This window comes from Corynebacterium sp. KPL4072, from assembly GCF_037908395.1.
In the GTDB taxonomy this organism is placed as follows: Bacteria; Actinomycetota; Actinomycetes; order Mycobacteriales; family Mycobacteriaceae; genus Corynebacterium; species Corynebacterium kefirresidentii.
Genome location: NZ_JBBMGE010000003.1, coordinates 1 through 56,194 on the forward strand (window position 1 = coordinate 1; position 56,194 = coordinate 56,194).

Below are 56,194 nucleotides of genomic sequence, written 5' to 3' on the forward strand. Positions count from 1 at the left end.
CCCCAACTAAGCAGCAGTGCTATCTACACACCCGCCGCCACGCTATTCGCGCTGCGGAGTGCGGGGTAGCTAGAACTTCACGCAGATAGTTACGCGGCATTAACCGCCACGGGGTGCGCGCGGGATGCACGCGCACAGCAATACCTAGGTGCCGGGCCCACAGCGTTGTGCGCAGGACATGAAAATCATTGGTCACCACCTGCAAAACGGCGTGCGGGGCCAAGCGGTGTGCATTTTCCAGGTTCTCATTGGTACTCGTGGCGTCTGGCTCCACCACTACTCGCTCAGCAGGTACGCCGCGCTCAATAAGATAAGTGGCCATCGGACCTGCCTCGCCGCGACCAGAGACAATAATCTGCTGGCCATGATAAAGGGCCAGCGCTTTATCCAGACGCGAACGCAACATAGCGCCGGGATAGCCGTGGGTTACGCAGGAACCCAACACGAGGAGCGGGTCAGACATGGATACCAGCATAGACTCGCCACACCTTGACAGAAAGATAGAAAAGGCCTTAGGTTTAACTCGAGCATGCAATCGATTGCACCCCGTAGGGCCAGACGATGGCTCATACGCCTTAAAACCCAAGGAGGTCAGCATGGCCGGAACCACCCTTAAAGACGTGGCCGCTGCTGCTGGAGTATCCATTTCTACCGCGTCCCGCTCACTCTCGGGCAACCCTGCTATCTCTGAATCCACGCGCCAACGTGTCAAGGACACGGCCGTCAAGCTGAACTATAGGCCCAACGCCCAGGCCCGCGCCTTGCGTAGCTCTCGGTCGAATGCCATCGGCCTAGTCATCCCCAGCCTGGATAATGCCTATTTCGCCGCGATGGCGGCAGCCGTTGAAGAGGCCGCCGATAAACAGGGTCTAGCCACAATGATTACCAGTTGCGGCGAGGAACCACAGGGGCTAGTCAAGGCCCTCGATGCCCTCATGGAACGCCAGGTGGACGGAATTATCGCCGTACCGCTCGAAGGTGCCGAAGAAGCGCTCGAGCAGGCGCGCACCTACCGGCCGCTCGTGCTCATTGACCGGACCCTGAGCCAGATTCCCGCAGTGCTATCAGATCCACACAAGGGAATCGAACAGGCCGTGGAACAGCTCAAGGAGAAGGGGCACACGCATATCGGCTACCTGTCCGGCCCGCAGGAAACCTCCACCGGCCGGCAGCGACTCGAAGCATTCAAGGCCGCCACGCGTGGGATGCCTACCCACATCCACCACGGCAGCTACCGCCACCGCGAAGGTTATAAGGGAGCCATCGCGCTCCTGCAGGAGGGCGTCACCGCGCTTATTGCCGGCGATTCCATGATGACTGCCGGTGCACTAGAGGCCTGCCATAATGCGGGTAAGCGCATCGGAGAAGAGATCGCGCTCGTGGGCTTCGATGATTTTATCTACCTGCGCTTTCAGCCCTCCCCCATCTCGGTAGTGGACCAGGATGTTGCACGGATGGGCGAGACCGCCACGGCTAAGCTCATCGCGGCCATTAACGAAAAGCGCCAGCCAGAAGGCGAAGTGCTAGACACCCGCTACATCCCACGCATGTCCACCGCCCACCACCTCAATGAGGCCACGCCATGAGTGACCACGTATTGCGCTTAGAAAGCGTAACCAAATCCTTTGGCCAGGTAGAAGTCATTAAAGGCGTGGATCTCACCGTCCGCCGGGGTCAGGTCCAAGCCTTGCTGGGTGAAAACGGCGCCGGAAAATCCACGCTCATCAAGATGATTGCCGGTGTCCACCAACCAGATTCCGGCCGCATTGTGGTGGATGGCGCAGAGGTTAAAATCCCCGACACCAAGGCCTCCGAGGCGCTGGGCATCGCCACCATCCACCAAGAGCTCAACCTCGTTCCCACCATGTCGGTGGCCGAGAACATCATGCTCGGGCGCACCCCGCGCCGCTTCGGGTTGGTCAACCACAAACACCTCAAGGCACAGGCCCAAGCCGCGCTGCATCTCATCGGCTTGGACGTGGACCTGGATATGCCGGTGGGTGAGCTCGGCGTCGCCAAGCAGCAGCTCGTAGAAATCGCAAAGGCGCTGTCCATGAATGCGCGAATTCTTATCCTGGATGAGCCCACGGCTGCGCTCACCGGTAAGGAGGTCGATGCCCTCTTTGCCGTGCTTGAGGAGCTCAAGGCCAAGGGCGTGGCCATGATTTTTATCAGCCATCACTTGGAGGAACTAGCGCGAATTGCAGAGACCATTAGCGTGCTGCGCGATGGTTCTTTCATTGCCGAAGTCCCTGCCGATACGGACGAGGACGAGCTGGTCCGGCTCATGGTCGGCCGCGAGATTGAAAATCAATACCCGCGCAAGGTTCCCCCTGAACACGGCGAGGCCCTACTAGAAGTCTCCGAGCTGACTTCCGACGGCGCCTTTCACGACGTCACCTTCTCCGTCCATGCCGGCGAAGTCGTCGGCCTAGCCGGACTCGTGGGTGCTGGCCGTACCGAGGTCATTCGCGCCATCGCAGGCGCCGATCCTTACGATTCCGGCTCCATCCGCGTTGGCGGCACGCAGCTGCGCAGCGGCGATATACGCGCCGCCATCCGCGCCGGCGTGGGCCATATCCCGGAAGACCGCAAGTCCCAGGCGCTCGTCCTTGACGCCTCCGTGGGCGATAACCTGGGGTTTGCTACCCTCTACCCCACTGCCAAGGCAGGGCTTGCAGACCGCAGCGGCCAACGCCGCCGCGCCGGTGCGGTAGCGGAAAAGCTGCGCATCCGTATGGCCGATCTCTCGCAGCCCATCCGGAACTTATCCGGTGGCAACCAACAAAAGGCCGTCTTCGGCCGCTGGGTACTGGCCGGTTCCAAGGTCCTCCTGCTCGATGAACCCACCCGCGGCGTCGACGTCGGCGCCAAGGTGGAGATTTACAACATCATCAATGAGGTCACCGCTGCCGGCGGCGCCGTGCTCATGGCCTCCTCCGATCTACCCGAGGTGCTCGGCATGTCCGATCGCATCCTCGTCATGTCTGGTGGTCAACTCGCCGGCCAACTCCCCAAGGACTCCACCCAAGACGAGGTCATGGCCTTCGCCGTATCCAATGTGACCTCCGCTACTTCCGCCGCTGCTGCCGCACCTGCCGGAACTGACCCCAAGGATGAAGCTTGACCAAGAATCGAGTAGTTAACTGGGCGATGAATAATGGCGCACTAGTTGGCCTTATTGCCCTGTGCATCGCGCTGTTTATCGCCACCCCGTACTTTCTTACCGTGGCGAACCTGCTCAATATCGGCATCCAGGCCGCCACGGTGGCAATCTTGGCCTTCGGCATGACCTTTGTCATCGTCACCGCTGGCATCGACCTTTCGGTAGGTTCGGTCGCCGCGCTCGGTGCCATGGTCTCGGCCTATATGTTCTCCGCCGCTGGTCTACCTGGCTGGCTCACGTTGCTCATCGGCCTTATCGTAGGAGCGCTGGCCGGCGCCATCTGCGGCATGGCCACCGCGTGGGGCAAGATTCCGTCCTTCATCGCAACGCTGGCCATGATGTCCATCGCCCGCGGACTTACCCTGGTCATCTCCCAAGGCTCGCCCATTGAAACCGCCCCAGCCGTCAACGCCTTTGGCGGCGATATCGCGGGCTTCCCAGTGCCAATCATCATGATGGTCATCGCCGGGCTCATGTGCTGGTTCATCCTAGAGCGCACGGTACTCGGCCGTTCCATGTACGCCATCGGCGGCAACCTCGAGGCCGCCCGTCTCTCGGGCCTGCCGGTCAAGCGCATCCAGATCGCCGTCTTCGCACTCTCCGGTTTCTTTGCCGCCTGGGCCGGCATGGTCATGGCAGGCCGCCTCGAATCTGCGCAACCTCAGGCCGGCACCGGCTATGAATTGGATGCCATCGCGGCCGTCGTCATCGGCGGCGCCTCGCTCTCCGGCGGCCAGGGCAAGGCCACCGGCACGCTGGTCGGCGCAATTCTTTTGGCCGTTATCCGCAACGGTCTGAATCTGCTCAATGTCTCCTCGTTCTGGCAGCAGATCGTCATTGGTTTGGTCATTGCGCTGGCCGTCGGCTTCGACGTTATCCGTAATAAGACGGCCAGCTAAGGAGCACCCACCATGAAGAAGCTCATCGCCACCCTTCTCGTGCCCGCCCTCGCGCTTGGCCTTGCCTCCTGCAATCGTTCGGAAGAAGACCGCAACCGCATCACGCTAGCGCTGTCGACACAGACCAACCCCTTCTTCATTGAGCTGCGCCACGGCGCACAAGATAAGGCCAAGGAGCTCGGCGTTCCGCTGGATATCCAAGACGCCTCCGATGACCCCGCCCAACAGGTCAATCAACTGGGCAATGCCACGTCGATGGGAGCCAAGGTCGTCGTGGTTAACCCCACCGATTCCGATGCCGTCGCCCCGGCCGTGCGCGGCATCAGGGATGACGGCGTGCCGGTTATCGGCGTGGACCGCGACGTCAACGGCGTAGAACTGGATTCCATGGTGGCCTCCGATAACGTCGCCGGCGGCGCACAGGCGGCGGATACCCTCGCCCACTCCATCGGGGAAAAGGGAGAGATACTTATCCTGCAGGGAACCGCCGGTACCTCCGCCTCGCGCGAGCGCGGCAAAGGCTTTGCAGAGCAGATTGCGAAGTACGGGGATATTCGGGTCGTCGGCAAGCAATCGGCGAATTTTGACCGTACGGAGGGCCTCAACGTTGCCACCAACCTGCTGCAAGCCAACCCCGATATCAAGGCGATCTTTGCAGAAAACGATGAAATGGCGCTCGGCGCGGTCGAAGCCTTGGGCTCGCGCGCCGGTACTGAGGTCAAGGTGGTGGCTTTTGACGGCACCTTCGATGGCCTCAAGGCGGTCAAAGATGGCAAGCTGGAAGCTACCATCGCCCAGCAGCCCGCAGAGCTCGGTGCCCGCGCCATCGAACAAGCCGCAGCGCTCCTGCACGGTGGCACGGCGGAGAAGAACGTCCCCGTCGAGGTCATCACCGTCACCCGCGACAATGTAGAGGATTTCCAATGAGCAAGCTAACCGTCGTCGGATCCATCAATGCCGATCTCATCGTCCACGCCGAGCGCCACCCGCAGCCCGGCGAGACCCTGCTGGGCTCCGGCGGCGAGATTTTAGCTGGAGGCAAGGGCGCCAATCAGGCAGTTGCGGCGGCGCAGCTGGGCGCCAACGTGGCTTTTGTGGGCGCGGTGGGCTCCGATCCTTATGCTGAGCCCGCCATGTACTATATGCGCACCTCCGGAATCGATCTGGGTGCTGTAGAGCAGGCCGATACCAATACCGGCCTCGCCGTCATTACCGTCTCGGCCGATGGCGAGAACACCATCGTCATCTCCCCCGGCGCCAATGCGCTTGTCGACGCCCCCTTTGTCACCGCCCGCGCCTCCACCATCGCCGATGCCGACGTGGTGCTCCTCCAAGGCGAGATCCCTGCCTCTGGTTTTCAGGCGGCAGTCGACGCTGCGCAAGGTCGCGTGGTGGTTAACCTCGCTCCGGTAGTCGAGGTCGACCGTGACTCGCTTCTGCAGGCCGATCCCCTGCTGGCCAACGAACACGAAGCGGGGCTCATCTTGGACCAGCTCGGCCTACCTGCAGACGGCGCCCCGCGCGAGCTCGCCCACCGCCTGGTAGAGGCCGGTTTCCGTTCCGTCGTGCTGACCCTTGGCGCCCACGGCGCCTACGTTGCTAACCCGGAAGGCGGCGCGGATATCCCCACCCCGCGCGTGACCGCCGTGGATACCACCGGCGCCGGCGATGCCTTCGCAGGTGCCTTTTGCGCCCAGCTCCTCGCTGGAGCCTCGCTTGTCGATGCCGCCACCTTCGCCGCCCGCGTCGGCGCCTTCGCCGCCACCGGTAACGGCGCGCAGCCCTCCTACCCCACGACCGCATCCACTTTGCCGGAGGTCACCAATGCGTAAGTCCGGTCTCCTTAATCCCGCGCTCGCCGGTGCCGTTGCGCGCCTTGGCCACACTGATACCTTTGTCATCGCCGATTGCGGCCTGCCCATTCCTCACGATGTTCCAGTCATCGACCTCACGCTTACCTTCGGCATCCCCACCTTTGCCGATACGCTGGCCGCCCTCCTCGACGAAGTCGTAGTCGAGGCCGCCACCATCGCCGATTCCACCCCGCCCGAGGTGCGCTCCCTGCTTCCCGCAGTACCGCTTACCGAGGTCTCCCACGATGACCTCAAACGCGAAGTTGCCCGCGCCTCCTTTGTCGTGCGCACCGGTTCCACCACGCCGTTTGCCAATGTCATCTTGCGCTCCGGCGTGCCCTTCTAGCGTTCGTCGACGTCACCGCGCAGAAGACAAGCACGCTTTGCCGAAACCTCCGCGGTTGTGGCTAAACGTGCTTGTTTTATTTACTTCTTTTCCTAAGAGCTACTCTCCCAGCAGCTTGTCGCGCAGGTTCTTATCCTTCTGCTCGACTTCCTCGGCCATCTGCTTTTGGTAATCCACCATCTTGTCCTGTATAGCGGGGTCACCTGCCCCGAGAATGCGCGCAGCAAGCAGGCCGGCGTTTTTTGCACCGCCGATAGAAACGGTGGCGACCGGCACACCGCTAGGCATCTGCACGATGGAAAGAAGAGAGTCGAGGCCATCGAGCTCCTTCAAAGCGCGCGGGATGCCGATGACTGGCAGCGGCGTGGCCGCTGCAACCATGCCGGGCAAATGCGCGGCGCCACCGGCACAGGCGATAATCGCTTTCAGGCCGCGGGTATGGGCTTCTTTTGCGTATGCGAGCATCTTTTCTGGGGTGCGGTGAGCGCTGACCACGCCAACTTCGAAGGGGATGCCAAAGTCTGCGAGGACCTGGGCGGCGGGTTCAACGGTGGGCCAATCAGAATCAGAACCCATGATGATGCCTACGTGTGGTTGCATGCTGTCCTTTCTACAAGCAGAGTTTTATGCCCATTCGGCGTGCACGAGGTAGTGCGCTGCCTGGCGGGCGATGGTCAGGGTCTCGTCGGTGTCCTCACCGGTAACGTTGACGTGGCCAATCTTGCGGCCAGGGCGGTGGTCCTTGCCGTAGAGGTGAATCTTGGCCTGCGGGTAACGCTTCATTACTTCACGAACGCGCTCCGGCATGGGCATGGCAGGATCTTCGTCGGTTCCCAAGACATTGGCCATGACGGTGACGGGGGCAAGCGCATCGACCGCACCTAGCGGGAGGTCGAGCACGGCGCGCAGGTGCTGCTCAAACTGGGAAGTAACACAGCCGTCCTGAGTCCAGTGACCGGTGTTATGCGGACGCATGGCCAGTTCATTGACGGAGATGTCCTCGCCCTCGGGGCCGTCAAAGGCAAAGAGTTCTACGGCGAGCACGCCGGTCACGCCCAAGGACTCGGCAATAGATAGTCCCAGCTCGGAAGCGCGCTGGGAAAGTTCCGGGGTAAGGCCGGGGGCGGGCGCGATGGCCTCGGCACAGATGCCGTTTTCCTGGCGGGATTGGGTAATCGGCCACACCTTGGCCTCACCGGAGGGGCGGCGGGCAACGAGGATGGAAAGCTCGCGGGTCAGGTCCACCTTTTCCTCAGCCATGAGAGGGGTACCGGCCTCGAGCAGCTCGGAAACCAGCTCAAAGCAATTATCGGCGGTGGGGAACCACACGCCCTTGCCGTCGTAGCCACCGCGGCGAGCCTTGAGGCAGACGCGACCATCGACGGCGTCGAAGAAGGCGCGGGCATCGGCCACCGAATCGATTGCAGCAAAGCGCGGCACGGGTGCTCCGAATGCGGCGAGCTTTTCGCGCATCTTTAGCTTGTCCTGCGCGTAAATGAGGGCGGTGGGCTGAGGTTGGACGTTAAATCCGGCGTCGATAAGCGCGGTGGAGTGTTCATTGGGCACGTGCTCGTGCTCGAAAGTGATGGCATCCGCGCCCTCGGCCACGCCGCGCAGCTCCTCCAGGGAGGTATAGTCCCCCAGCACCACGTCCGGGGTGACCTGCGCCGCGGAAGAATCCGGCTTGCTGGCTAGAATCCGCAGGTGAATATCGAGCTCCGCGGCGGCCGGCTGCATCATGCGGGCCAGCTGGCCGTCGCCACAAACAGTTACAATAGGCTTTAAGTCACTCACGTCCCCCAATACTAGCCTGGATACTATGTTCACTCGTCATACCATCTTCCAAAATTCACTCATGACCGCTTTGCTTGATGGCATTTATGACGGCGAAATGACCATTTCAGAGCTGCTAGGTAAGGGAAACTTCGGCTTGGGCACCTTCGATGGCCTCGACGGTGAGATGATCATTTTGGACGGCACCTGCTACCAACTGCGGGGCGATGGTTCCGCACAAATTGCAGATTTGGATCAGCGCACCCCCTATGCGGTAGCCACCAATTTTGTTCCTCGCATTACTGCCGACGCCCCCGCGGGCCTGCGCCGCGATCAGCTCTCCGCCTTTATCGATAGGCTCAAGCCTTCCGCCAACTACATGTATGCGGTGCGCATCGTGGGCACTTTTAAGGAGGTCACCACCCGCACGGTGGTCAAGCAGGAAAAGCCCTACCCACCGATGTCAGAGGCCGTCGGCGGAGATAAAGAGCTGCACTTTCAGAACGTCGAAGGAGTCATCGGCGGCTTCCGCACCCCCGTTTATGAAAAAGGAATTTCGGTGCCAGGCTGTCACGTGCACTTTATCGACGCCGCCCGCACCTCCGGTGGGCACGTTTTGGACTACGTAGTAGATAAGGCAACGGTTGAGCTTTGCCCCGCCTCTGATTTAGAGCTGCGCCTGCCGCTGACGCAGGAATTTAGCCGCGCCAACCTCTCGCCGGAGGACCTGGATAGCCAGCTGCACACCACTGAGGTTAAAACCAAGGGCGATCATTAATAATCTCAGCCACGCGCTTGGGCTTAGCCACATTAGGGAAATACATGGCGCGGTCCCAACCATGGATGGCTAGAGACACTCCGCCGCGTCGTTTTCGAGCACCGCGAATATCCTGCAGCGGAATCGAATCGATAGTGCGCCCCTCGCGCGCGATGACGCGCCTATTGGTCACTATGAAGCGCTTGCGACGGGCCTTATAAAGCGGGATGACAAAGCGCCAGATTCCCAACAGCGCCCACACCGCGACCAGTCCATTGCGCAGCATCGGGTCTACTGCTTGGACATCGCACCAACCGATGGCAATCCACAGTAGACCGGTAATGAGGATGAGCTCGAGAAAAGGGAAAATCAATGCGCGAAAAGGCGCGGAGACATCTGCGCGCTTGATCTCGCCTTGGCCCATCTTCATTAATCCCATAGCTATGGATGCTACCTCCCGTGTCTCTTGTGCGGTCTACTGCTGTGGGCGCAGATGCGTGACATCGCCCGCGGAATAGTACTCACCAGCGACCATGATGCGGCCGTCCTCGCCGATTTCATCCACGTGCCCAATAACATCGCCGGATGGAGTTTCTAGGCGCACCTGTTGTCCCAGTGAGGAACACACCGCACGGTAATCGCGCAGGAGCTGCGGATCGTGGTTCTCCCACTGCACAATACGACGGCGCAGGTTCTTCAGCACGTTAATGGCGAGCTCGGTGCGGTCGGTATCGCGGCCTTCGAGCGCGAGCGAGGTGGCCTTTTCAATCGGCAGGTCCTCGCGGGTCAAGGTGACATTGATGCCCATTCCTACGACAACGCGCGCGGAAGGTGCGGCACCGCCCACGGCTTTATTGAGCTCCGCCTTATTGACTTCGGTTTTATTTACTTCCGCCTTGTTGACCTCAGCCTTATTAAGTTCAGCCTTGCCCACTTCCACCTTGGTGAGCTCGGTCTTTGGCGCGGCTTTGAAAGCCTGGCCCACGGGTCCAGCCTCAGCGAGGATGCCGCACAGCTTATTGCCATCGATATGCACATCATTCGGCCACTTGAGCACGGTGCCCTCGATGGAATCGGTGACCGCCAAGCCCGCGGCCAGAGGTAGGGTGCCCAAGTGATCGAGAGATTCCGGCAGCAAAAGCACAGAGAAAATGACTTGCGAACCGGCCGGCGCGGTCCAAGAGCGGCCAAGACGTCCCTTGCCGGAAAGTTGTTCGTCGGCAAGCAGCACAGTGCCATCCGCAACGTTGGTGGCCTGCATCAAATCGGTATTGGTGGAGCCGGTCTTTTCCACGAAATCGATGGTGGTGAAATCATCGGCCAATGCGGTGCGAATGCGTTCCAAATCAAGTGCAGTCATAAGCCTTAAGGATACCGGCCACCAATGGTGCTAGTGTGTTGCGCATGGCAAAGGTCACTTTTGAAAAGGTCAACATCACCTACCCCGGCGCGAGCGCGCCCACGGTAAAAGACTTGAACCTCGAAATCGCGGACGGCGAGTTTCTGGTGCTCGTTGGTCCTTCGGGCTGCGGTAAATCCACGACGCTGCGCGCACTGGCGGGATTAGAGCCGACATCGAGCGGCCGCATCACCATTGATGGCAAGGACGTGACCGACTTAGAGCCAGGCGATCGCGATATCGCCATGGTCTTCCAGAATTATGCGCTTTACCCACACCTGACAGTAGAACAAAACATGGGCTTTGCTTTGAAGCTGGCGAAGTTGCCCAAGGCCGACATCAAGGCCAAGGTGCACGCAGCTGCGGAGACGCTCGGTCTGACCGAGTACCTCAAGCGCAAGCCCAAGGACCTTTCCGGTGGCCAGCGCCAGCGCGTGGCCATGGGCCGCGCCATTGTGCGCGAGCCGAAGGCCTTCCTCATGGATGAGCCACTATCCAACCTGGATGCCAAGCTGCGCGTTCAGACCCGCGCCGAGTTGGCCAGCCTGCAGCAGCGACTGGGTACGACGACGGTATACGTCACCCACGACCAGGTAGAGGCGATGACCATGGGTGACCGCGTAGCGGTGCTCAAAGACGGCGAACTGCAGCAAGTGGCTCCGCCGCGCGAGCTTTATGACGCCCCCGCAAACGAATTCGTCGCCGGCTTCATCGGCTCACCAGCCATGAATATCTTTGACTACAACGGTGGCCGCGTAGGAGTGCGCCCAGAAAAGATGTTTATCAACAAGGGCCCAGTGGGTTTCCAGGGCGTGGTGGACATTGTGGAAGAGCTGGGCGCCGAGTCCTATGTCTACGTCACCGTGGGCGAAAACCGCTTTGTTGCTCGCGCCGAAGGTACCCCACCACAGCGCGGCGAAGATGTCGTACTGACATTCAACCCGCGCGAAGCACTCCGCTTTGACCCGGAAACGGGGCGCCGTATCTCACAGGACTAGCCCCGCGGAGGACACTGGGTCACAGTGCCGCGGGTACGTAGTCCAACCGCCCGCTGCCCCTTTACTACCCCCATTTAGAGTTAAATAGGTCAAAATTATCCACCTTCCGGTTTCCGTATTTTAGGTTTAAAGAACCGAAAGTTTTCCGAAAGGTGAATTCCATGAAGAGATTCCTGCTTCGCACCACCGTTGCGACTACTGCAGTTTTGGCTCTGGCCGGCTGCTCTTCGTCCTCCTCCGATTCCGCTGCGGGCGGTTCCTCCGAAGGCGGGGCGGATGCGCACGGCCCCATCACTTTTGCCATGGGCAAAAATGACACGGACAAGGTGACCCCCATCATCGAAAAGTGGAACGAGCAGCACCCAGACGAGAAGGTCACACTCAAGGAGCTGGCCGGCGAGGCTGACGCCCAGCGCGAGACCCTCGTGCAGTCCTTGCAGGCGGGCAGCGATGACTACGATGTCATGGCGCTGGACGTCGTGTGGACCGCGGAGTTCGCTGCCAACCAGTGGCTCCAGCCGCTCAATGGTGATTTTGAAACCAATACGAATGAGCTACTGCCAGCCACCGTAGAGTCCGCCACCTATAACGACGTCCTCTACGCGCTGCCGCAAAACACCAATGGTCAGCTGCTTTTCCGCAATACCAAGCTCGCGGATAAGGCTCCCGAGAAGTTCGCAGATCTCAAATCTGCATGTAAGGCGCTGGAAGAGGGCAAGAACTGCCTGACCACCCAGCTCAAGCAGTATGAAGGCCTTGCGCTCAATACCGCTGACTTCATGGAAGGCTGGGGCGGCTCTGTCTTGGATAAGGACGGCAATATCACCGTGGATTCCGAGGAAGCCAAAGACGGCCTTCAGGCCATGGTGGATGCGTACAAGGAGGAAACCATCTCCAAGGACTCCACCGCCGCCACCGAGGAAGAAACCAATATGGCCTTCACCGAAGGCAAGACCGCCTTCGCCGTGAACTGGCCATATATGTACTCCAATGCGGTTGATGCCGGCGTCGACGTCGAGGTCCAGGCCCCACTGGGCAAGGACGGCGTAGGCGTTTCCACGCTGGGTGGCTACAACAACGGTATCAATATCAACTCCAAGAATAAGGGCACTGCGCTCGACTTTATGAAGTTCATCATCAACGAGGACAACCAGAAGTCCTTCGCGGAGCAGTCCTTCCCACCGGTCTTGGCCTCCATCTACGATGACCCGCAGCTACAGCAGGAGTTCCCATACCTGCCGGCGCTCAAGGAGTCCTTGGAGAACGCGGCACCGCGCCCGGTTTCCCCGTTCTACTCGGCGATTTCTAAGGCCATCCAGGACAATGCCTACGCTGCATTGACGGATGACAAGTCGGTCGATGATGCCACCGCCGATATGAAGGCGGCCATCGAATCGGCTTCCCAGGGTTAAATTCCCAATCCGGGTGAGGTAGGCGGGCATACCGCCGCCTCACCCTTTGTGGTTTTCACTCCCCTATTGGGGATAGAATCTAGCCAATAGACAGCATTTCTTTAACAGAAAGGCGGACCAGCGTGGCTATAGCTTCGCCGACTGCGTCCAAGGGGACGCCGAAAGGGGCGTCGGCAAGAGCGTCGAAACCCCAGCGCAAAAATTACGGGCGCGTGGCCGGGCTGATTGCTCCGGCGCTCATCGTGCTCGCCGTCATCATCGGCTACCCCATCATCCGCGCCATCTTCCTGTCCTTCCAAGGCAATAGGCACCTCAACCCGCAGACGGGACTTTTTGAGGAAGGCGGTTTTGCCGGGCTGGAAAATTACCTGTACTGGATCAATAACCGATGCGTTTCCGGTACCGGCCAGATTTCCACCTGCCCACCGGGGGTTATCGCCACAGATTTCTGGCCCGCAGTCAAGATTACGCTCTTTTTCACCGTCGTTACCGTGCTGCTGGAGACCATCCTGGGTATGCTGATGGCTCTCATCATGAACGGTGAGTACCGCGGCCGCGGCCTAGTTCGTGCGGCGGTACTTATCCCCTGGGCCATTCCAACGGCCGTCACAGCCAAGCTATGGCAGTTCATGTTTGCCCCGGATGGCATCGTCAACTCGCTGCTTGGTGCACAGATCGCCTGGACCACGGACCCGTTCTATGCCCGCCTGGCCGTCATCATCGCGGATGTGTGGAAGACCGCCCCGTTTATGGCACTGCTTATCCTGGCGGGCCTGCAGATGATTCCCAAGGACGTCTACGATGCCGCACGCGTGGACGGCGCTAATCGTATCCAAACGTTTTTCCGCATCACCCTCCCGCTGGTGCGCCCGGCGCTCATGGTGGCCGTACTCTTCCGCACCCTGGACGCACTGCGCATGTATGACCTGCCGGTCATCATGATTTCTAGCTCCTCCAACTCCCCTACCGCGACCATCTCGCAGCTGGTGGTGGAGGATATGCGCCAAGGCAACTTCAATTCCGCCTCCGCGCTCTCCACCCTCATTTTCCTTCTTATCTTCGTCGTCGCCTTTATCCTCATTCGCTTCCTTGGTGCGGATGTCTCCGGCAGGAAGGCAGCTAAATAATGCGTAAATTCGGACACTTCGCCGGCATCATTTTCATCATGTTCTGGGGCCTCGCTCCCTTCTACTGGATGCTGGTAACCGCGCTGCGGGATCAGCGATTCACCTTTGATACCACGCCATGGCCTACCCATGTCACGCTGGATAATTTCCGCGATGCCTTGGCTACCGATAAGGGAAATGACTTCCTTGCCGCGCTCGGTAACTCGCTTCTCATCTCACTGATTACCACCGCGGTGGCCGTGCTCATCGGTGTCTTTACCGCCTATGCGCTCTCCCGTTATGACTTTCCTGGCAAGGGAATCGTGACCGGCATTATTCTGGCCGCCTCCATGTTCCCGGCGATTGCCTTGGTCACCCCGCTCTTCCAGCTCTTTGGCAACCTGGAGTGGATTGGTACCTACCGCGCAATGATCATCCCCAATATTTCCTTTGCGCTTCCTCTCACGGTCTATACGCTGCTGAGCTTCTTCCGCCAACTTCCCTGGGAACTGGAAGAAGCAGCCCGGGTAGATGGAGCCTCGCGTTCTCAAGCTTTCCGTTTGGTGCTATTGCCACTGGCGGCGCCAGCGCTGTTTACCACCGCGATCATCGCCTTTATCACCACGTGGAATGAGTTCATGCTGGCCAAGCAGCTCTCCACCACCGATACTGAGCCGGTAACCGTGGCCATTGCACGCTTCTCCGGCCCCTCCGCCTTTGAGTACCCCTATGCCGCGACCATGGCCGCTGGCGCGCTGGTTACCATCCCACTGGTCATCATGGTGCTTATCTTCCAGCACCGCATCGTCGCTGGCCTGACCGCAGGTGGTGTCAAGGCCTAATGCGCATGGCCATGCTGTGGGATACCGCGCTGGGCTTCCTTGGTTTCTTCAGCATCCTCGCGGTTATTCAGGCCATCATCAACCTCTTTCACGACTCCCCCGCCATCTGGCCCGGTCTCGTGGCCGGAGTACTGTGCCTTCTTACCTACCTAACCTGGCGGGCCAAAAGAAAGGACCTTTCATGAGCTGGTACCACAATGCAGTCTTCTACCAGGCCCTCGTCGGCTCGTTTAAGGCCGATGGTGATAAGGAGGTAGGAACGCTGCGCGGGGTCATCGATAAGCTGGACTACCTTCAATGGCTCGGCGTGGACTGCCTGTGGCTTTCGCCGTTTTATGCCAGCCCCTTGCGCGATGATGGCTACGATATTGCGGACTACTACTCCATCCACCCAGATTATGGCACGATGGAGGATTTTGAAGAGCTCATTGCGGAGCTGCACCGCCGCGGCATGCGCATTATGACGGACTTGGCGCTCAACCACACCAGCTCCGATCACCCATGGTTCCAGGCCTCCCGCACGGATCCCACAGGCCCCTATGGCGATTTCTACGTCTGGGGCGATGACCCGGAGCGCTACCCCGAAATCCGCGTCATTTTCACTGACGTGGAGACTTCCAACTGGACTTGGGATGACAAGCGCGGCCAGTACTACTTCCACCGCTTTTATTCCCACCAGCCGGATTTGAACTACGATAACCCGGCCGTGCAGGAGGAAGTATTCAAAATTTTGTCTTTCTGGATGGACAAGGGCTTGGACGGTCTGCGCCTCGATGCTATTGCTTATCTCTTTGAACGCGATGGTATAGGCGGCGAATCCTTGCCGGAGACCATCGAGTTTGTGGAAAAGATTCGCTCCTTCATGGACGCGCACTACCCGGATGCCGTGCTCATCGCGGAGGCCAACCAGCCGCCGGCCGAAACCATGCAATTCTACGGCCAGGGCGAGCGCTTCCACATGGTCTTCAACTTTCCGGTCATGCCGCGGTTGTATCAGGCTTTGGCGCTTGGCGACGCCACCCCGGTCTACTCCATCCTCGACGAACTGCCTTCCCTACCGGAAGGCTGCCAGTGGGGTACCTTCCTGCGCAACCACGATGAGCTCACCTTGGAAATGGTGGACGATACCGTGCGAGATCTGATGTACCAGGAGTACCTGCCAGAAGACAGTATGCGCGCGCACGTGGGTATTGCCCGCAGGCTTATGCCACTGATGAACGGCGACCGCCGCAAGGTGGAGCTGATGTTCTCCCTATTGATGACCCTGCCGGGCGCACCGTTTATCTACTACGGCGATGAGATTGGCATGCTCGATGACACGACACTTCCGGACCGCTATGCGGTCCGCACCCCCATGCAGTGGGACGATTCCGAACACGCCGGTTTCAGCATCAATGCGCCGTCCCGGCTGCCGGTTGTAGGCGGAACGTCTGTGGCCGCCCAGATTGAAGACGCCGCCTCGTTGCTCAATACTGTGCGCTCCATGATCGCCGAGCGCCATGCCCACTCTGATCTCGGTACCGCGCCGTGTGAGCCGGTTGAGACCGGCGAAGAGGCCGTCCTTGGTTACCAACGCGGCGATCTGCTGTGCCTGCACAATTTCAGCGATCGCTCCATCGATCTCGGACCGGTGGAGCTTGGCCCTTATGGCTACGCTTGGCTACCTGCCTAACCCCTGTCCTCTCGACTCAAGCTTCCGAAAGCGCCTAGCCGAAAGAAAAGCGCCTCGCCAGTCCTTTCAGATTGGCGAGGCGCTTCCTTAATGGGGTGGATTAGTTCCACTCAGGGGCGTCTTCCAAGCGCAGCTCAGAGTAGCGCGCTTCTGGCACGGAGGCCGAGTACGGCTTGCCCTGGGCTTCCCACTGCTGGTCAGAGTTGCAACGAACGTCCTGACCGTCAGTATCGAGCATGGTAAAGCCCCACACCAGCTTGCCCTGCGAATTCGCTGGCAGGGTGTACGGACCAACCACCTGGTTTAGCTTCCAGTGCTGCTCACTGACGTAGTTGAAGCCATAGGTCTTGGTCAACACCTTGGCCAGATCACCGGTACCCTCAACGGAGCCGGAGACCTCGATGGTCTGGGTGCGGGCCTTGGTGACGGTGTGCTTGACCGGCACTTCTTCGTCGTTGCGGTTGGCCACGCTGGTAGCATCAGTCTGTTTAAACCAGCGGCGCTTTGCGGTGACGTAGGTGCCGTTTTCACCCGGTGTCGAGCAATGCGTGCCCGGCTTATAATCGTCGTTCCAGCGCTGGGGCAGCTCGAAGTCCCCACCGAAATCAGCGGCGTGGGCAACAGGAGCGGCCACCAGGCTCAGCGCCGCAAGGGCGCTGGCGATGGACGTCTTGCTCATGTTTAGCCCCAATCGTTGTTATCGCGAGTGGAAACCTCGACGTGGCGTTCCTTCGGCAGAGAAGCCGTGAAGGTGCCGCCATTAGCCTGCCACTTGTGGTCGGAGCCACACACGGTCTTCTGACCTTCGAAATCAGAAACAACCCAACCGGCGCGCAGCACGGCAGTCTTGCCCGGAGCAATGTTGTACGGACCAACCTGCTCGCCTACCTCGTAGGACTGGCTATCGGTGTAGCTGGAAGAGAAGGTGAAATTAATGAGATCCAACAGCTTGAAATCGACGCCAGCAGACACGTTCCAAGTCTTTGTCTTGGTCTCCTTGATAGAACGGGTGACAGGCAATGGCTCATCGTTGTAGTTGGACACAGTCCAGGAACCGGCGGAGCCATCAAAATAGGTGCGCTTGATCTTTACGGTCTGGCCGGTGTCACCTGGGTTGGAGCAGCGCTCGCCGATGGTGGTCGGGTTAGCTGGGCCTAGGTCGCGCTGTGGTAGGGCGTTAGCGGCCGGAGCGAAGATCAGGCCGGAGGCAACGGCGAGAGCCGCGGTGGTAGAAGCAATCTTGGATTTGAACATGGAACTTTCTCCTTGTGTAGGTGTGGTGGGGTTTAGTAGATGGTCTGGGTCGGAACCGGCAGGTCGCGGAATTCGTCCGGAGTGACGTCCTCAGTACGGGTATTGCCGGCCTTATCGGTGATCTTGGCCTCTGCCCAGAACCCACTCGGGGCGGAGGTCTGCTTGTAGTTAGAGGTGAGGTCGTAGTTTCCGCTCTTGCCGCAGTGAATCTCGCGGTAGTTGATGCGGGTCATGGTGGTGCCATACTCCACGCGCACGCGCTCGCCTGGCTTGAGGTCAACGTGCTTGAGCTCGGTGCCGACCGGCATGTAGGCGCGCTTTACGGCACCGACGGACTCAAGCCAGCCCTTCGGAATATCGCCGCGGTTGCCCTGCCAGTTGGTGTACGGGGCGTGCTCGGCGCCAACAACGAAGTCAGTCACCGGGGCGAATTCATAATCGCCCTTAGACCAGTTGAGGAAGTCGGTGGAGTAGCCGGCCTTGCGGTAGGTCGGCTTTACAGCGGTGATGTCCAGCGGGTACCAGGAGGTATCGCCAGCTTCACACTTATCGCCTTCCTTTGGCCAGGATGGATCGCGCTGCAGTTCCGCGGCCGGCTGCATGATCTCATCCTTTTTAGGATCGGCAATCTTTTCTAGGCTCGGGCCGGATACGGAGGTGTAGTTACCCTCGATCGGCTTGGAGTTTGCCCCCGGAGAGCGGGAAGGAATTTCCATGGCCAGATCGGACACGGAGCCATCTGCCTTAATGATGTAGGCAAAGGCGTAACGCTCGGCCGGGCCCTTACCGCGGATGACGTTGGCACCCGGGATGTTTTCCAGGCGGTCATCATTGCAGCCCACGAACATGGAGATGAAGTCCTTTTCGATGACCCCGTACTCGACGCGGAAGGACTCACCCGGCTTCAGCTTCACTGGGCCGAAAGTTTCTTTATCGCGCCAACCATTGGTCATCTTCAGACCAATATCGGACTTGGCGGTGGTGTCCCAACCAGAAGGCAGCTTGGCCTTAGAATTGGCATCAATCTCGTGATTGGTACCGGTTTCTACCTCGGCGGTGTAGGGCACTTCTTGATTGGTGGTGTTTTTGAACTGCAGGGTGCCATCGCTCATGTAGCGGCGGCCGGTTTCTGCAAAGCGCCATTCGCGCTCGACATTGTCGCCAGCGGCACTGCAGCTCTTATAGAGGTTGGAAATGGGATATGCCTGCGGCATCGGGGGAATATCTCCCGCGTGCGCCACTGGCGTGAAGAGAGTCGCTACGGCGAGCGGTGCGAGCAAGCGCAGTCCCTTTTTAATCACCAGAAGACCGTCCTTAATAGATCGTTAAAAAACAGGGGAAACATTCATGAAGACTCAGATAATAATAAGGGATTACAAGACTCACATCAATAGTTGAATGAAAACTTTTCTAATCTTTTTACCTCCCTTGAGGTGCAACAATTAGCGCTCACCTGCCCAGCGCCCTAAAATGTTTACACTGGTCACCACCCCCACAATAGGGTAAGCGAGCGGGGTGCCATTCAAGGAATTCCCAGGTTTAATGCTTAGTCCACGGTGCGGTGGCAAGTACCACATAAACGATTTTCACTCCTCGCTCTTGCTGCCTTTCATTCCGCATTGACCGGGGTGCGCTAGTAGTGTGGGGGCCTATGACTGACCTGAAAACCACCGCCGGCAAGATCGAGGACCTGGACGCCAAGCTTGCCGAGTCCCGCGCACCGCTGGGAGAAGGCGAGCCGGCCGCCCGCACCCGCGTGACGCAGCTGCTCGATGAGGGCTCCTTTGTGGAAACGGACGCACTGGCCCGCCACCGTTCCACCGACTTCGGCCGCGAGCATGACCGCCCCTATACAGATGGCGTGGTTACCGGCTACGGCACCATCGATGGCCGCCGCGTATGCGTCTTTAGCCAGGACGGAGAAATCTTCGATGGAACGATGGGTGAGGTTTATGCCGAAAAGCTCACCAAGATTTATGACCTCGCCATCAAGACCGGTGTTCCCGTTATCGGCATTTATGAATCCACCGGCCCGCGTGTACAAGAAGGCATCGTCACCATGGCTGGATACGCCCGCCTCATGGCGCGTGTCTCCCAAGCCTCGGGCCTCATTCCGCAGATCTCCGTTATCGCGGGCAATACCAGCGGCATTGCGGCGTTCGCGCCGACGTTTGCTGATGTGCTCATAGTCACCCAAGGCACCGCCCTCCACCAGGCTGCCAGCCACGTGGCCGGCGCGGAGCCAGAGACCTTTGGCGGCGCCGCAGCCCACGCAGAGTCCGGCACCGCTCACCTGGTGGCCAGCGACGACAAGCAGGCTTTGTCCCTCGTGCGCGACGTTTTGGCTTACTTCCCCGCCAATAACCGCGCAGAGGCGCCGCGTGTGGATGCCGGTAGCGTCGCGGACTTTGATCTCAATAGCGTCATCCCGGATACCGCCGCGCAGGCCTATGACATAAACGATGTCATTAAGGCTGTAGTCGATGAGGGGTCATTCTTCGAACTCTCTGCAGAAGCGGCCCAAAATATCGTCACTGGCTTTGCCTACATCGATGGCCGCACCGTCGGCATCGTTGCCAACCAGCCGCTAGCATTGGCCGGTGCACTGGATTCCGCCGCCGCAGAAAAAGCCGCGCGCTTCGTGCGCACGTGCGATGCCTTCAATACTCCCATCGTGGAATTCGTGGACTCCCCAGGCTTTGTGCCTACCCCGGAAGAGGAAAAGGCAGGCCTGCTTCGTAGGGCGTCGAAGTTTGCCTATGCGCAGGCCGAAGCGAGCGTCGGCAAGCTCACTGTAATTACCCGCAAGGCTATTGGCCCGGCCTACGTATTTATGGGTGCAAAAGACCTGGGGGCGGACCTGGTCTACGCGTGGCCCACCGCAGAAATTGCCGTCACCCAAGCCTCCCAGGCTTCCCTGGCCATCTATGGCTCTGAGGAAAAGGAAAAAGAGATGGACGAGCTCTTCTTGCACCCGTATGCCGCTGCGGAGCGCGGGCTGGCCGATAATGTCATCGAGCCTTCCGCCACCCGCCACTACCTGGTGGAAGGCCTGCGTCTGCTAGAGCGCAAGGCCGTGGCGCAGGTACCCAAGAAGCACGGAACTGTTTAGGAGGCGAGATGTCTACGCCTGAAATCAAGGTAGTAAAGGGCAATCCCACTGAAGACGAGCTCGCGGCCCTGCGCACGGTGTTGGCGCAGATGAGTGCAAAGCACTCGGGTGCTACCGGCGAGCGCAATGAATGGGGCAACCCGGCTGAGCGCTTCGAGCGCTTTGGGTCGCAGCGCATTTATAATCCCTCCGCTTTCCATACAGTGCGGTACTTCTAATGCGGCTCATCCTCGCCTCCCAATCGCCCTCGCGTGCGTCCATCTTGCGCGGCGCGGGCGTAGAACCTGTCTTGGAACCGGCCGACATTGATGAACGCTCCCTTGAAGCCTCGCTCGCCGGCCGCCCACCGGCCGATATCGTGGCGGCCCTAGCGACAGCCAAGGCCGAAAAGGTGGCCGAGCGCTACCCCACCGAGCCCGTCATCGGCGGCGATTCTATGCTGTTGCTCGGCGGCGAGTTACAAGGCAAACCGCACACCGAGGAAGCCACCATCGAACGCTGGCACCAGCAAGCCGGCCGCACGGCCGAGCTGCTTACCGGCCACTGCCTCCTCTTTGGCGATAGGCGCCATGTGGAAACATCTACCACCACGGTTCACTTTGCCCACGCCAGCGAAGCCGATATCGCAGCGTATGCCCGATCCGGTGAGCCACTCCAGTGCGCCGGTGCTTTTACTTTGGAGGCAATGGGCGGCTGGTTCATTGACCGCATCGAAGGCGATCCTTCCTCCGTTATTGGGCTTTCCCTGCCGGTGGTGCGCCGCGCGCTGTATTCATTTGACCTTAACGTCTCCGATTTCTGGTAGCTGCGCGCCGGCGTCGCTACAGTGGGGTGGCATGGAAATGAAAGACATGCTTGCCCCGAAACCCATTGAGCTGCCAGCCGATCCCGGTGCGGACTCCACCTCGGATCTCGCCGCCGACATCGTTGCCCATCCGGATTCTCCGCTGCTGTGGGCCTTGCTTGCTGAGCAAGAGCTTAAGCAGCAGGAGGGCGCTGAGCCAGCCGCTTTCATCACCGCCTACGCCTACGCGCGCACGGGCTACCACCGTAGCCTGGACCGCCTGCGCGGGAATGGGTGGAAGGGCTGGGGCCCGGTCCCCTTCTCCCACGAACCGAACCAGGGCGTGCTGCGCGCCATCGCCGCCCTCGGCCATGCCGCTAAGGCCATCGGCGAGGACGATGAGTACGACCGCATTCGCCAAATGCTTTCCGACGCCGACCCAGACAGCGTCGCCACTCTCCTCGACTAGACCTGGAGAGCCGCCATGCCTGTCGTGCCACCTCACTGCCTGCGGCGATTCTCCGCCGCTCTGCTACTTGCTACTTCCCTGCCACTAGCGCTAAGCGCCTGCGGTACGCAAAAGGATTCTTCTTCCTCCGAACGGCCAGTCTTTTCCAGTCAAGCACCTGCCGAAAATGATTCCGCCGGCGGGGATGATGCAGCTTCCGCAGCAGCGCCCTCCCCGTCAGAGTCCACCGATAAGGGCGAGAAGTCAGCCACGCAGGAGCAGGATAAGAGCAAGGACAGCGAGTGCACGAAGCTGCCTAACGACCCGCGCAAGGTCTACGCCTCTGGCACGGCACCTGGGCGCATGCCCGCTGACGATGGCAGCGATTTCAACTTTTGGATCGGCGATATCGAGAACTCCTACGACCCCTGCGCGACGATTAGCTGGATTATTTTCCGCGGTTCAATGGGCGACGTGGAAGGCCCGGCAGGCACCGGCGCCTCGATTGCTGATGGGCTAGCTCTCTATGTCAATGGCGCCCCGGCCAAGGACATGTCCGCCTTCGACAGGGTAGAGAGCGTCACCCCAGTCTCCGACAACCAAGTCGATTTCACCTGGGGAGAGCGCAGCCGCTCTACCGCGGAGGGCATTACCGCGCACCACACCGTGCGCTTGCAGGCACAAGGCGACACCATTGCACCAATTTCTGGTGAAGTCGAGGAATTCAACAAGATGTGGGTTGATCTTCCCAGTTACCAGCTCGGAACCTACGATTAGCCTTTAGCCAGCCCACATAAGGCCTAGGGCTGTACGACACACGCCCCAGCTCAATCTGCTGGGGCGTGTGTCATTTCTTGCTGTGCTACTCGCCTTGTTCAGCGAGTCACTCATCGCAAAAGATTAGTCCATTTTGTCGAGAATATCACCAGTGTTTTGGGCAATCCGCACGTTTGCCACCATGGCCTCCAGGAACAGCCTGATAGCCACCATAAAGGCGTAGTAGATAATGGTGCACAGGACTGCTAGGAAGATGAACGCGAAGATGCTTCCGAAGATGGCGGAGGCGGAGTCCTCCTCGATGCCATAAATGCCCATGCCGGTAGCGAATAAGAAGGCACCGAGAAGGTGCAGAATCCACATGATTCCACCAAGAATCATGGCGACCTTATAGATCTCCTTCACGTGGGTGATGGTCAAGAAGTGCTTGAACTCGAATTCAAAAAGTCCGCCCAAGAGCCCATCCTTTTTGGCCAAGCCCTTGAGAGCACCGCTCATGCGACTGTTCTTATTACCCAGCTCTTGGCCAGAATCGGCAGGAGCAGCGCTAACCGAAGGGAACTCTCCGAATCCTTGGCCCGTGCTCTGCTGTTGAGCGTAGCCACCAAAAGCCGGTTGCTCGTTCGTGGACTGGGCGGAACCGAATTGGTTGCTGTTCGCAGCAACGTCCGTTGATGCCGAATCCGTGAATGGGTTATGCGCACGGGAGGCAGCGCCCTGACCTGCGGCGGAAGACTGCGTGGCCCAGAAATCGGAGTTGCCGGTACTTGGAGATGCCGCAGAAGCAGCCGAAGCATCCTCCTCGGCTGGCTTCTGAGAGGACAGATCCCGCGGGTTTCCAAAATCACCAGACGGATCAGTGTGACCGAATGACTTCGTTTCATCTACATCGAAAGAGCCAAACTCCTTGGTCTCATTCACCTCGGCAGCGCTGGCTCCCTCAGCGTTTTCCGCAGCATCCCCAGCGCGGTGGTGCGGAGTTTCGGAAAAATCGCGCGGGGAAAAATCCTTCGGGAAACCGGCGGAATTGAAATCATTATCAGCCATTATGCGGTCCTCAAAATGTTTTAGGGATGGTAGGAAAATGCCCCACGGTGTCCCGTGGGGCTACTTGGCAGGATACAGCGAGCGCTAGGCGTTCGCGGCCTCAACGCGACGAATTGCCTCGGCGGCGACCTTTTCTTGGATTCCCATGTCCAGCTCGGAAGTGAAGCCAACGCAGGAGCAGTTGATCTCGCCGAGGACGTAGTTGTCGGTGCCATCTGGGGCGTCGTCAAGCATGAAGTCCGCGGTCCAGATCAGCGGAACGTCCTTGGTATCGCCGAGCTTTTCAGCGATAACGGGACGCGCCTTATCGAACATCTCCAGCAGCTCCGGCCACGATTCCGGCTTATCGTAGGTGTACTTGGCACCGGAGAAGAGCGTAGCGGAGAAGTTATCGCCGCCCTCCGCCGGCTTCTTGTGCACGATAAATACCGGCTCATTGCCCACGAGCAGGATGCGGATTTCGCCCTCTACAATGCGCGGCATAAAGCGCATATCCACCAGCATGCCGTTATCGCCCACAATGTACTGGTCGCAGAAGTCCATGAAAGCACCCAGCTTGTAGTCATGGGTCTGGTTATCCACTGCCTCGGTGCACTTCAAAGCGGTATCGAGCGGGAGCGCAGTCCCCGGTTCAACGGACTGAGCAAGATCCGGATCCGCGAGGCGCACGCGCCAGATGCCTTCACCCGTGGAACCGCGGTTTTGCTTGAGCACGCGCTCGCCATAGGACAGCGAGGTGGGGAAGGTATTATGCAGCTCTTCCACCTCGTAGTACGCGGCAGTATCGTCCGGCACCAGCGGGGTGTCATTGAGCTTAACCAGTGCGTCCTTGGCGCCATAGGCCATCATGTCCGCCGGAGTGGACATACCTACCAGGCCGGCATCTGCCAGCTTGCTCAGCAATTCGAAGTAGCCCTTCTCACCGCCGGGGATATTGCCGGGGTTGACGCGGGAGATATAGGCATCAAAGTTTTCAGAAACCTGAGTGTAGATCTCTTCAGACTTGTCCGGATGGAAGTAGATTACCTCTGCCTCCCAGCCTTGTTCCTTGATCGCATTGACGATTGGCATGGTGTCCTTGCGGTGGCCATCTGCGCCTTTATCCGAGCCGCCTTCTACCTCAAATACAACAATTGCCTTGTGCACTTGCAGTTCCCTTCATAGGTGGTGTTCATAGCACGTTGTCGCACCATATCCCGAGTTTATCCCAGCTCTTCTTCCTCCGCGCGCCCAACTGCCCCCTCCCTTTAACCCCGCCGGCCGGCGGCCCCAATCACCGGTTAAAACCTGTATCTCAGGCCACAGGAATAATGCCCGAGTGATCATCACGGGAAAAATCGGGTTAAAGTGGTGGGAGCGAATTATTAACCCTTATAGGAAAGGCAGGCGGACAGTGGCTGACGTTGATCCCTATCCCCCATTCCAGGAATACGCACATCCCGAACGCCTCGTGTCTGCACCGTGGCTGTCCGCACGCCTAGGCATCAAAGGCCTGCGCGTTATTGAGGTGGATGAAGACTCGCTCCTCTATGACATTGGCCATATCCCCACTGCCACCCGCATTAACTTCCGCACGGAACTACTTAGCCCACTTACCCGTGATTTCATCGACGGAGAAGAATTCACTTCCCTAATGCGAGAGAAGGGCATTAACGCCGACGATACGATTGTTCTTTACGGCGACAAGTCCAATTGGTGGGCTGCCTACGCCCTGTGGGTATTTACCCTCTTCGGGCACAAGGACGTTCGCCTGCTCGATGGCGGCCGCAATGCGTGGATGGCCGAGGAACGCGATACCTCTTTCATGGTTCCAGACTTCCCAGCATCCGAATATCCCGAAGTAAGCCGCGATGACTCTATGCTGCGCGCCTTCGTAGATCAGGTGCGCGAGACCGAAGGCACGCTCGTAGACACCCGCAGCCCAGAAGAGTTTGCGGGCGAGGCCACCGAACACGATCCCAATGGCGATTCCGCCTACGGCACCACCATGCGCCACGGCCATATCCCTAGCGCGATCAACCTCGAGTGGGATCGTTCCACCTACCCCAACTCCTGCTTCCGCTCGGCCGAAGAGCTTCAGGTCAATTACGGAATGTTGGAGCCTGAATCTGCCACAATCCTCTATTCCCACGTGGGCGCCCAAGCCGCGCATACGTGGTTTGTGCTCACGCATCTTTTGGGATTCACAAAGGCGCAGGTCTACGATGGTTCGTGGTCTGAGTGGGGCAATATGGTGAAAATGCCGATTGAGCGTTAGTTTTTCGGTTTAGCCGTATAAGCCCATGTCCACACTGGATGTGGGTTTATTTTTGTTCAAAAATGTCCCCCTTGCGTGCGTGAAAATTAACTCATGCTTTTGTGTGCAAGAATAGATTGCGTATTCAACCTAATGTGTTCAGGAGGTTGCTGCCGTGGCAGTAGAAACCAAAAAGATCTCAAAGGTTCTCGTAGCGAACCGCGGTGAGATCGCCGTTCGCGTGATCCGCGCGGCCCGCGACGCTGGCATTGCTTCCGTCGCCGTCTACGCCGAGCCAGACACCCAGGCACCCTTTGCCTCGCTTGCCGACGAAGCCTTTGCACTCGGGGGCACCACTTCTGCCGAGTCCTACCTCGTCTTTGACAAGATTCTGGAGGCCGCAGAAAAATCCGGCGCGGATGCCATCCACCCGGGCTACGGTTTCCTATCCGAAAACGCCGACTTTGCTCAGGCCGTCATTGATGCCGGATTGACCTGGATTGGCCCCTCTCCTGAGTCCATCCGCAACTTGGGCGATAAGGTAACCGCGCGGCACATCGCCGAGCGCGCCGAAGCCCCTATGGCCCCGGGTACTAAGGATCCGGTGGCTGGCGCCGATGAGGTGCAGTCCTTCGCCATGGAATACGGCCTTCCCGTTGCCATCAAGGCTGCCTTTGGCGGCGGCGGCCGCGGCATGAAGGTGGCCTACTCCGCAGAGGAAATCCCCGAGCTCTTTGAATCCGCTACCCGTGAGGCAACCTCCGCCTTCGGCCGCGGCGAGTGCTTCGTAGAGCGCTACCTGGATCGGGCCCGCCACGTCGAGGCCCAGGTGCTGGCAGATAAGCACGGAAACGTAGTGGTCGTCGGCACGCGCGATTGCTCCCTGCAGCGCCGCTTCCAAAAGCTAGTCGAGGAAGCCCCCGCGCCTTTCCTTACCGATGAGCAACGCACCTCCATCCACGAGTCTGCCAAGCGCATCTGCCGCGAGGCCGGCTACTACGGCGCCGGCACCGTTGAGTACCTGGTGGGCGCCGATGGCCTCATTTCCTTCCTGGAGGTCAATACTCGCCTGCAGGTGGAGCACCCCGTATCCGAGGAAACTACCGGCCTCGATCTCGTGCGCGAGCAGTTCCGTATCGCTGAGGGCCACGAGCTCTCCCTGCAGGAAGACCCCACCCCGCGCGGCCATGCCTTCGAGTTCCGCATCAACGGTGAGGATGCCGCCGCAAACTTCATGCCAGCCCCCGGCACCATCGTGAAGTACTCCGAACCAGCTGGTCCGGGCGTGCGCGTAGATTCCGGCGTCGTCCAGGGGTCCGTCATTGGTGGACAGTTCGATTCCATGCTGGCCAAGCTCATCGTCTGGGGGCCAGACCGCGAGACCGCACTGCGTCGCTCCGCCCGCGCCCTATCCGAGTACACGGTTGAGGGCCTGCCCACCGTTATCCCGTTTGACCAGGCTATCGTTGCTGACCCAGCTTTCACTGCAGTAGATGGCAACTTCGGCGTCTACACCAAGTGGATCGAAGAGGAATGGGATAACCAGCTTCCCGCCCACGATGATTCCACTGATGCCGAAGCCGCCGAGGCAGAACCTTCCCAGGTACACACCGTGGAGATCGACGGCCGACGTATCGAGGTAGCCCTCCCCGCGTCCTTCAGTGCCAACGGCACCCCACGTAAAAAGAAAAAGCGCAAGGGTTCCGGCGCCAAGGCCGCCGTTTCCGGCGATGCGGTTACCTCCCCAATGCAGGGCACGGTCATCAAGGTCAATGTGGAAGAGGGCCAGGAGGTCGCCGAAGGTGAGGTCCTCCTCGTTCTCGAGGCCATGAAGATGGAAAATCCCGTCAAGGCGCATAAGGCCGGCACCGTTACCGGTCTGGCAGTAGAAGCAGGCGCTTCTACCACCAAGGGCAGCGTGCTGCTGGAAATCAAGTAGCCTACCCCGCTAGCCGTGGAAGAATGACTGCTTCTTCCCTCGGCGTACGCTTGGCCAAGGAAGAGGATCGTGATTATCTCGCGGTCCTCTTCCCTTCTTATATCTCTGAGTGGTCCCCCATCGTGGACGGCGGTGTCCTCGCCTTGCCCATGTCCGCGAACGAGGATCCCACCACTGCTCCCCGCGGCGCCGCGCTTTTGCGCTACTACCCCGCCGCTGACAAAGGCCCAGCTTTCTTGGGCGATCCCTTAGCCCACCCGCTTGACGACGCCGCCTGGCTCACCCCCTTCGATCCCGAGGAAATCCCCGAGCTCGTCGTCGCCACCGACGATCCAGCCGCCCGCACCCTGCTCATTAGCAACGCCATCGACCTCGCGGCCGAGCAGACCGCTCCTGGTATCTCGTCGGCCACGCCCCTACCTGGTTTCGAGGAGCTTGCCCCAGGTAAATTCTTCCGCCGCTTTTAGCCCCCCAGGGTCCAGCCGCCTGTCTGCTAACCTGGCAACAATGTTGACAATAGATGCAGACTACGGACATTCCGCCGCCTTGGGGCACCTAAATCGCAGCTTTGATGTCGGTCGCGTATACGGCCTGAAAGGCCCGAATGGTGCGGGTAAATCTACGCTGCTGCAGACGTTGAGCGGCGAGATTGCCCCACTAAATGGCACCGTTTTCATCGACGGTGCCGCGCCCGGTAGCGCTGCGGCGGCCGGTTCCGTCATCTCCGTCGGGGACCCAGTCTTTCTCCCCGACCTCACCGTGGGTGAGCACTTTAGTGTGCTATCCCGCCGGACCGGCGTGGACTTTACCGAGATCCATGAGCTCTGGGCCCTCGACCAAGCCATCCTGAATTCTGCGGTCAGCGATCTTTCCTCGGGCCAGCGCCAGCGCGTCTACCTCGCAGCCCAGCTCTATCAGCCGGCCAAAGCCCTGCTTATCGACGAGCCCGAACGCCACCTCGACCACACCTGGATCGACTTTTTGGCCGAGGAGCTACGCCACCTCGCAGCCGATGGCCGCTGTGTTGTACTTGCTTCCCATTCTCCAGCCATCTTCGATGCCTGCGACGAGGTGGTGGAGATTTCATGAAACTTCTCTCCACAGCCTCCTCAGCCATCTATTACACTTTCATCGCGGCACTTATCGCGAGCGTCAGCGTCTACGCCTGGCACAATGCTGCAGCGCTTCTGCCCTCGCTAACACAGCGCACGGCCGCTGCTCTGCACGCAACCGCGACCATTGGCGCCGGGCTCGGCTCGATCGCCCTCATCGTTCTCCTCGAGGCGCTCTATCCGCTGCGCAGCCTTTCGCTCGGGCGTTGGGTCTATGCGGATAGGCCGCGGGGGCGCATGGGAGGCGTCGATAAGCTGTCTATTGCGCAGCTCGCCGGCGTAAGCCTCCTTGGCCTCGCCCTGTGCACGTCACTGCATCTTCCGCTCTATGCGGCGATAACCCTACCCCTGCTGCGGTTTGTCATCGGCTGGCGGTCCTTCGATCTCGCCTCGCTCCTTCACGCGGGCCGTACCCGTGCCATCGGCTCGTCCTCCTTTGGGCTACTGGATTCTGAGGTTTCTGCCGATGCCATCGCCTCCCAATCCGCGCGCCTGCGCCCGCGCTCGCATACCACGGCTTCGCTCAGTCTCCTCTTTGCTCGGCGCCTGTATCGCCGGTGGTACATCCCCCTCGGTGCGGTCGCCGTCATGGGGCTGACCCTAGCGCTTGCCCCACAACTCGGCAGCTTGGCGCTCATAGGATTCGCTGCCGCATGGTCAATTGTCGGCGCCGCCACCGGCCGCGCTGCATCCTTTGGCCGCATCACCGACGGCACCTGGCCCGACTGGGGGCTACCCTTGGCTGCTTCCGCAGGTGCCGCAGTTCTTGGCACCACCTTCATCGCCTTGGTGTGGAAGCTGTCTTTGATCACGCTCGCAGCGTGTTGTTTAGGGCTTACCTACGCCGCCTTTAAACGTTCCCGCCCCGCACGTGTGACCACCATGAATATCATCGATACCGGCGGCTTCGGCGCCTCCTTCTCTCCCGAGGTCTTCGGTTACTTCATGCGCGGGAGCTACGGTATTGCTGCCATCGCAGTAGCCCTTTTCCTCTAGTCTCCTCGCCTCAACGCCCCAGGTATATCACTGCTTTAAGTCACACATACCTGGGGTTTCTTTGTGATCTTATTTTGTATTACACTAAGCAATACAGATTGTGTTACTGTAAGTGATACAAAAGAGATTGGAGGTGACACATGTTTATTAACCTCAACCCCGAATCTGACGTCCCCGTATTTCAACAAATTCACGATGAAATCGTCGTGGCTATCGCTCGCGGACAACTTTCCGATGGCGACAAGCTAGATCCCGTCCGCCGCGTTGCCAAGGATATAGGCATTAACCCCGCCACCGTGAAGAAGGCCTACGACCTCTTGGTTTCCGATGGCCTCGTAGAAACCGCTGGCCGCTCCGGCTCCATCGTCCGGCCTGGTGCTCGCACCACCGCGCAAGAAAAACAACTGGAAGAGCAATTAAGCCGCATAGTCGCACTAGCCCGCGCACAGGGCTTTAGCCCAGATGAGCTACACGCTCGACTCAGCTCCACCCTTAATGACCTGGAAGTATCGTCATGATTTTCACACTTTTAATGGCCGCCACCACCCTTGCTATCACTTGGATTATGGCCCAAACGCCCTCCCTGGCCTCACCTGGCACACCGCTCGGCGTCCGCGTACCCAAGGCTTATCTTTCCGATCCTGCCGTTACCTCCGCCCTTGCCGGATTCAAGGTACGAACGTGGACCTGTGGCATTGCGGCGACGGTCCTGTCCCTCTTTGCCTGGAAACTACCGCTATTAGCCGCCGTACCTTCCCTCGTGGTAGCGCTCGGTGGCATGTGGGCTTATCTATCCCAGCGCCGCCGCATCATCGCCGCTAAAAAAGCGGGCGGCTGGTTCGACGAGGTGGAAACCACCATCGCTGCCCGTGTTTCCCACAAATCCATTGGCACGCCCAACTTCGACGGCTTCCCTACGCCGACTTTTCCATGGGTAACCATGCTCTCTTCCCTGTTGTGCATCGCGGCCGGTGTAATCATCGTCGCTTCCCACTGGTCCGATATTCCTGACCCCGTTCCAGTGCACTGGAATTCTTCCATGGAGGCAGATAATTGGAGCGAAAAGAATATCGGCAGCGTATTTTTTACCTCATTCACCGCCTTAGGAATGCTCTTTCTTTTCGCCGTCATCTGCTCTTTTATCGCACATAGTGAGGTATCCCCACGTTCAGAACGCAGCATTAAAGCGCGACTGCGCAACGAAGCAAACCTCGCCTTCACGAACACCGGAATGGGAGTTCTCACCCTGCTCGTGTGTGCCGGCATGACCTTCCTACAAGTAACCGGCCCTGTACCGCAATTTCAACGGTTCACCGGCGCCGCCGTTATCACGATGTTGGTTCTTACCGTCGGTGGCAGCATCGGACTGGTTGCGTTTCTTCTCTACAAGCAATCTCAATTGTCTGAGCAACTGCGTGGAATCCGCTTTCCCGATGAAGACAATGAATCGCCGGACAATGACCACCTCTATAAATGGGGTGTGATGTATTACAACCCGGATGATCCGGCGGTACTGGTAGACAAGCGCTTCGGTACGGGAATGTCCTTCAATTATGCCCGGTGGCAGGCCAAAGTCTTTCTCAGCCTCGTAGCACTCATCTTGGTTGGTTCTTTAGCATTGCCCGCTATCTTAGACTAAGACAAGCCTCCGATATCATCGCGAATCAACGATTTCGTCCATCTAAACCAACGGTTTCGTCGACGGTTTTGGTCATTTGGACGGACGAAATCGTTGATTTTCACCACAGCTAGACACCAAAGCGCCCCGCTGCCTCGAGATAAATCGAAGGAAGCGGGGCGTTTGAGTGTGCAGACTAGTTGATTACGGCAATGAGGTCGCCGCCTTCAACCTTGGTGGCCTGGCCGATGGCCACGCGCTCGACCACGCCATCCTTGGTGGCGGAGATGGATGCTTCCATCTTCATCGCCTCGATGACGGCGATTTGGTCGCCGGCCTTTACCTCGTCGCCAGGCTTGGCGGTCGGGTTGACCACGCCGGCGAATGGTGCGGCGACGTGGCCCTCGTTGGAGGGGTCGGCCTTTTCTACGGTGGCGACCGTAGATTCGGCGTTCTCGTCGCGCACCTTCATTGGGCGGATCTGGCCGTTGACGTTGAGAACCACGTTACGCATGCCCTTCTCGTCCGGCTCACCCACGGCGTCGAGACGCACCACGACCTGCTTGAGGTCTGCGCGATCGGTGGAGTCCTCTGGGAAGTAGTGGACGACCTTTTCTTCGCCTTCAGTCAGACCGTAGAAGAAGGTGGTATCCGTAAGTGCTTCGGTATTGCCGTACTTACGGCGGAACTCGTTGAATTCTTCAAACTGCTTCGGGAAAAGCAGACGGTTCAGGCAGGCACGGCGCTCCTCCGAGTTATCGGACTCGAGGTGTGGCTGCTCCTCAGCAGGAACTTCGCTGATTTGGGCGCCGGTCGCCTCGCGACCGTCGAGCACCTTATCGCGCAGTTCCGGCCAACCGCCCGGAGGAGTACCGAGCTGGCCACGCAGGAACTGGTTAACCGAGTCCGGAATATCAAACTTCGTCGGATTAGCGGCGAAGTCTGCAGGATCTACGCCCGCGCCAACAAGGTGCAGGGCAAGATCGCCTACAACCTTGGAGGACGGGGTGACCTTGGTCGGACGGCCCAGCATCTCGTTAACTGCTGCATAGGTGTCCTCGATGATCTCGAAGCGATCCGCCAGTCCAAGGGCAACGGCTTGGGCACGCAGATTGGAGAGCTGACCGCCCGGAATCTCGTGCTTGTACACGCGACCGGTAGGGCCAGGGATGCCGTTCTCAAACGGAGCGTAGAGCTGGCGCACGGCCTCCCAGTACGGCTCGAGATCGGAAACTGCCTGCAAGTCAATGCCGGTATCCCGATTGGATTGGGAGAAGGCCGCAATAAGCGCCGACAGCGATGGCTGCGAGGTAGTACCAGCCAGTGGTGCGGAGGCGCCATCGACAATGTCAGCACCGGAGAGCGCAGCCGCATAGTAAGTAGCCATTTGACCACCAGCGGTGTCGTGCGTGTGCACGTGCACCGGCAGATCGAATTCCTTGCGTAACGCCATGACTAGCTTGGAAGCCGCCTCAGGGCGAAGCAGACCCGCCATATCCTTGATGGCAAGGATATGGGCGCCGGACTCCACAATCTGCTCGGCCAGCTTGAGGTAATAATCCAGCGTGTACAGGTTCTCCTTCGGTGAGGAAAGGTCGCCGGAGTACGCCATGGCCACCTCAGCAACGGTGGTATTGGTCTCGAGGACGGCATCAATGGCGGGGCGCATCTGGGAGACGTCGTTAAGTGCATCGAAAATGCGGAAGACATCGACGCCCGACTTGGCTGCTTCCTGGACGAAGCCGCGGCAGACCGAATCCGGGTATGGGGTATAGCCCACGGTATTGCGGCCGCGCAGGAGCATCTGGATATTCTGGTTCGGCATAGCCTCGCGCAGCATGTCTAGGCGTACCCAGGGGTCCTCGTGAAGGAAGCGCATCGCGACGTCATAGGTAGCACCACCCCATGCCTCCACGGAGAAGAGATTCGGGGTCATGCGAGCGACAGCCTCGGCGGCGGAAACCAGCGCAGTACTACGCACGCGGGTGGCCAGCAGGGACTGGTGGGCATCGCGGAAAGTGGTGTCCGTAACCATGAGTGCGTGCTGCTTACGGATCTTTTCTGCCCACTTCTGTGGCCCAAACTCGAGCAGATCATCACGCGAACCGCGTGGCAGCGGCTCGGAAAGGTCCAGCTCGGGGAGCTTGTCAAAGGGACGAAGTGCCGTCGGGCGCTCGCCGTTGGGTTCATTAACGGTGGTCTCCGCAATGTACTCGAGGATTCGACCAGACTCATCGACGGCGGGCGGCGCCTTGAGCAGGTGCGGATGCGCGTTGATGAAGCCGGTGTCCACACGGGTCTGAGTGAAGTCCGGCTCGCGCAGCAGGGCGCGCAAGAAGCCGATATTGGTGGCCACACCGGAGACGTGGAACTCGTTGAGCGCGCGCTGGGCGCGCTGCACGGCCTGCTCGAAATTGACGCCGCGGCAGGTCATCTTTACCAGCAGGGAGTCGAAGTTCGGCGATACCTCTGCGCCCACAGAAGTTGCACCGTCCAAACGCACGCCAGCGCCACCCGGCGAACGATACGCGGTCAGCGTACCGGTATCCGGGCGGAAACCATTATTCGGATCTTCAGTGGTAATGCGGCACTGCAGGGCAGACCCGGTGATGGAAATCTTGTCTTGGGAGAGGTGAATATCCTCCAGCGAGGCACCGGCTGCGATATTCATCTGGGCCTTCACGATGTCGACGCCGGTGATTTCCTCGGTCACGGTGTGCTCAACCTGCACACGCGGGTTCATCTCGATAAAGACGTGGTTGCCGCGCTCATCCACGAGGAATTCCACGGTACCCGCACCCTCATAGTTGATGTGCTCGCAGAACTTCACCGCATCCTGGCAGATGCGGTCACGCAGCTCTGGGTCTAACGTCGGCGCTGGGGCGATTTCCACTACCTTCTGGTGGCGGCGCTGGACGGAGCAGTCACGCTCAAAGAGGTGAATAACGTTGCCTTGGCTATCAGCCAGAATCTGCACCTCGATGTGCTGTGGCTTGATTACCGCGGTCTCGAGGTAGACGCTGCCATCGCCGAATGCGGCTTCCGCTTCGCGGGAGGCCTCGGCAGCCTTCTCGCGCAGCTGATCTTCGGATTCTACGAAGCGCATTCCTCGCCCGCCGCCACCGGCAACGGCCTTAACGAATACGGGGAAATTGAAATCCTTGGAGTATTCCACCAGCTTATCGACGTCCGTCGATGGCTCCGAATCCTGCAACGTCGGCAGCCCAGCTTCCTTCGCCGCGCTTACCGCTGCAGCCTTATCACCAGTCAAATCCAGCGTGGATGGGGTCGGGCCAATGAACTTAATTCCATTGTCCTCACAGGCACGAGCGAGATCCGCGCGCTCCGAAAGAAAACCGTAGCCGGGGTAAATAGCATCCGCTTCCGCCTTCTTCGCGGCGCGAATAACTTCATCGATATCGAGATAAGCCTTTACCGGCTGCCCCTCGGTACCAATACGGACGGCTTCATCTGCAAAGGCACGATGGAAGGAGTTACGGTCTTCACGAGGGTAGACCGCGACGGTCTTTGCCCCAGTTTCAAAGGCAGCGCGGAATGCACGCACGGCGATTTCGCCGCGGTTGGCTACCAGAATCTTTTTGAACGATGGAAGCGCGGGATTAGCCACTTCTGTGTTCCTTTCAGCTCGGAAGACGCCGCGATGCAACGCCTCCTGTTGGGTGATCCGCATCTCAGTCTAGAGGGCCACTCCTCAAATGTCTGCCCTTTTTGACGCCTAATTCGCCACACTTACCAGCCACGGAGCCGCCTTGCGGATATTTCTACAGGTCGACCAGTAATAACAAGGTTAGCGATTCTGTAAATGTTGCAAATTTTTGATTCAACAACTTACACAACGGGGACACCCGCTTTTACACCGCAGCTCCACCTCGTATCACGCCTACCGTTGACCGTGGTCACTTTTCGTTATATGGTTACCCACATAGGTGGTTAACCCATACACCAGGAAGGGAACCATATGCCACGAATCAGAGGGGCCACATCATGAGTGACACCCGGCCTATTTACCAGCAACTGGCAGGAGGAATCAGGGACATGATTATCAGCGGCGAGCTGTCAGAGGGGACACGCGCCCCCAGCACCAACGAGCTTTCCGCATTCCACTCCGTCAATCCGACTACCTCTGCCAAGGCTCTCACTGTCCTCTTCGAGGAAGGGCTGCTAGAAAAGCGCCGCGGCTTGGGCATGTTTGTACGCGAAGGCGCGCGCGAGGAGGTTCGCCATCAACGCCAAGAATCACTCAGGGAAGACTTCATCGTTCCCCTCCTGAAAGAAGGGGCCGCATTGGGATTAAGCGCCAGCGACATCGCTGACCTCATCGAAGCCGAAGGAGACCATCATGACGCACCTTAAGTTGCAGAACGTCACCTGCAAGCACCGCCTGCACGTGCCGCACCTCGATCTCAACTCCGGTATGTACGGATTGATCGGCCCCAATGGCGCAGGCAAGACCACTCTCTTGCGTGCGGTAGCGGGGTTCCTGCCCGTCAAAGGCAACATCGACGCCTCGTCGGTGGCGATCGCGCGCACCGGCGCGGATATCTTGCTTTCCGGTTCTACTGTGGCCCAACACCTGCGGGCCGCAGAGCACGTCCGCGATAGATTCGACGTGGGGTATGCGGAGGAGCTTTTGGATAGTTTGGGCGTCAATAAGCGCAGCAAGAATCGCTCTCTCAGCACCGGCCAGCGCCAGCTGGTTGCCTGTGCCACTGCCCTGGCAGCGCGCACCCCGGTCACTCTCCTCGATGAGCCCTTCAACGGCCTGGACGCACCGACGCGCACGCGCCTGCGAGAGCTCATCATCGCCCATGCCGCAGCCACTCCGGATTGGCTGCTCGTGCTTTCTTCACACCGCGCGGAAGACCTCGTAGGTTTGGTTGACCAGGTCATCACCGTGCACGACGGCACGGTCAATAAGCCCACCGATCTTGAATCCCAACGGCCGCACTACCCCGTGCTCACCGGCAGCGCAAAGGACGTTGAGCAAGCCCTCGCGCTTGCCGACGCCCTCCCCCTCCACCAATCCTCCCTCGGCTCGACCACCAAGGTTCATGCCTGGTCCCCAGTACCATTTCCAGCTGATACCGCAGCTGCCGCCCACGTCACCGTTTCCTACCTCGATGATGGTCAACTCATTGATTCCCTTGTTTCCCACGCCCTTGAATCCGCCCGCACCCGACAAGAGGAGTCCTAAAATGTCCCTGCTGAAGACCTTTAATCTCAACGCCACAAAGACCCTTATTGCCGTTTGCATTATCGTCGCGTTGCTGTGGAGCGTGCCTTATTTCCTGCCCACCGACCCAACAACGATTAGCGCTAACCCTGCTGGCTGGGGAATTCTCGCCGTATTCATTTGGGGCCTCTACTGCGCCTTCACCGCAACTGAATACCGGGCCCTTCGTGGCCTGGGAATGCGCCCACGGCAGTGGCTGATGAGCATGCACGCGACCCTATGGCTCGCCGCATTCGTATTCGGCGCCATTGCTTGGCTGACATTTTATGTCGCGCTACGCGCTGGCGTAGACATGTACTCGTCGTGGGTTATCTCTCCTGGCAGTTCCGGTCTCAGGCCTCTCTTTGCTCGAATCGCGACCTTGGGAAGCTTTGTTTGTGGTCACCTACTTACCGGATACATCGGCACGTTCATCGGCTTAGTGGTCAGTAGCGCCAAACAACGTTCTCTGTTCACACGGTTCTTGCTTATTGTTGGCATCCTTGTCGGCTTCTATGCAGCAGCACTCCTGCTGGCAATTCTTATTGATAACCTAGGGACTGTCCACATCGGCGCCCCTTGGCCGGGTTTATTCTTCTACTCGGCTTTGACTGTCATCGTCTTCTCACTGTTGATGCATCAGTTAGCGCAGCGAGTCCAGCCTTAGACTATCCATGGAAAACGGCTGCTCCCCCACCCCAAGAATGAAAATTGTCTCTGGAGGAGGGGGAGCTTGTGAGTTTTAGAAGGACTTCGGCGGGACCGAACGCTGCTCCTCGCCGTTATAAGCGGATAACGGGCGGATAAGCGAGTTATTCTCGTTCTGCTCTACGATGTGCGCAGTCCAACCGGTAATGCGGGCCATGACAAAGATTGGTGTGAAGAATTCAATGTCAAAGCCCAGGATGTGATAGGCAGGTCCAGCCGGGAAGTCGAGGTTCGGTTTGATCTTGATGGAGGTATTTTCCTCCATCGTCTTGGCCATGATGTCATACATCTCAACCCACTGGGTCTGGTCGTGTTGTTCGGCCAGCTCCTTAAACGCTGCCTCCATTGTTGGCACGCGGGAGTCGCCGTTTTTATAGACGCGGTGACCAAATCCCATGACCAATTCCTTGTTCGCCAGCTTGTTTTTGGTCCACTCTTCTGCCTTGGCAGGATCGGCAACCTCCAGGAAGTTTTTCATCACGGCCTCGTTGGCACCGCCATGTAGGGGTCCCTTGAGCGCGCCGATGGCCGCGACGATGGCGGAATAAGTATCGGACATGGTCGAGGTCACCACGCGGGCTGCGAAGGTGGAGGCGTTAAAGGAGTGCTCCGCATAGAGGATGAGGGACTTATCAAAGGCCTCGATATCGGCACGGTTGGTAGCTGGGGAGCCTTCCTCATCACCGAAGACCATCCAGAGGAAGTTCTCCGCAAAGCCCTTCTTGCGGGAGGGTTGGATGTAGCCTTCACCGCGGCGGCGCCGGATATCAAGCGCAATGATGGTGGGAATCTTGGCCATAAGCTCCAGCGCGGTGCGGCGGATATGCTCGGAATCCTTGGTGTATTCCTCTGGGTCTTGGGAACCGATATAGGAAATGGCGGTACGCAGTACATCCATTGGGTGGCACGATAGCGGCATGGACATGATGAGGTCGATGACGTGGCGCTCTAGGTGGCGCAGGGCCTTCTCGCGGGCGGAGAATCGGATAAGTGATTCTTGGCCTGGTAGTTTGCCGTTCCACAGCAGGTAGGCCACTTCCTCAAAGGAGCAGTAGCGAGCCAGCTCCTGGACGGGATAACCGCGGTAAGTCAATGAGTTGGTCTCGGGGACGACCTTGGAAACGGCAGTTTCATCGACGACGACGCCGTATAGGCCCTTGCGGATTTCGGGGGTGTGGTTCTTATCAGGCATGGTGGGAAATCTCCTTAGCTTTCAAAAGTGGGCTGGTAGGTGTCTTTGGAGTAGGTGAATACGGATTTATCGAAGTCGTTGTATTCCTCGTAGCGCACCAGTTCATAAAGGCGGGAGCGGTGTTGCATGCGCTCAAGCCAATCGGTTTGAATCCCGGTTTCTTGCATATCGCGCAGGAAGTCTTCGGTCGCCCCCATAGCCACGCGGAAAGAGGAAACGGGCCAAATAACCGCGTTATAGCCGAGGTCTTCTAGCTGTTGCGCCGAGAGCAGCTCGGTTTTGCCGAACTCGGTCATATTTGCCAGCAGTGGGGTATCCACCGCGACGCGGAATTTCTCAAAATCTTCCGGCCGGTACAGCGCCTCGGTGAAGATGAGGTCTGCTCCAGCATCGGCATAGGCCTTGGCACGGTCGATGGCATCATCGATGCCGTTTACTCCTGCGGCGTCGGTGCGGGCGCAGATAATGAAATTCGGGTCGCGCCGCTCGTTGACCGCGGCGCTAATGCGGCGGACCATGATGTCTTTGTCCACCACTTCTTTGCCGTCGAGATGCCCGCAGCGCTTCGGGTTAACTTGGTCCTCAAGGTGGCAGCCGGCAAGACCAGCGTCCTCGAGTGCGGCGATGGTGCGGGCGGCGGACATGGGTTCGCCGAAGCCAGTGTCGGCGTCGACAAGCACAGGCAAATCCGTCGCACGAGCAATCTGCCCGGAGCGCTGCGCCACCTCGCTCAGGGTGGTCAGGCCAATATCGGGAAGACCCAAATCATTAGCCAGCACCGCACCGGAGACATAAACGCCGCCGAAACCACCGATATCCTGGATTAGGCGCGCGGTCAGGGGATTGAACGCGCCCGGCAGACGGGTAATGGTGCTGGATTCAAGGTGAGCGCGGAAATCCTGGCGCTTTTCCGCGGCAGTTTTCAAAGAGCCAAATAGTCCTGCCATTAGAAGATTCCTTTCGGTTTCTCAGGCGCGCTGGCCACGTGAGCATCAGTCACCCGAACGTTGAGCTCGGTCAGGTCGGTGAGGTTTTCCAAGTTCTGGACCGCATTGAGGAAACGTTCTTGTTCGGCCTCCTCCACGATGCCGGCCGCAAGCTTGGTGAATTTCTCTATGTACTGCTCGCGGGCAAATGGGCGCGCGCCCAGCGGATGGGCATCAGCAACTGCGCGTTCATCTTCTACCACGGTGCCGTCTTTGAAGGTGATAACCGCCTTGCCGCCGAAGGCCTTTTCAGACAGGTCGTTGGAGTGATAGCGGCGGGTCCACTCGGGGTCTTCGACAGTGGAAATCTTGTGCCACAGCTCGATAGTCTCCGGGCGGTTGGCGCGCTCGGGCGCGTAGGAAGCCTCGTGGTCCCACTCGCCATCCTCGAGGGCTACGGCAAAGATGTACATGATGGAGTGATCCAGCGTCTCGCGAGAAGCAGAGGGATCCATCTTTTGTGGATCGTTGGCACCGGTACCGATGACATAGTGCGTATGGTGCGAGGTGTGCAGAACAATGGACTCGATGTCCGCAGTCTGCAGGCCCTTTTCTGCCAAGGTTTTCTTTAGCGCAAAGGCCATATCGATGGGCGCTTGGGCCTGGTATTCAGCCGAGTGTTCCTTGGTATAGGTATCCAAGATGGCGCGCTTTTCCTCGCCAGGTTCTGGCAAGGGGACCGTGTAGGTGCGCTCCGGCGAATGCAGCATCCACGCGATGAATCCATCCTCGCCTTCCCAGATGGGCGCCGGCGCACCTTCTCCGCGCATCGCCCGGTCAACGGCTTCAATAGCCATCTTTCCCGCGAAGGCTGGGGCGTAGGCTTTCCAAGAGGAAATCAAGCCCTTACGGGATTGCCGGGTGGCGGTAGTGGTGTGCAGCGCCTGGCCCACCGCCTGGTAGATGGTGTCCTTATCTAGACCGAGCATGGTGCCGATACCGGCGGCTACAGAAGGGCCGAGGTGTGCCACGTGATCAATCTTGTGCTCGTGCAGGCACATGCCTTTCACGAGGTTGACCTGGATTTCATAACCGGTAGCGATGCCCCGGATAAGGTCTCGACCGTTAAGCCCCTTATGCTGGGCAGTAGCAAGCAGCGGCGGGATATTATCCCCGGGGTGCGAGTATTCAGCAGCCAGGAAAGTGTCGTGGTAATCCAGCTCGCGGACTGCGGTGCCGTTGGCAAGCGCGGCCCATTCGGCCGAGTAAGTACCATCCACGCCAAATACCGTGGCCCCTCCCTTACTTACCGGGTGCGCCTGGGCCATGAGGCGGGCGGAGGTTACCGGGCCACGCGCTGCGGAAGCCATCGCCACGGCCGCATTATCGATAATGCGGTTGATAATCATGTCGGTGGTCTCGGCAGGAACCTCTACCGGATCCGCGGCTACTTCTGCCACCTTGTACGCCAAGTGTTCCTCATAAGGGAAATCCTCGGCGGATTTATGGGTTCTTACCTCGTGGTTCTTCACTAGTTGGGTCCTCCTCCACTCTGTAAATGCGTTGTAGCTCACACTAAATGCTTGAATGTGTTACGCACTATAAGTATGGTGTGTGTAATCTAGCGGAATGACTCAGTGAAATCTGCAAAGTTTGTGGTTTCTACTGCTCATAGCGGCGAAAGGCGGCACAGCAACCGATGACCAAGCATTATGCGGGGGCACGAATCCATGCACTGCGCAAACAACGGGGACTCACACAGGTAGCGATGGCCAAACAATTGGGGCTGTCCACCAGCTACCTCAACCAGCTCGAAAACGACCAGCGCCCGCTTACCGTCACCGTGCTTATGCAATTAGCCCAGCGTTTTAACCTGGACCCCGGCTATTTTGCGAACGACCGCGATGCACGCACCATCACCGACCTGCGCCGGATCTTTCCCGAGGCAACCGAAGACTCCTTGGCCGACCTCGCCTCACGCTTTCCGGAACTCATGCCCCGCTTCGTCGATGTCGCCAGCCGCGCTCCGGCGCGCGAGCGCTCCCCTTTTGAGCTCGTGCGAGATTTTTTCTACGACGCCCATAATTACATTCACGAGCTCGATGTGCTGGCAGAAGAGCTCGCCGGCCAGCTCGGTGACCGGGTGCTTCGCCGTGGCCGCCTAGCTTCCCGCATGCACGAAGACCTCGGCGTTACCGTCCGCTTTTCCCGGCCGGGCCCACGCCGCAGCTTCAACCCTGACACCCGGGAGCTTGCGCTTCGCGACGGCCTCTCCGAAGCCCAGCTAGTCTTTGAAATGGCGCTCCAATATTGCCTGCTTGCCTACCGCGATGTCTGCGATAACCTCGTATCCGAGCTTCCGGCGGGCGAAGCCCAAGAATTAGCTACTTTAGGTCTCGCGCAATACTTCGCTGCTGCGGTCACCATGCCCTATCAACCGTTCCTCTCGATAGCTGAGGAAACCCGCTACGATATCGACCTTTTGTGCAACTACTTTGGCACCGGTTTCGAAACCACCGCGCAACGCTTGGCTACTCTCCAGCGCCCGGGTTTTAACGGTGTTCCCTTTTCCTTCATCCGTACCGACCGCGCTGGAAATATCTCCAAGCGCCAATCCTCCACCGCCTTCCACTTCGCCCGCTCAGGAGGCTCTTGCCCGCTGTGGGTAGTCCACCGCGCCTTTGAAACGCCCAACCGCATCACTCGCCAGGTAGCCGCCATGCCGGATGGCCATGCCTACCTGTGGATAGGCCGCTTTGTGCAAGGAACCGCAAAATCCTGGGGCACCCCACGCAAGGAATTCGCCGTGGGCTTAGGCTGCGATATCTCTGAGGCCGACCGCATTGTCTACGCCGATGCACTCAATCTAGATGTATCCGCCGCCACCCCTATTGGCCCTGGCTGTACCGCTTGCCCCCGTGAGCATTGTCCCCAGCGTGCCCTCCCACAAGCAGATCGCCCCATCCAGGTTTCGCTCAATCGCACCGCCGAGCATTCCTACTCCACCTTCTAGCAACGCATGCAAAAGCGCCCGCCCTAGGCTGGTTACCAAGGCGGGCGCAAAAGAAAGGAACCGAAAGAAACTTTACTCCAGATCGTCGTGAGCCACGAGGCGTCGCGCGGCCTCGGTAATGGTGCCGGACAGAGACGGGTAAACGGCGAAGGAATCGGCCAGCTGATTTACGGTGAGCTGGTTGGTCACGGCCATGGCGATGGGCAGAATGAGCTCGGAGGCGGTCGGTGCAACGATGACGCCACCGATAACGCGGCCGGAGGTCGCGCGGCAGAAGAGCTTGACAAAGCCGTGCTGGAGCGAGCGCATCTTGGCGCGCGGGTTGGTATTCAGCGGCATGGTGATGGTGCGGGCGGCTACCTCACCGGCCTCGATTTCTGCCTGGGTGAAGCCTACAGCGGCAATCTCTGGGCGGGTAAAGACGGCGTTAGCCACGGTCTTTAGACGCAGAGGGGACACACCCTCACCGAGGGCGTGATACATAGCTACGCGGCCCTGCATTGCAGCAACGGAAGCCAACGGGAAGAGGTCAGAGCAGTCGCCAGCGGCGTAGATGCCCGCGATATTAGTGCGGGAGACGCGGTCAACCTGAATGTGGCCAGACTTGGCGGTTTCCACGCCAACGTTCTCCAGCTTCAAGTCCTTGGTATTCGGGATGGAGCCGATAGACATGATGACATGGGAACCGGTAATTTCGCGGCCGTCTTGAGTGGTCACCAGCACATTGCCGTCCTCGGTGCGATTGACGGTTTCCACGCGGCAGTTCTTTTCCAGCTCAACGCCGCGCTCGCTAAGCACGGTCTCGAGGACGTCGGCCGCGTCGGCGTCGTCATGCGGCAAAATGCGGTCGCGGGAGGCAACCATGGTGACCTTAACGCCCAGCTCCGCAAAGGCGGAGACGAACTCGGCACCGGTGACGCCGGAACCGACGACGATGAGGTGCTCCGGCAGCTCGGTGAGGTTATAAACCTGCTGCCAGGTAAGGATGCGTTCGCCATCCGGCTGCGCACCAGGTAGCACGCGCGGGGTGGCGCCGGTAGCTACCAAGACGAGATCTGCGTTAATGGTTTCCTCGTGGCCATCCTCATTGAATACGGCAGTGACCTTATGGCCGCCGAAGGCATCGGCTTCCTGATCCTCTGGGAAATAGCCGCGGCCATCGATAACGCGTGCGCCCAGGGACTCCACAGTGGCGCGGATATCGGAGGACTGCTTGCTTGCCAGATCCTGCACGCGCTTATTCAGTGCGGTCAAGGAAAGATGGGCCTGACCAATGCCCTGGTTAAGTTCCATATCCTCGGCACGGCGCAGGTCGGTCTTGATATTGGCACCAGCGATGAAGGACTTGGAAGGAACACAGTCCAAGATAACGCTGTTGCCGCCCATGCCCTGGTCTTCAATAATGGTGATTTCTGCACCATATTTAGCACCTGCCAACGCGGCCTCATAGCCGGCTGGGCCGCCGCCGATGATGACGATTCGCTTGGTCTGGTTCAACACGCACTTGCTCCTTTATCGGCTCCACTTTAAAAGTCGCTTACGAGTCTAACGTGTGGGACCTTAAAGCGCGTTAGTCTGTCTCCGCATTCTCCCCTATGAACTGCTCAACCACGGCGCCGAAGAGTTTGATGCCCACGCCGATGGCTCGCTCGTCCACGATGAGATCGCCCATGTGCAGGTCATGCTGTTCGCCTTCGCCGGACCAGCAGCCCAGCCGCGCCATGGAACCAGGGACCTTTTCCAGGTACCAAGAAAAGTCTTCGCCACCGGAGGACTGCGGGGCTTGGACCACGGCCTGCGGGTCGATGGATTGGGCGGCGGAGGCAAGCAGGGCGGTTGCGACGTCGTCGTTAAGCACCGGTGGAACGCCGCGGTTATAGGTCAGCTCATGTTCTACGCCTACCGGCGCGAGGATTTGATCCACCAGTTCGGTAAAGAGGCTTTGCATATCGCGCCAGATGCCAATATCGGCCGTGCGCATCGTGCCAGTCAGGCTGCCGGTCTCTGGAATGGCATTGGGCGCATAGCCGGAATTGACCTGGCCAAAGACCAAAACGGTGCCGGTGCGTGGGTCAACGCGGCGCGAAAGCAGCGCGGGCAGTTCGGTGATGACCTTGCCAAGGGCATAGACGACATCGGCGGAAAGATGTGGCCGGGAGGTATGCCCACCCGGGCCCTTGATATTGAGCTCCACGACGTCAGTGGCGGAGGTAATCGCCCCAGCGCGAATACCAATTCGCCCCACGCGCAGCTTGGGCTCGGCGTGGATGGCAAAAATAGAATGCACGCCTTCCAGCGCGCCCCATTCAATAACGTCGGTCGCCCCACCGACCCATACTTCCTCGGCCGGTTGGAAGATGACTCGAATACCCAGCGGCAGGGCGTGGACGCGCTGAAAATCCGCCAATGCGCAAGCCAAGCCGAGGGCCACGGTGGTGTGTACATCGTGGCCGCAAGCATGCATCTTGCCGGGCACCTCAGAGGTATATTCCAGGCCGGTGACCTCGGTAACTGGCAGGGCATCAATATCCGCACGGAAAGCTAATCGGCCTAATTCCGTATCGGGGCCAATGTCTACCATGAGGCCGGTCTGTGGGAAACGCTGGGGCACCAGACCGTAGTCCTGCAGGATTGAGGCGAGAAAGTTGGTGGTTTCTACCTCTTGGTTCGCGGTTTCCGGGTGGCGGTGGATATGGCGCCGCCACGCGATGACCTCCGCACGGTGGGCATTGAACCACTCGTTGATGAATTCCGAGATCATCCGCGTGCCTTCCCTGTCGTTGAAATACGTCTGGGTGCAAAGTCTACAACTAGACCATGCGGTTCAGTAACTCAGGTGGTGATACGGCTCGCGCTAGGCCGAGGCCCCGTTCCACGTAGCGGCAAACCGCCGCCGGTCCACATAGCCCTGTGGGAAGGGCGCGACATCCTCGGCGGCCGCCACCGCGGAGTCAGCTAAGTGCCCTTCCACCACGTCCCCACCGGCTGGCAGCAATACCGCCGGCGGGATCTCTAGGGCTAGGGCCAGCTTATATACCGTAGAAAGCTGCGGGTCGGCCATGGCATGCACGCCATTTTCATTGCGCTCCAAATTGGAAATTTGGCTGCGGGAGACCCCAGAAATCTCCGCGAGCGCCTGTTGCGAAATCCCCCTACGTTTCCGCACGCGCCGCAATTGCTGTGAAAATCCGTGGCCATAACTCGACCACATTAAATGAATGAAACTCATATACTCCCCCTGGAAAGTGCGGTCGCCTTTCCAGGGAGAACACTACCTTAAAGGTCGATATTGCGCGGGCCGTAGAGGCGGTCGCCAGCATCGCCCAAGCCCGGCACGATATAAGCCTCTTCATTCAGGGAAGGATCGATGGCGGCGGTAACCAAACGTACCGGCAGGCCGGATTCGGCCAGCGCATCCACGCCCGGTTGTGCCGAGACCATGCAAATGGCGGTGATATCGGTGGCGCCGCGGTCAGCAAGTAGGCGCAATGCGTGCAGCAGAGAACCACCGGTAGCCAGCATCGGATCCACCACAAACACAGTGCGGCCGGTGAGATCTTCCGGCAGTGCTTCCAAGTACGGCACCGGTTCGTGTGTCTCTTCATTGCGGGCCATGCCGATAAAGCCGACCTGTGCATCCGGAATCATGGACAGGGCCGGATCCACCATGCCCAGCCCGGCGCGGATAATTGGCACGATAATGGGCGGGTCCTGCAGGCGGGTGCCTTGGGCGGTAGAAACCGGGGTGGCGCAGTCGAAGTTCTCCACGGCAAGGTCGCGGGATGCTTCGTACACGAGCATGGCGCCCAAGTCTTTTAAGGCGGCGCGGAAGGCGGAGTTATCGCTGCGCGCATCGCGCATGAGTGTCAGGCGGGCGGCGGCTAGCGGGTGGTCTACTACGTGGATGTCCATGACCACCACTTTAAACTTTTTGGGAACCAAATGGGCCATTGGGCAGTCCAATAGGGCATGAGACCTTTCACGATCGATACCGACTATGCCCGCCACCTTGCCCGCGACCTGCATGCCCAGTCCCAAGGGGAGAATCCGCCCCATCCCGTTTTGCCTGAAGATTCCGCTTTCACTGCTTTTAATGAGGCCGTGCATGCCGCGCTCGATAATGTGGGCGCGCGCATGAGCGTGCTACGCAACGATATGGGGCAGGTAGCCCACTCCGGTTTCCAGATGTCGCGCGAGGCAGAAGATACCGATGCCGCGCTAGGCCAGCATCTTGGGGCGGCGATGTAGATGCTCGATACCGCGCTCAAGCAGATCGCCACTATGCAACCGGCGCAGCTTCCGGAGGTAGAGCTTCCCCGCGTGCCGGACCTTTCCGCCGCCGCGCCTTTGGCAGCCATCGCCCACGGCAATCCCGCTCCTTTACTCGAGTCAGCCAAAAACATCGACCTCGATAAGGAAACCATCTCGGCTGCGCTCGGCCAGGCCCGCACCTTAGTGACAGGCACCATCCGGGATCTGGTGGGCATCGCGACACAATTGCTGCGCCAGGGACTTCCCACCGCGCTGGGTCTTCTTTCGCTGGATCCGTCCACGCGTGCCGCCGCCATGGCCAAGCTGCGCGCGCTTGTCTCCCAGCACCTGGGCATGGCTACTGCTCGCGTGCAACGCCTGATGGGTGATCTCAGCGCTGCCGCTCAATCTTTACAACCGGTGGCGCAGCGGCCGGTGCACTCCGCGCTTGCCGACGCCCCCGCGCACCCCACCAGCTCCCCACATCCCACTACCCTTCCGGAACAACCTGCGGCAGGCGCTGGAGCCGACGCCACGGCACACGAAGCGCACTCTCCCTCGCCCACACCAGAGCCCGCGGCCGAAGGTGGTTCTGCCGCCGGTCAGGCTGCCGTCGCCGCCGCGAAGAGCCAAGTGGGCCAGCCCTATGTATGGGGAGGTACCGGAAACGGCGGCTTTGATTGTTCGGGGCTTACCCAATGGGCCTACTCCCAGGCCGGGGTGGAGTTACCGCGCACTGCGGACCAGCAAGCCATCGGTCAGCAGGTCAGCGCGGATCAATTGCAGCCCGGTGACCTGGTGGTCTGGGATGGGCACGTAGCAATGTATTCCGGCAATGGCGAAATAGTAGAGGCTGGAGATCCGGTGCAAACCAACCCGCTGCGCACTACAAATATGGGCATGCAATTCAAAGGATTTTGGCGCCCCACGGCCTAAGGCCGATGCGCTCTCGCGCGGTACTTGAGGCGTTGGGTAGACTAAAACGCCATGAGCACCCGCGCAATTGTACCTGTAAAGCTCTCGCTGACCGAGGGCGATTTTTATACCCTCTGGGCACCCAAGTGGCGCCAAAGTGGCTCCGAGTGGCAGGCCTTTCTAGGCGATGATGAGGCTGTCTTAGCTTTTAACTCGCCGGCCGAGCTGCTGTGCTTCGTGGAGTCTGGCACCAAGCACGATTTGCTGGATCACCCGCAGTGGGACCAGTTTGCCGGCCGCGATGCCGACCGCGTTACCCCAGCCGGGCGCGATGAGTATGACCTCATCGGCATGCCGGAGGCACTGGCTGGTCGCCCGAGCCACCAGAACGTGTCCACCGTGGCCCGCAACCTGGAGATTGCCTCCGCGCTTGCTGACGTCGCCGGTGCAGAACACACCACCATCTTCTTCGCTTCCCACTCCATTCTGCGCAATGTCTCCCGCGGCGCCGACCACTACTCCGGCGAGCAGGGCATGAGCGAGTGGTCCGGCGTGGGCCACGTCATCGCCGGCAATTGGAAGGGAGTCATCGAGGATCTGGATCAGCACGTTCGCGTGGTCTCCACCGATGACTTTGACGCGGCCAAGGTTTCCGATGCCAAGGAGCGCATCTCTTCTGCTGCCGCCGCCTCCGCCGCTGCGGCCAAGGAAGCCGAGGAAAAGCGCAAGGCCGCCGCCGAGGCAGCCGACCCGTACGATAATTCCCCGTGGGCCGCCGCCGGCATCGATCCCATCAAGATCACCGCACAATCCAAGTCCGTCTACACCTTGCGCACCTACCTGGACGGCAAGCCCATTTTCTTGGGCAAGTGGGGAGAGATCTTCACCTTCGATTCCCCGAAGACCTTGGTGCGCTGGATCATGGACAACGATGACCACGACCTAGCCCGCGTATCCACCTGGGAAGAGGTTGTCTCCGCTGCCAACGCCGGCGAATTGGAGGTACAGGTCCACCCGGATAACCAGTACTCTTTCAATGGCATTGTGCGCGATATCGAAAAGGGCCCAGAGGCCGTCGATTCTGATCAGATGGCGCGTTGCTACGAAGTATGCGCCGATGCCGCCGACTGGGCGGGCGACGATTCCATTAACTCCTATATGCTGGCCAACCCCCGCCTGCAGGACTACTTGGGCTACATGCTCGGCTCTACCGAACACGCCGGCTATGTCCCCTCCAAGCCTTATACCGAGCACGCCGAGTCGTGGAAGGGCTTGGAAGACATGCTCATCAAGCGCTTCTCCAAGTTCTAAACCCGCACGGTCTGCGCCGCCTTATCTTTCCCGCATCTCATAGCAGGTAGGAGGAGAAAGGGCGGCCTTTCTGCGTTTAGTGGCCCCGTACTTCTTTTTCTTGGCATCATCGGCGCCGGCAAGGCTGGCGAAAACAACGCCCACGACACGTGCGTGTTGTAGTTCATCGCTTGACCTCCCCCAGTATGTGACTCTAAAGGTGGCGGCGGAGGTGGTCAATGAGGGCGTCGATAAGCTCACGCGATTGCGGGGCCTTGGGTTTAATTTGGTCAAACCCGTGGTAGGCGCCGGCCCACACGTCCAAAGTGGTTTCCACGCCAGCCGCGTCGAGGGCTCGAGCAAAGGCGACGGATTCATCGCAGAAGAGGTCGATGCCACCGACTCCGATCCAGGTCGGCGGCAGGCCGGAGAGATCGCCGCGCGTGGCCGGCGAAGCATAGCGCGGCAGGTCAACATCCAGGTGATCGTTTCCCAGGTACATGGACCACGCGCCGCGGTTCGAGCCGGCCGTCCAAATGAATTGGCCCACCGCGCCGGACTTATCCGTGGTGCGGTGATCGAGCATGGGATAGACCAATCCGAGCGCGCGGACCGGGTGCCCCTCGTCGAAGGCACGTTGAACCAAGCCTGCGGCGAGTCCGCCGCCTGCGCTATCACCGGCGACGGCGATGCGCGAGGTATCCCCGCCCAAGGTATCGCCGTGTTCTTGCACCCAGCGCAGCGCCGCGTAGCACTCATCATGGTCCGCGGGGAACGGCTCCTGGGTGGATTTATGGTAGCGCGGAGCCACCACGATGGCGCCGAACTCGGCCGCCATGCGAGCATTTTGCGGGTCATACATAGCAGGCCCACCGATGAGATGGCCGCCGCCGTGCGTCCACACCACCACGGGGCGCGGTCCTGATGCGGCTGCCCCTGCGGTAGCGCCGCGTGGGGTAAGTACGCGGGCGCTAAAAGCGTGGCCATCGAAGGAGGCGGAAAACTCCGTAATGTCCACCGCATGCCGGATTGGTCGAGAAAAGTCGATGGTGGCGAAGAAGCGGCTGGCGTGGGCAAAGGTGGCGTCGGGAAGCACATGCATCGGCAGATATAAAACCGGGCTGCGCAACCCCGGTGCCACCTCGCGCAGGTACGGCCGGCGGCTTAGCCCATACGCCACCGCCCCCGCGGCCGCGGCAACCCCGGTTAGGGCTGCCCCGGCCTTGAGAACTCGCGGTATGTGCATTTAGAAGTCGCGCAGGATGCGCTGTGCCAACGGCTCGGAAGATGCCGGGTTCTGACCGGTATAGAGGTTGCGGTCCACAATCACGTTCGGGGACATGGGATCGGTTTCCTGGTAATCCGCGCCGAGCTCACGCAGGCGGGTCTCCAGCGCCCACTTAGCGGCGGCAACCATCTCCTCGCCTTCCTCTGCATTGCTAAAGGCGGTCATCTTGTAGCCCTTGAACGGCCAGTTCTCGTTATCCACTGCCAGCATCGCTGCCGGGGCATGGCAGACCAAGCCGAGGGCGCGGCCAGAATCCATGCGAGCCTGCAAGAGCTTAGCGGAATCCTGGTCATAGGCCAGATCCTCCATTGGACCGTGGCCACCTGGGTAGAAGATGAGGTCATAGTTTTCCTCATTGACATCGGCCAGGTTCATCGGGTTCTCAAGCGCTACGCCCAACTCTGCCAGGTAGTTCTCCTGTGCCTCACGCACGTTGTCTGGCAGTACCTCCAGGCTGTACTCGTCTACGACCGGAGCCTTCGCACCCGGGGTGGCGAAGTGGATATCCCAGCCCGCGCCCTGGAAGACGCGGTGCGGGGCAATAAGCTCCTCGGCCCAATAACCGGTCGGGCGCTTGGTGCCATCGGCCAGGGTCCATTCCTCAGCGGCGGTAACAACAAAAAGTACAGAAGTCATGTAATTCTCCTTTAATCGTTTCTACTCTTCAGCGGCGTCTGCCGCATCAGCGAGGGATTCCTCCGTGTCCGGGCCAGCAAGCTCCGGATCAGATAATTCCTCGTATGCTGGCAGGATAACCGTTTCTAGCAGATGCTGCCGTAATTCCTGGTCAGCGAAGGAATTCTCTACCGCTTTGACGGTGAGAGCGAAAAATTCCTCCAGCCCATACCCGAAGGCCTCGCTTAGCGCGAGGAACTGCTTGGTCAGCGTGGTATCACCAGAGGAAATGGTGCAGGTAAAGCCCAGTTGCTGCAGCAGTGGCAGCGGGTGGTCATTGAGGTCCTCGGTTTCCTCAAGGGGAGTAAAGACGAGCGGGATGTGACGGTCGCGGATGTATCCAGAGGCCTGGCCGGGCACAATGCCCTCAATATTCGCGCTGAAGTCATCGATCATATTGACCGGATGGATCAGGCGATTCACGCCTGCCTGGGCGGCACGTTCTACTTCTGCGAAGTCTTCTCCCACCTGGATCTGGGTGGGCAGGTAAGCCGCACGAAAATCTGCGGCCCCGCTCGCTTGGCCCTGCGGCAGGCTATAACCCACCACGGGGGCATCATCAGGCACTGCTTCCTCTGGGGCAGAGCCAGCGAGGACAAGGCGGGAGTCAAGACCAGCGATGCAGGCGGCTGCGGCGGCCTCCACCACAGCGGCAGCGTCGAGGCCAAGCTCTGCGGGGTCTAGGTGCACCTCTGCGTAGACCACGCCGTCTGCGGCCAAGGCCTCGTAGCGCTCACGGATGGTCGCGGTAAGCTCCTCCGGCGTAGCGGCCGTGGAGGTAATGGTCTCAAAGAGGGAGATCTTAGGAAGCTTGGCCACCACGTCGGCGGCGGAGTCCTTGTTTTCAGGGCTAATCAAAGGCGCGTCATGCATGCGTCCCATCGTAGGCACGGGCCTAAGATGTGTCATGTCATGAAAAGAATTCTCGCTAGTTCTCTCACCGCCGTCTTGCTGAGCGGCCCACCGCTCGCGCTGGCGGAAGCGCCGACTACTCCTACCACCACGCGAACCACTGCCCCGGATACCGATAGGTGCCCCCACGCCGAGCGGCCGGAAAAGGCCACTACCACCTCGGAGCGGCTCGCCCCCGGGCAAGCCTCTCCCACCCCGCTGCCGCCGGTGGATAGCGATGAGGCCTGTGGCACTACCCTGCCTGCGGGGTTCCATGTGGACAAGGATGTAGTGGCCGCAGCATGGATGGTCTCCGATATCGATACCGGCGAGATTATCGCGATGAAGGACCCTAACGGCCGCTACCGGCCGGCCTCTATCATTAAGGCGCTGCTGGCGCTCGTGGTCATCGACGAACTGGATCTGCACAAGAAGGTCGAGGTAGGCGAAGAATCTGCACAGATTGACGGCTCTGCGGTGGGCATCGGTCCCGGTGGCAAATACACGGTGGAGCAGCTCCTTGAAGGATTGCTTATGGCCTCCGGCAACGATGCCGCGCACGCGCTGGCACAGGAATTGGGTGGCGACGAGGTCACTTTGCGCAAGGTCAATGACAAGGCGGCCGAGATTGGCACGAATTCCACCTTTGCGGCCAGCTACTCCGGGCTCGACGCCCCGGGGATGTCTACCTCGGCCGAGGATATTTCCCGCATTTACCGCGCGGCCTTCCATAACCCGACCTTTGCGCGCATTGTCGATACGGAGTCCGTGGATTTTCCCGGCTGGGGAGATTTTGACGGCTACCAATTAGGCAACGATAACGGGCTTTTCCTCAACGATCCGGACGGCATTGGTGGCAAGACGGGTTTTACCGATGATGCGCACCATACCTTCGTCGGTGCGCTCGATCGCCATGGTCGGCGCTTGCAGGCGGTCCTGCTCGATACCACCGTGGAGCACGGCCCGCGTGCCTGGGAACAGGCCCAAAAGCTTTTGTACGAGGCCTATAAGGTTTCCCCTGGGGATGGCGTAGGCCAGCTGCTTGCCGACGCCGACTCTCCTGCCTCCCCCGCACCCACACCTGCGCCCGATACCCAGGCACAATCTGCAAACTCCTCTTTAGCTGGGGTGCAGGGGTGGCTTGGCTGGGTCATCGCTGGCGCTGTAGCTTTGCTGGCTATTTGCGTGGGTGCTTTTTCACTACTTCGGCGTTAGCCCACTCATCGTGGGAGCCGCGGCGGTTATTTTTCTCCGTAATGGTGAAGGTGTGCACGCCGGCACCCACCCAGCTGGCGAAGGTACCAGGTCCCGGCACAATATTGACTAGGCGCCACCACTGACGCTTTGCGGACTGGGTGAGGCTAAGCCGCTCTTTGGTATCGACATCGCGCACTGTGTAGCCCATCAGCAGCTTGGCCGGGCTGGCGCCGAGCCAACACTCAGTGCCCAAAACGTAGAGCAGCAAGATGATGGCACCACCGATAAACGTCGAGAGTTCATCCACACCACCAGAAAGCAGCGCGCCGCCGAAGCTACCGCTGATGAGTGAGAAAAAGAATAGGTCCAAAATGGCCATTCCGATGCGCGCATCTTGACCGGCGCGCTGACTGATTTCAGGCGCTGGGTGTTGTAGCAGCGGTGCGGGGACGGCCGCGTTCGCCGTTGCCGGCGGGAATGGATTGTGCTGCGGGGCAAAGGGGTTGCGTGAATACGGCGACCCGTAAGGGCTAGCAGTCTGCGCAAATCGTGGTTCCTGGTGCGCTTGGTACCCCGGTCCTGCCGCCTGACCAGACTGAAAAAACTGAGCCTGCTGCGACTGCTGCGGCTGCTGCTGTTGCTGCGGCCGTGGGCTCCACTGGCCTATCGCGCCCAGCTGTCCCAAGTCACCCCACGTGGGGCGCAGACCCGTCTCACACGCCTTATCGTATTCCGCGCGCTTCGCAGCAGACCCCAAGACGCTGGCGGCGATGCGGAGCTGCGCACGCCGCGGGTCCTCGATGTCTTGACCTTGCTGCTCTAGCGACAAATCCTTGGACTCCAGTAAAACTAAGAGTTCCCGCTCGCCATCGCGGCGGTCTAGTCCCCATTCTTCATAAAGATTCGGTGCGATGTCATTGGCGTTCATAATGTTCTATCTTAAAGCCGAATAGCAGCGGCGTCCTCACCCCTTAGGAGGAGATTTACTTGCGGCGCAGCAAGCTAAACGCACCCACGGCCGCAGCACCCAAAGCAGCACCAATGCCAAAGGTCGCGCCTGCCGGTGCGCCCTCCTTGGCCTCATTGCGCACGCGAATAACGGCTGGCTCTGGGACGGGCGGGTGCGCAAACTTCAGGGACTCGGCGGTGGTGGCGGTCCACGCAGAGATATACAGCACCACGCGCCAAATCAGGTACATGACCACCATGAGCACGATGACCGGACCGAAGACCGCGCCGGCCGGGCTGCCGGTAGCAGAAGACATGATGACCGTAGACAGCTGCTTGAGCAGCTCGAAAGCCACCGCACCGATGGCCGCACCGATGAGGCCAGATTTTTTCGGCACTTTGGTGCGCGGCAAGATCATAATCATCCACCACATGACGATGAAGTTAGCCAATAGGCCCACTGCCAAGCCGACAAAGAAAATCACAAAGTCCATACCCGGGAAGGACTCGATGCCGACCTTCTCAAAAATCTTCTGGGTAAGACCGGAGGAACCTGCGGCAGTTACGCCAAAGGCGATGAGGAACGCCACGATAAGGCCGATGAGGCCTACCAAGTCAGAGAGCTTCTTCTTCAGGAAGGAACCGCCTTCGTTGGCGTCGATGCCCCACATGGCCGAGATGCCAATGCGCAGGTTATTCATCCAGCCCAGTCCAGACCACAGGGTGGTCAAACCACCGATACCGAACATGGCCCCGCGCTGTTCAATGGCCGTATCGAGAATCTCATTGACCGTATCGCCCATATCGCCATCTAGCGAGCTGGTGATCTGGGACTGCAAATCATTGAGCAAGTCCTCGCGGTTAGCCAAGACGGCGGCGACGGTAGCCACGATCAGCATCGCGAGCGGGAAGATGGATAGCACCGAGTAATAGGTGATGCCGGCGGCAAATTGATTGCCGCCTTCTGCACCATAGCGCTCGTTCATGCGCATCAGGTGATCAACGAATCTGGACTTGGCGCGGATCTTATCTACCGCACCAGGTTCGTCGGCATTAGCGCGTTCGATGCCGTAGTGGTCCGTCTTCTTCGAGGAGGATTGCGTGGTGGTAGGCACGTGCTTCCCTTCTTGCTCGCACAGTTTTTATCCCACCTAGAGTAACTGGCAAATGCCCACTTGTCCCTTTGTGGGGTGGTGCATGGGAGAAGCAGCCGCCGACTACTTGCGCAGGCGAGGAAGGAAGCCGACCTTTTCATAGACGTCGTCGACAAGCGGCTGGGCAATCTCTTGCGCCGTCTCTGCGCCCTTGGCCAGAATGCGCTCGAGCTCGCCGCGATCCGCCATCAGCTCATCAAAGCGTGCCTTGAGCGGAGTGGTAAATTCCTGCAGCGCATCTGCGGTATCGACCTTGAGGTGGCCATAGCCCTGGTCGGCGTACTTCTCCACCAAGGAATCGATGGATTCACCGGTCAGCGCGGACTGGATGACCAATAGGTTAGATACACCCGGCTGATTTTCGCGGTCAAAGGCTACCGAACCCAAGTCATCCGTCACGGCGGACTTAATGCGCTTAGCCGAGGTCTTCGGCGCATCTAAGAGGTTGACCAAACCCTTGGGGTTGGCTCCGGACTTAGACATCTTGGAGGTCGGCTCCTGCAGGTCATAAATCTTGGCCGCGCCCTCTGGGATAAACGGCTCGGGCACCTTGAAGGTATCGCCGTACTTATTGTTGAAGCGCTCGGCCAGGTTGCGGGTCAACTCCAGGTGCTGGCGCTGGTCTTCGCCCACGGGCACATAATCCGGCGAGTAGAGCAAAATATCTGCGGCCATGAGGATCGGGTAGGTAAATAGGCCCACCGAGGTGCGGTCCGATCCCTGCTTGGCGGACTTATCCTTGAACTGGGTCATACGGGAGGCCTCACCAAAACCGGTCAGGCACTGAAAGACCCAGGTCAACTCCGTGTGCGCAGGCACATGCGACTGGACGAAGAGCGTGGACTTGTCCGGGTCAATGCCTAGGGCAATAAGCTGGGCGGCACCCGCGATGGTGCGGTTGCGCAGCTCCTCGGGTTTTTGCTCTACGGTTATCGCGTGCAGGTCAGGGATGAAGTAGAAGGCATCA

Annotated in this window: 56 protein-coding genes (1 of these 56 cut by a window edge); 32 read left to right on the forward strand and 24 right to left on the reverse strand. The window is 59.5% G+C overall.

Translation table 11 applies throughout. The features are described 5' to 3' along the window. Positions 1-19: 19 nt before the first annotated feature. A complete protein-coding gene (locus WMP97_RS03730) occupies positions 20-463 on the reverse strand; it encodes a YdcF family protein (RefSeq protein WP_340439840.1) in 444 nt (147 codons plus the stop codon). Positions 464-596: 133 nt separating this feature from the next. On the opposite strand from WMP97_RS03730, the gene WMP97_RS03735 reads away from it, so the two are divergent. From WMP97_RS03735 to rbsD, 6 genes are read left to right on the forward strand one after another with little or no spacing between them, the layout of a single operon-like run. Beyond that, complete coding sequence (locus WMP97_RS03735; protein ID WP_340439841.1) at positions 597-1,586, forward strand: LacI family DNA-binding transcriptional regulator; 990 nt, start codon at positions 597-599, stop codon at positions 1,584-1,586. Then, positions 1,583-3,127, forward strand: a complete 1,545-nt coding sequence (locus WMP97_RS03740; protein ID WP_301716086.1) for a sugar ABC transporter ATP-binding protein — start codon at positions 1,583-1,585, stop codon at positions 3,125-3,127. Before WMP97_RS03735 ends, WMP97_RS03740 begins: the two co-directional genes overlap by 4 nt. Continuing rightward, entirely contained in the window at positions 3,124-4,065 is a 942-nt protein-coding gene (locus WMP97_RS03745) for an ABC transporter permease (protein WP_445293078.1), read from the forward strand. The genes WMP97_RS03740 and WMP97_RS03745 overlap by 4 nt, the downstream gene beginning before the upstream one ends. A 12-nt stretch (positions 4,066-4,077) precedes the next feature. Further along, positions 4,078-4,992, forward strand: coding sequence for a substrate-binding domain-containing protein (locus WMP97_RS03750; protein WP_023027819.1), 915 nt, complete (start codon positions 4,078-4,080; stop codon positions 4,990-4,992). After that, positions 4,989-5,897 (forward strand): ribokinase, encoded by a 909-nt coding sequence (locus WMP97_RS03755; protein ID WP_340439842.1) that lies wholly within the window; start codon positions 4,989-4,991, stop codon positions 5,895-5,897. Before WMP97_RS03750 ends, WMP97_RS03755 begins: the two co-directional genes overlap by 4 nt. Next, positions 5,890-6,264 carry a D-ribose pyranase gene (gene rbsD / locus WMP97_RS03760; RefSeq protein WP_086587921.1) on the forward strand — a complete coding sequence of 125 codons (375 nt, stop codon included), beginning with the start codon at positions 5,890-5,892 and terminating at the stop codon, positions 6,262-6,264. The genes WMP97_RS03755 and rbsD overlap by 8 nt, the downstream gene beginning before the upstream one ends. A 99-nt stretch (positions 6,265-6,363) precedes the next feature. Here the strand turns inward: rbsD and purE are convergent, their stop codons facing one another. Then, complete coding sequence (gene purE, locus WMP97_RS03765) at positions 6,364-6,864, reverse strand: 5-(carboxyamino)imidazole ribonucleotide mutase (RefSeq protein WP_023027818.1); 501 nt, start codon at positions 6,862-6,864, stop codon at positions 6,364-6,366. Positions 6,865-6,888: 24 nt separating this feature from the next. Continuing rightward, on the reverse strand, positions 6,889-8,004 hold the full coding sequence (locus WMP97_RS03770) for a 5-(carboxyamino)imidazole ribonucleotide synthase (protein WP_301732456.1): 1,116 nt from the start codon (positions 8,002-8,004) through the stop codon (positions 6,889-6,891). Between the two features lie 79 nt (positions 8,005-8,083). Here WMP97_RS03770 and budA point away from each other — a divergent pair, with 79 nt between their 5' ends. Next, a complete protein-coding gene (gene budA, locus WMP97_RS03775) occupies positions 8,084-8,815 on the forward strand; it encodes an acetolactate decarboxylase (RefSeq protein WP_340439843.1) in 732 nt (243 codons plus the stop codon). On the opposite strand, the gene WMP97_RS03780 is transcribed toward budA, so the two are convergent. Then, positions 8,793-9,233 (reverse strand): hypothetical protein, encoded by a 441-nt coding sequence (locus WMP97_RS03780; RefSeq protein WP_023020710.1) that lies wholly within the window; start codon positions 9,231-9,233, stop codon positions 8,793-8,795. The genes budA and WMP97_RS03780 overlap by 23 nt on opposite strands. A gap of 36 nt (positions 9,234-9,269) precedes the next feature. Continuing rightward, positions 9,270-10,154: a biotin--[acetyl-CoA-carboxylase] ligase gene (locus WMP97_RS03785; RefSeq protein WP_023020709.1), complete on the reverse strand. Its 885-nt coding sequence runs from the start codon at positions 10,152-10,154 to the stop codon at positions 9,270-9,272. Positions 10,155-10,198: 44 nt separating this feature from the next. Here WMP97_RS03785 and WMP97_RS03790 point away from each other — a divergent pair, with 44 nt between their 5' ends. The 5 genes from WMP97_RS03790 (at position 10,199) to WMP97_RS03810 (ending at position 16,223) form a co-directional block, all read left to right on the forward strand. Continuing rightward, complete coding sequence (locus WMP97_RS03790; RefSeq protein WP_248099739.1) at positions 10,199-11,191, forward strand: ABC transporter ATP-binding protein; 993 nt, start codon at positions 10,199-10,201, stop codon at positions 11,189-11,191. A 161-nt stretch (positions 11,192-11,352) separates the two neighbouring features. Continuing rightward, positions 11,353-12,603 carry an ABC transporter substrate-binding protein gene (locus tag WMP97_RS03795; RefSeq protein WP_340439844.1) on the forward strand — a complete coding sequence of 417 codons (1,251 nt, stop codon included), beginning with the start codon at positions 11,353-11,355 and terminating at the stop codon, positions 12,601-12,603. Between the two features lie 122 nt (positions 12,604-12,725). Continuing rightward, positions 12,726-13,730, forward strand: coding sequence for a carbohydrate ABC transporter permease (locus WMP97_RS03800; protein ID WP_445293056.1), 1,005 nt, complete (start codon positions 12,726-12,728; stop codon positions 13,728-13,730). Beyond that, positions 13,730-14,551 (forward strand): carbohydrate ABC transporter permease, encoded by an 822-nt coding sequence (locus tag WMP97_RS03805; protein WP_023020705.1) that lies wholly within the window; start codon positions 13,730-13,732, stop codon positions 14,549-14,551. The genes WMP97_RS03800 and WMP97_RS03805 overlap by 1 nt, the downstream gene beginning before the upstream one ends. A gap of 181 nt (positions 14,552-14,732) precedes the next feature. After that, the gene (locus WMP97_RS03810; protein WP_301716093.1) at positions 14,733-16,223 is read left to right on the forward strand and encodes an alpha-amylase family protein; all 1,491 of its coding nucleotides are present in this window, start codon (positions 14,733-14,735) and stop codon (positions 16,221-16,223) included. Between the two features lie 100 nt (positions 16,224-16,323). Here WMP97_RS03810 and WMP97_RS03815 read toward each other — a convergent pair whose 3' ends face one another. Genes WMP97_RS03815 through WMP97_RS03825 form a run of 3 tightly spaced genes read right to left on the reverse strand, consistent with a single transcriptional unit; the run spans position 16,324 to position 18,778 of the window. Continuing rightward, the gene (locus WMP97_RS03815) at positions 16,324-16,902 is read right to left on the reverse strand and encodes a hypothetical protein (protein ID WP_023020702.1); all 579 of its coding nucleotides are present in this window, start codon (positions 16,900-16,902) and stop codon (positions 16,324-16,326) included. A 2-nt stretch (positions 16,903-16,904) separates the two neighbouring features. Next, positions 16,905-17,477 carry a hypothetical protein gene (locus WMP97_RS03820; protein ID WP_049383651.1) on the reverse strand — a complete coding sequence of 191 codons (573 nt, stop codon included), beginning with the start codon at positions 17,475-17,477 and terminating at the stop codon, positions 16,905-16,907. 32 nt (positions 17,478-17,509) lie between these two features. Then, positions 17,510-18,778 (reverse strand): hypothetical protein, encoded by a 1,269-nt coding sequence (locus tag WMP97_RS03825; RefSeq protein ID WP_023020700.1) that lies wholly within the window; start codon positions 18,776-18,778, stop codon positions 17,510-17,512. 350 nt (positions 18,779-19,128) lie between these two features. On the opposite strand from WMP97_RS03825, the gene WMP97_RS03830 reads away from it, so the two are divergent. From WMP97_RS03830 to WMP97_RS03850, 5 genes are read left to right on the forward strand one after another with little or no spacing between them, the layout of a single operon-like run. After that, complete coding sequence (locus WMP97_RS03830; protein WP_340439845.1) at positions 19,129-20,589, forward strand: acyl-CoA carboxylase subunit beta; 1,461 nt, start codon at positions 19,129-19,131, stop codon at positions 20,587-20,589. 8 nt (positions 20,590-20,597) lie between these two features. Next, positions 20,598-20,807, forward strand: coding sequence for an acyl-CoA carboxylase subunit epsilon (locus WMP97_RS03835; RefSeq protein WP_023020698.1), 210 nt, complete (start codon positions 20,598-20,600; stop codon positions 20,805-20,807). After that, entirely contained in the window at positions 20,807-21,394 is a 588-nt protein-coding gene (locus tag WMP97_RS03840; protein ID WP_023020697.1) for a Maf family protein, read from the forward strand. Before WMP97_RS03835 ends, WMP97_RS03840 begins: the two co-directional genes overlap by 1 nt. Positions 21,395-21,425: 31 nt before the next feature. Continuing rightward, complete coding sequence (locus WMP97_RS03845; protein WP_340439846.1) at positions 21,426-21,842, forward strand: DUF3151 domain-containing protein; 417 nt, start codon at positions 21,426-21,428, stop codon at positions 21,840-21,842. 15 nt (positions 21,843-21,857) lie between these two features. Beyond that, the gene (locus tag WMP97_RS03850; protein WP_316330621.1) at positions 21,858-22,598 is read left to right on the forward strand and encodes a hypothetical protein; all 741 of its coding nucleotides are present in this window, start codon (positions 21,858-21,860) and stop codon (positions 22,596-22,598) included. Between the two features lie 123 nt (positions 22,599-22,721). Here the strand turns inward: WMP97_RS03850 and WMP97_RS03855 are convergent, their stop codons facing one another. Further along, on the reverse strand, positions 22,722-23,645 hold the full coding sequence (locus WMP97_RS03855; RefSeq protein WP_340439847.1) for a DUF4282 domain-containing protein: 924 nt from the start codon (positions 23,643-23,645) through the stop codon (positions 22,722-22,724). Positions 23,646-23,729: 84 nt separating this feature from the next. Further along, positions 23,730-24,791 (reverse strand): Cj0069 family protein, encoded by a 1,062-nt coding sequence (locus WMP97_RS03860; RefSeq protein ID WP_316330619.1) that lies wholly within the window; start codon positions 24,789-24,791, stop codon positions 23,730-23,732. Positions 24,792-25,038: 247 nt separating this feature from the next. Here WMP97_RS03860 and WMP97_RS03865 point away from each other — a divergent pair, with 247 nt between their 5' ends. From WMP97_RS03865 to WMP97_RS03895, 7 genes are all read left to right on the forward strand, one after another. Then, positions 25,039-25,902, forward strand: coding sequence for a sulfurtransferase (locus tag WMP97_RS03865; protein WP_023020692.1), 864 nt, complete (start codon positions 25,039-25,041; stop codon positions 25,900-25,902). 154 nt (positions 25,903-26,056) lie between these two features. Beyond that, positions 26,057-27,820, forward strand: a complete 1,764-nt coding sequence (locus WMP97_RS03870; RefSeq protein WP_340439848.1) for an acetyl/propionyl/methylcrotonyl-CoA carboxylase subunit alpha — start codon at positions 26,057-26,059, stop codon at positions 27,818-27,820. Positions 27,821-27,843: 23 nt separating this feature from the next. After that, positions 27,844-28,287, forward strand: coding sequence for a hypothetical protein (locus WMP97_RS03875; RefSeq protein ID WP_023020690.1), 444 nt, complete (start codon positions 27,844-27,846; stop codon positions 28,285-28,287). Between the two features lie 40 nt (positions 28,288-28,327). Beyond that, positions 28,328-28,909 (forward strand): ABC transporter ATP-binding protein, encoded by a 582-nt coding sequence (locus WMP97_RS03880; protein WP_023020689.1) that lies wholly within the window; start codon positions 28,328-28,330, stop codon positions 28,907-28,909. Then, complete coding sequence (locus tag WMP97_RS03885; protein ID WP_340439849.1) at positions 28,906-29,928, forward strand: ABC transporter permease; 1,023 nt, start codon at positions 28,906-28,908, stop codon at positions 29,926-29,928. Before WMP97_RS03880 ends, WMP97_RS03885 begins: the two co-directional genes overlap by 4 nt. Positions 29,929-30,068: 140 nt before the next feature. Next, positions 30,069-30,446 carry a GntR family transcriptional regulator gene (locus WMP97_RS03890; RefSeq protein WP_023020687.1) on the forward strand — a complete coding sequence of 126 codons (378 nt, stop codon included), beginning with the start codon at positions 30,069-30,071 and terminating at the stop codon, positions 30,444-30,446. Next, positions 30,443-31,567 carry a DUF1648 domain-containing protein gene (locus WMP97_RS03895; protein WP_340439850.1) on the forward strand — a complete coding sequence of 375 codons (1,125 nt, stop codon included), beginning with the start codon at positions 30,443-30,445 and terminating at the stop codon, positions 31,565-31,567. The genes WMP97_RS03890 and WMP97_RS03895 overlap by 4 nt, the downstream gene beginning before the upstream one ends. 175 nt (positions 31,568-31,742) lie before the next feature. Here the strand turns inward: WMP97_RS03895 and WMP97_RS03900 are convergent, their stop codons facing one another. Beyond that, positions 31,743-35,174, reverse strand: coding sequence for a pyruvate carboxylase (locus tag WMP97_RS03900; RefSeq protein ID WP_340439851.1), 3,432 nt, complete (start codon positions 35,172-35,174; stop codon positions 31,743-31,745). Positions 35,175-35,551: 377 nt separating this feature from the next. Between WMP97_RS03900 and WMP97_RS03905 the strand changes: the two genes are divergently transcribed. Genes WMP97_RS03905 through WMP97_RS03915 form a run of 3 tightly spaced genes read left to right on the forward strand, consistent with a single transcriptional unit; the run spans position 35,552 to position 37,446 of the window. Beyond that, a complete protein-coding gene (locus WMP97_RS03905) occupies positions 35,552-35,920 on the forward strand; it encodes a GntR family transcriptional regulator (protein WP_340439852.1) in 369 nt (122 codons plus the stop codon). After that, on the forward strand, positions 35,907-36,761 hold the full coding sequence (locus WMP97_RS03910) for an ATP-binding cassette domain-containing protein (protein ID WP_340439853.1): 855 nt from the start codon (positions 35,907-35,909) through the stop codon (positions 36,759-36,761). Before WMP97_RS03905 ends, WMP97_RS03910 begins: the two co-directional genes overlap by 14 nt. 1 nt (position 36,762) lies before the next feature. After that, on the forward strand, positions 36,763-37,446 hold the full coding sequence (locus WMP97_RS03915; protein ID WP_340439854.1) for a transglycosylase: 684 nt from the start codon (positions 36,763-36,765) through the stop codon (positions 37,444-37,446). A gap of 75 nt (positions 37,447-37,521) precedes the next feature. Here the strand turns inward: WMP97_RS03915 and WMP97_RS03920 are convergent, their stop codons facing one another. Genes WMP97_RS03920 through prpD form a run of 3 tightly spaced genes read right to left on the reverse strand, consistent with a single transcriptional unit; the run spans position 37,522 to position 41,137 of the window. Continuing rightward, positions 37,522-38,679 carry a bifunctional 2-methylcitrate synthase/citrate synthase gene (locus tag WMP97_RS03920; protein ID WP_086587872.1) on the reverse strand — a complete coding sequence of 386 codons (1,158 nt, stop codon included), beginning with the start codon at positions 38,677-38,679 and terminating at the stop codon, positions 37,522-37,524. A gap of 14 nt (positions 38,680-38,693) precedes the next feature. After that, positions 38,694-39,626, reverse strand: a complete 933-nt coding sequence (gene prpB, locus WMP97_RS03925) for a methylisocitrate lyase (RefSeq protein ID WP_340439855.1) — start codon at positions 39,624-39,626, stop codon at positions 38,694-38,696. Continuing rightward, positions 39,626-41,137: a 2-methylcitrate dehydratase PrpD gene (prpD, locus tag WMP97_RS03930; RefSeq protein ID WP_340439856.1), complete on the reverse strand. Its 1,512-nt coding sequence runs from the start codon at positions 41,135-41,137 to the stop codon at positions 39,626-39,628. The genes prpB and prpD overlap by 1 nt, the downstream gene beginning before the upstream one ends. A 167-nt stretch (positions 41,138-41,304) precedes the next feature. On the opposite strand from prpD, the gene WMP97_RS03935 reads away from it, so the two are divergent. Beyond that, positions 41,305-42,618 (forward strand): short-chain fatty acyl-CoA regulator family protein, encoded by a 1,314-nt coding sequence (locus WMP97_RS03935; protein WP_340439857.1) that lies wholly within the window; start codon positions 41,305-41,307, stop codon positions 42,616-42,618. A gap of 72 nt (positions 42,619-42,690) precedes the next feature. Here the strand turns inward: WMP97_RS03935 and WMP97_RS03940 are convergent, their stop codons facing one another. The 4 genes from WMP97_RS03940 to upp form a co-directional block, all read right to left on the reverse strand. Further along, positions 42,691-44,118 (reverse strand): NAD(P)H-quinone dehydrogenase, encoded by a 1,428-nt coding sequence (locus WMP97_RS03940; protein WP_023020677.1) that lies wholly within the window; start codon positions 44,116-44,118, stop codon positions 42,691-42,693. A gap of 70 nt (positions 44,119-44,188) precedes the next feature. Then, complete coding sequence (locus WMP97_RS03945; protein WP_049359615.1) at positions 44,189-45,379, reverse strand: M20 family metallopeptidase; 1,191 nt, start codon at positions 45,377-45,379, stop codon at positions 44,189-44,191. Positions 45,380-45,472: 93 nt separating this feature from the next. Beyond that, entirely contained in the window at positions 45,473-45,784 is a 312-nt protein-coding gene (locus WMP97_RS03950) for a helix-turn-helix domain-containing protein (protein ID WP_445293079.1), read from the reverse strand. 110 nt (positions 45,785-45,894) lie between these two features. Continuing rightward, entirely contained in the window at positions 45,895-46,530 is a 636-nt protein-coding gene (gene upp, locus WMP97_RS03955) for a uracil phosphoribosyltransferase (RefSeq protein WP_239205855.1), read from the reverse strand. A gap of 57 nt (positions 46,531-46,587) precedes the next feature. Here upp and WMP97_RS03960 point away from each other — a divergent pair, with 57 nt between their 5' ends. The 3 genes from WMP97_RS03960 to WMP97_RS03970 are packed head-to-tail and all read left to right on the forward strand — an operon-like array spanning position 46,588 to position 49,095. Further along, positions 46,588-46,866, forward strand: coding sequence for a hypothetical protein (locus tag WMP97_RS03960; protein ID WP_049383645.1), 279 nt, complete (start codon positions 46,588-46,590; stop codon positions 46,864-46,866). Continuing rightward, positions 46,867-47,805 carry a C40 family peptidase gene (locus WMP97_RS03965; RefSeq protein WP_301732315.1) on the forward strand — a complete coding sequence of 313 codons (939 nt, stop codon included), beginning with the start codon at positions 46,867-46,869 and terminating at the stop codon, positions 47,803-47,805. Positions 47,806-47,856: 51 nt separating this feature from the next. Beyond that, complete coding sequence (locus WMP97_RS03970) at positions 47,857-49,095, forward strand: hypothetical protein (RefSeq protein WP_239208257.1); 1,239 nt, start codon at positions 47,857-47,859, stop codon at positions 49,093-49,095. A 193-nt stretch (positions 49,096-49,288) separates the two neighbouring features. Here WMP97_RS03970 and WMP97_RS03975 read toward each other — a convergent pair whose 3' ends face one another. The 3 genes from WMP97_RS03975 to WMP97_RS03985 are packed head-to-tail and all read right to left on the reverse strand — an operon-like array spanning position 49,289 to position 51,910. Next, positions 49,289-50,320: an alpha/beta hydrolase gene (locus WMP97_RS03975; protein ID WP_340439858.1), complete on the reverse strand. Its 1,032-nt coding sequence runs from the start codon at positions 50,318-50,320 to the stop codon at positions 49,289-49,291. Continuing rightward, on the reverse strand, positions 50,321-50,998 hold the full coding sequence (locus WMP97_RS03980) for a type 1 glutamine amidotransferase domain-containing protein (RefSeq protein ID WP_301732312.1): 678 nt from the start codon (positions 50,996-50,998) through the stop codon (positions 50,321-50,323). A gap of 21 nt (positions 50,999-51,019) precedes the next feature. Continuing rightward, complete coding sequence (locus tag WMP97_RS03985; RefSeq protein WP_340439859.1) at positions 51,020-51,910, reverse strand: adenosine deaminase; 891 nt, start codon at positions 51,908-51,910, stop codon at positions 51,020-51,022. A gap of 39 nt (positions 51,911-51,949) precedes the next feature. Here WMP97_RS03985 and WMP97_RS03990 point away from each other — a divergent pair, with 39 nt between their 5' ends. Beyond that, positions 51,950-53,143 carry a D-alanyl-D-alanine carboxypeptidase family protein gene (locus WMP97_RS03990; RefSeq protein ID WP_239205843.1) on the forward strand — a complete coding sequence of 398 codons (1,194 nt, stop codon included), beginning with the start codon at positions 51,950-51,952 and terminating at the stop codon, positions 53,141-53,143. Here the strand turns inward: WMP97_RS03990 and WMP97_RS03995 are convergent. The 3 genes from WMP97_RS03995 to trpS all read right to left on the reverse strand — a co-directional run. Further along, on the reverse strand, positions 53,106-54,053 hold the full coding sequence (locus WMP97_RS03995) for an RDD family protein (RefSeq protein ID WP_239205841.1): 948 nt from the start codon (positions 54,051-54,053) through the stop codon (positions 53,106-53,108). The genes WMP97_RS03990 and WMP97_RS03995 overlap by 38 nt on opposite strands. Before the next feature lie 55 nt (positions 54,054-54,108). Beyond that, the gene (locus WMP97_RS04000; RefSeq protein WP_340439860.1) at positions 54,109-55,188 is read right to left on the reverse strand and encodes a YhjD/YihY/BrkB family envelope integrity protein; all 1,080 of its coding nucleotides are present in this window, start codon (positions 55,186-55,188) and stop codon (positions 54,109-54,111) included. Positions 55,189-55,290: 102 nt separating this feature from the next. After that, positions 55,291-56,194, reverse strand: partial view of a tryptophan--tRNA ligase gene (trpS, locus tag WMP97_RS04005; RefSeq protein WP_340439861.1) — the 3' portion only. The gene runs 122 nt beyond the window's last position; only the last 904 of its 1,026 coding nucleotides appear in the window; its start codon lies beyond the right edge, outside the window; its stop codon occupies positions 55,291-55,293.

Coding starts and splice junctions, on each gene's coding strand:
- WMP97_RS03730 (WP_340439840.1), bottom strand. CDS start 463: ATGTCTGACCCGCTCCTCGTGTTGGGTTCCTGCGTAACCCACGGCTAT.
- WMP97_RS03735 (WP_340439841.1), top strand. CDS start 597: ATGGCCGGAACCACCCTTAAAGACGTGGCCGCTGCTGCTGGAGTATCC.
- WMP97_RS03740 (WP_301716086.1), top strand. CDS start 1,583: ATGAGTGACCACGTATTGCGCTTAGAAAGCGTAACCAAATCCTTTGGC.
- WMP97_RS03750 (WP_023027819.1), top strand. CDS start 4,078: ATGAAGAAGCTCATCGCCACCCTTCTCGTGCCCGCCCTCGCGCTTGGC.
- WMP97_RS03755 (WP_340439842.1), top strand. CDS start 4,989: ATGAGCAAGCTAACCGTCGTCGGATCCATCAATGCCGATCTCATCGTC.
- rbsD (WP_086587921.1), top strand. CDS start 5,890: ATGCGTAAGTCCGGTCTCCTTAATCCCGCGCTCGCCGGTGCCGTTGCG.
- purE (WP_023027818.1), bottom strand. CDS start 6,864: ATGCAACCACACGTAGGCATCATCATGGGTTCTGATTCTGATTGGCCC.
- WMP97_RS03770 (WP_301732456.1), bottom strand. CDS start 8,004: ATGATGCAGCCGGCCGCCGCGGAGCTCGATATTCACCTGCGGATTCTA.
- budA (WP_340439843.1), top strand. CDS start 8,084: ATGTTCACTCGTCATACCATCTTCCAAAATTCACTCATGACCGCTTTG.
- WMP97_RS03780 (WP_023020710.1), bottom strand. CDS start 9,233: ATGGGATTAATGAAGATGGGCCAAGGCGAGATCAAGCGCGCAGATGTC.
- WMP97_RS03785 (WP_023020709.1), bottom strand. CDS start 10,154: ATGACTGCACTTGATTTGGAACGCATTCGCACCGCATTGGCCGATGAT.
- WMP97_RS03790 (WP_248099739.1), top strand. CDS start 10,199: ATGGCAAAGGTCACTTTTGAAAAGGTCAACATCACCTACCCCGGCGCG.
- WMP97_RS03795 (WP_340439844.1), top strand. CDS start 11,353: ATGAAGAGATTCCTGCTTCGCACCACCGTTGCGACTACTGCAGTTTTG.
- WMP97_RS03805 (WP_023020705.1), top strand. CDS start 13,730: ATGCGTAAATTCGGACACTTCGCCGGCATCATTTTCATCATGTTCTGG.
- WMP97_RS03810 (WP_301716093.1), top strand. CDS start 14,733: ATGAGCTGGTACCACAATGCAGTCTTCTACCAGGCCCTCGTCGGCTCG.
- WMP97_RS03815 (WP_023020702.1), bottom strand. CDS start 16,902: ATGAGCAAGACGTCCATCGCCAGCGCCCTTGCGGCGCTGAGCCTGGTG.
- WMP97_RS03820 (WP_049383651.1), bottom strand. CDS start 17,477: ATGTTCAAATCCAAGATTGCTTCTACCACCGCGGCTCTCGCCGTTGCC.
- WMP97_RS03830 (WP_340439845.1), top strand. CDS start 19,129: ATGACTGACCTGAAAACCACCGCCGGCAAGATCGAGGACCTGGACGCC.
- WMP97_RS03835 (WP_023020698.1), top strand. CDS start 20,598: ATGTCTACGCCTGAAATCAAGGTAGTAAAGGGCAATCCCACTGAAGAC.
- WMP97_RS03840 (WP_023020697.1), top strand. CDS start 20,807: ATGCGGCTCATCCTCGCCTCCCAATCGCCCTCGCGTGCGTCCATCTTG.
- WMP97_RS03845 (WP_340439846.1), top strand. CDS start 21,426: ATGGAAATGAAAGACATGCTTGCCCCGAAACCCATTGAGCTGCCAGCC.
- WMP97_RS03850 (WP_316330621.1), top strand. CDS start 21,858: ATGCCTGTCGTGCCACCTCACTGCCTGCGGCGATTCTCCGCCGCTCTG.
- WMP97_RS03855 (WP_340439847.1), bottom strand. CDS start 23,645: ATGGCTGATAATGATTTCAATTCCGCCGGTTTCCCGAAGGATTTTTCC.
- WMP97_RS03875 (WP_023020690.1), top strand. CDS start 27,844: ATGACTGCTTCTTCCCTCGGCGTACGCTTGGCCAAGGAAGAGGATCGT.
- WMP97_RS03880 (WP_023020689.1), top strand. CDS start 28,328: ATGTTGACAATAGATGCAGACTACGGACATTCCGCCGCCTTGGGGCAC.
- WMP97_RS03885 (WP_340439849.1), top strand. CDS start 28,906: ATGAAACTTCTCTCCACAGCCTCCTCAGCCATCTATTACACTTTCATC.
- WMP97_RS03890 (WP_023020687.1), top strand. CDS start 30,069: ATGTTTATTAACCTCAACCCCGAATCTGACGTCCCCGTATTTCAACAA.
- WMP97_RS03895 (WP_340439850.1), top strand. CDS start 30,443: ATGATTTTCACACTTTTAATGGCCGCCACCACCCTTGCTATCACTTGG.
- WMP97_RS03905 (WP_340439852.1), top strand. CDS start 35,552: ATGAGTGACACCCGGCCTATTTACCAGCAACTGGCAGGAGGAATCAGG.
- WMP97_RS03910 (WP_340439853.1), top strand. CDS start 35,907: ATGACGCACCTTAAGTTGCAGAACGTCACCTGCAAGCACCGCCTGCAC.
- WMP97_RS03915 (WP_340439854.1), top strand. CDS start 36,763: ATGTCCCTGCTGAAGACCTTTAATCTCAACGCCACAAAGACCCTTATT.
- WMP97_RS03920 (WP_086587872.1), bottom strand. CDS start 38,679: ATGCCTGATAAGAACCACACCCCCGAAATCCGCAAGGGCCTATACGGC.
- prpB (WP_340439855.1), bottom strand. CDS start 39,626: ATGGCAGGACTATTTGGCTCTTTGAAAACTGCCGCGGAAAAGCGCCAG.
- WMP97_RS03935 (WP_340439857.1), top strand. CDS start 41,305: ATGACCAAGCATTATGCGGGGGCACGAATCCATGCACTGCGCAAACAA.
- WMP97_RS03945 (WP_049359615.1), bottom strand. CDS start 45,379: ATGATCTCGGAATTCATCAACGAGTGGTTCAATGCCCACCGTGCGGAG.
- upp (WP_239205855.1), bottom strand. CDS start 46,530: ATGGACATCCACGTAGTAGACCACCCGCTAGCCGCCGCCCGCCTGACA.
- WMP97_RS03960 (WP_049383645.1), top strand. CDS start 46,588: ATGAGACCTTTCACGATCGATACCGACTATGCCCGCCACCTTGCCCGC.
- WMP97_RS03965 (WP_301732315.1), top strand. CDS start 46,867: ATGCTCGATACCGCGCTCAAGCAGATCGCCACTATGCAACCGGCGCAG.
- WMP97_RS03970 (WP_239208257.1), top strand. CDS start 47,857: ATGAGCACCCGCGCAATTGTACCTGTAAAGCTCTCGCTGACCGAGGGC.
- WMP97_RS03975 (WP_340439858.1), bottom strand. CDS start 50,320: ATGCACATACCGCGAGTTCTCAAGGCCGGGGCAGCCCTAACCGGGGTT.
- WMP97_RS03980 (WP_301732312.1), bottom strand. CDS start 50,998: ATGACTTCTGTACTTTTTGTTGTTACCGCCGCTGAGGAATGGACCCTG.
- WMP97_RS03985 (WP_340439859.1), bottom strand. CDS start 51,910: ATGCATGACGCGCCTTTGATTAGCCCTGAAAACAAGGACTCCGCCGCC.
- WMP97_RS03990 (WP_239205843.1), top strand. CDS start 51,950: ATGAAAAGAATTCTCGCTAGTTCTCTCACCGCCGTCTTGCTGAGCGGC.
- WMP97_RS03995 (WP_239205841.1), bottom strand. CDS start 54,053: ATGAACGCCAATGACATCGCACCGAATCTTTATGAAGAATGGGGACTA.